Source organism: Arachidicoccus ginsenosidivorans, from assembly GCF_007971385.1.
Lineage (GTDB): Bacteria > Bacteroidota > Bacteroidia > Chitinophagales > Chitinophagaceae > Arachidicoccus > Arachidicoccus ginsenosidivorans.
In genome coordinates this window covers 1,499,456-1,557,126 of sequence record NZ_CP042434.1, presented here as the reverse complement: position 1 = coordinate 1,557,126, position 57,671 = coordinate 1,499,456, and the positions used below count along the sequence as shown (strand labels likewise).

General features: G+C 43.0%; 58 protein-coding genes, 2 tRNA genes, 3 rRNA genes and 5 pseudogenes (2 of these 68 running past the window's edge). 51 read left to right on the top strand and 17 right to left on the bottom strand.

The window, feature by feature from the left end; translation table 11 throughout:
* The 16 genes from FSB73_RS27935 to FSB73_RS06335 form a co-directional block, all read left to right on the top strand.
* Positions 1-144 carry the 3' portion of an HYC_CC_PP family protein gene (locus FSB73_RS27935; RefSeq protein WP_449371692.1) on the top strand. The gene continues 234 nt to the left of window position 1, outside the view, so 144 of the gene's 378 nt are visible here — the last part of the coding sequence; the start codon falls outside the window, past its left edge; its stop codon occupies positions 142-144.
* A gap of 165 nt (positions 145-309) precedes the next feature.
* Positions 310-1,572: an efflux RND transporter permease subunit gene (locus FSB73_RS26415; RefSeq protein WP_146780667.1), complete on the top strand. Its 1,263-nt coding sequence runs from the start codon at positions 310-312 to the stop codon at positions 1,570-1,572.
* Positions 1,573-1,582: 10 nt separating this feature from the next.
* On the top strand, positions 1,583-3,475 hold the full coding sequence (locus FSB73_RS26410; RefSeq protein ID WP_146780665.1) for an efflux RND transporter permease subunit: 1,893 nt from the start codon (positions 1,583-1,585) through the stop codon (positions 3,473-3,475).
* Between the two features lie 35 nt (positions 3,476-3,510).
* The gene (locus FSB73_RS06390) at positions 3,511-4,788 is read left to right on the top strand and encodes a TolC family protein (RefSeq protein ID WP_146780663.1); all 1,278 of its coding nucleotides are present in this window, start codon (positions 3,511-3,513) and stop codon (positions 4,786-4,788) included.
* Positions 4,789-4,797: 9 nt separating this feature from the next.
* The gene (locus FSB73_RS06385) at positions 4,798-6,033 is read left to right on the top strand and encodes an efflux RND transporter periplasmic adaptor subunit (protein WP_146780661.1); all 1,236 of its coding nucleotides are present in this window, start codon (positions 4,798-4,800) and stop codon (positions 6,031-6,033) included.
* A gap of 15 nt (positions 6,034-6,048) precedes the next feature.
* Complete coding sequence (locus FSB73_RS06380) at positions 6,049-7,329, top strand: efflux RND transporter periplasmic adaptor subunit (RefSeq protein ID WP_091401267.1); 1,281 nt, start codon at positions 6,049-6,051, stop codon at positions 7,327-7,329.
* 128 nt (positions 7,330-7,457) lie between these two features.
* On the top strand, positions 7,458-7,817 hold the full coding sequence (locus FSB73_RS06375; RefSeq protein ID WP_091401265.1) for an ArsR/SmtB family transcription factor: 360 nt from the start codon (positions 7,458-7,460) through the stop codon (positions 7,815-7,817).
* Entirely contained in the window at positions 7,804-8,316 is a 513-nt protein-coding gene (gene merTP, locus FSB73_RS06370; protein ID WP_225974552.1) for a mercuric transport protein MerTP, read from the top strand. The genes FSB73_RS06375 and merTP overlap by 14 nt, the downstream gene beginning before the upstream one ends.
* A gap of 90 nt (positions 8,317-8,406) precedes the next feature.
* On the top strand, positions 8,407-8,613 hold the full coding sequence (locus tag FSB73_RS27215) for a GDCCVxC domain-containing (seleno)protein (RefSeq protein WP_146780650.1): 207 nt from the start codon (positions 8,407-8,409) through the stop codon (positions 8,611-8,613).
* A 335-nt stretch (positions 8,614-8,948) separates the two neighbouring features.
* The gene (locus FSB73_RS06360) at positions 8,949-9,314 is read left to right on the top strand and encodes a hypothetical protein (protein WP_146780648.1); all 366 of its coding nucleotides are present in this window, start codon (positions 8,949-8,951) and stop codon (positions 9,312-9,314) included.
* A 90-nt stretch (positions 9,315-9,404) separates the two neighbouring features.
* Complete coding sequence (locus tag FSB73_RS06355; RefSeq protein WP_158639439.1) at positions 9,405-9,959, top strand: DUF3347 domain-containing protein; 555 nt, start codon at positions 9,405-9,407, stop codon at positions 9,957-9,959.
* Between the two features lie 10 nt (positions 9,960-9,969).
* Entirely contained in the window at positions 9,970-10,431 is a 462-nt protein-coding gene (locus tag FSB73_RS06350) for a heme-binding domain-containing protein (protein WP_091401256.1), read from the top strand.
* A 19-nt stretch (positions 10,432-10,450) separates the two neighbouring features.
* Positions 10,451-11,974: a multicopper oxidase domain-containing protein gene (locus tag FSB73_RS06345; protein ID WP_146780643.1), complete on the top strand. Its 1,524-nt coding sequence runs from the start codon at positions 10,451-10,453 to the stop codon at positions 11,972-11,974.
* Positions 11,911-13,176 (top strand): multicopper oxidase domain-containing protein, encoded by a 1,266-nt coding sequence (locus FSB73_RS06340; protein WP_225974551.1) that lies wholly within the window; start codon positions 11,911-11,913, stop codon positions 13,174-13,176. Before FSB73_RS06345 ends, FSB73_RS06340 begins: the two co-directional genes overlap by 64 nt.
* Before the next feature lie 12 nt (positions 13,177-13,188).
* Positions 13,189-13,461: a heavy-metal-associated domain-containing protein gene (locus FSB73_RS23470; protein ID WP_192904096.1), complete on the top strand. Its 273-nt coding sequence runs from the start codon at positions 13,189-13,191 to the stop codon at positions 13,459-13,461.
* The gene (locus tag FSB73_RS06335; protein ID WP_225974550.1) at positions 13,428-15,761 is read left to right on the top strand and encodes a copper-transporting P-type ATPase; all 2,334 of its coding nucleotides are present in this window, start codon (positions 13,428-13,430) and stop codon (positions 15,759-15,761) included. Before FSB73_RS23470 ends, FSB73_RS06335 begins: the two co-directional genes overlap by 34 nt.
* Positions 15,762-15,925: 164 nt before the next feature.
* Here FSB73_RS06335 and FSB73_RS06330 read toward each other — a convergent pair whose 3' ends face one another.
* Complete coding sequence (locus FSB73_RS06330) at positions 15,926-16,081, bottom strand: MFS transporter (RefSeq protein WP_225974549.1); 156 nt, start codon at positions 16,079-16,081, stop codon at positions 15,926-15,928.
* 20 nt (positions 16,082-16,101) lie between these two features.
* Between FSB73_RS06330 and FSB73_RS06325 the strand changes: the two genes are divergently transcribed.
* Entirely contained in the window at positions 16,102-16,632 is a 531-nt protein-coding gene (locus FSB73_RS06325) for a hypothetical protein (RefSeq protein WP_146780637.1), read from the top strand.
* 284 nt (positions 16,633-16,916) lie between these two features.
* Here the strand turns inward: FSB73_RS06325 and FSB73_RS24325 are convergent, their stop codons facing one another.
* Together FSB73_RS24325 and FSB73_RS24320 are read right to left on the bottom strand one after the other, a co-directional pair.
* Positions 16,917-17,495: a glycoside hydrolase family protein gene (locus FSB73_RS24325; RefSeq protein WP_225974548.1), complete on the bottom strand. Its 579-nt coding sequence runs from the start codon at positions 17,493-17,495 to the stop codon at positions 16,917-16,919.
* A complete protein-coding gene (locus FSB73_RS24320) occupies positions 17,444-17,971 on the bottom strand; it encodes a glycoside hydrolase family protein (protein ID WP_225974547.1) in 528 nt (175 codons plus the stop codon). Before FSB73_RS24320 ends, FSB73_RS24325 begins: the two co-directional genes overlap by 52 nt.
* Positions 17,972-19,297: 1,326 nt before the next feature.
* On the opposite strand from FSB73_RS24320, the gene FSB73_RS26405 reads away from it, so the two are divergent.
* The 6 genes and pseudogenes from FSB73_RS26405 to FSB73_RS06295 all read left to right on the top strand — a co-directional run bounded on the left by FSB73_RS26405 (position 19,298) and on the right by FSB73_RS06295 (position 22,920).
* Entirely contained in the window at positions 19,298-19,429 is a 132-nt protein-coding gene (locus FSB73_RS26405) for a hypothetical protein (protein WP_262712520.1), read from the top strand.
* Between the two features lie 3 nt (positions 19,430-19,432).
* A complete protein-coding gene (locus FSB73_RS06315) occupies positions 19,433-20,290 on the top strand; it encodes a leucine-rich repeat domain-containing protein (RefSeq protein WP_146780635.1) in 858 nt (285 codons plus the stop codon).
* Between the two features lie 364 nt (positions 20,291-20,654).
* Positions 20,655-20,957, top strand: coding sequence for a gliding motility-associated C-terminal domain-containing protein (locus FSB73_RS27475; RefSeq protein ID WP_146788117.1), 303 nt, complete (start codon positions 20,655-20,657; stop codon positions 20,955-20,957).
* A 511-nt stretch (positions 20,958-21,468) separates the two neighbouring features.
* Positions 21,469-21,780, top strand: coding sequence for a hypothetical protein (locus tag FSB73_RS06305; protein WP_146780633.1), 312 nt, complete (start codon positions 21,469-21,471; stop codon positions 21,778-21,780).
* A 141-nt stretch (positions 21,781-21,921) separates the two neighbouring features.
* Positions 21,922-22,182 (top strand): annotated as a pseudogene (locus FSB73_RS27470) (reverse transcriptase domain-containing protein); the annotation flags it as partial.
* Between the two features lie 174 nt (positions 22,183-22,356).
* Positions 22,357-22,920: a group II intron maturase-specific domain-containing protein gene (locus FSB73_RS06295; protein ID WP_146780631.1), complete on the top strand. Its 564-nt coding sequence runs from the start codon at positions 22,357-22,359 to the stop codon at positions 22,918-22,920.
* Between the two features lie 336 nt (positions 22,921-23,256).
* On the opposite strand, the gene FSB73_RS06290 is transcribed toward FSB73_RS06295, so the two are convergent.
* Entirely contained in the window at positions 23,257-23,898 is a 642-nt protein-coding gene (locus FSB73_RS06290; RefSeq protein WP_146780629.1) for a hypothetical protein, read from the bottom strand.
* Between the two features lie 246 nt (positions 23,899-24,144).
* Entirely contained in the window at positions 24,145-24,273 is a 129-nt protein-coding gene (locus FSB73_RS26400) for a hypothetical protein (RefSeq protein WP_262712519.1), read from the bottom strand.
* 762 nt (positions 24,274-25,035) lie between these two features.
* Here FSB73_RS26400 and FSB73_RS06285 point away from each other — a divergent pair.
* From FSB73_RS06285 to FSB73_RS06270, 5 genes and pseudogenes are all read left to right on the top strand, one after another.
* The gene (locus tag FSB73_RS06285; protein ID WP_146780627.1) at positions 25,036-25,800 is read left to right on the top strand and encodes a helix-turn-helix domain-containing protein; all 765 of its coding nucleotides are present in this window, start codon (positions 25,036-25,038) and stop codon (positions 25,798-25,800) included.
* Positions 25,801-25,871: 71 nt separating this feature from the next.
* Positions 25,872-26,365, top strand: a pseudogene (locus FSB73_RS26395) (DUF1398 domain-containing protein).
* A 4-nt stretch (positions 26,366-26,369) separates the two neighbouring features.
* Positions 26,370-26,498, top strand: a complete 129-nt coding sequence (locus FSB73_RS26385; RefSeq protein ID WP_262712516.1) for a hypothetical protein — start codon at positions 26,370-26,372, stop codon at positions 26,496-26,498.
* 21 nt (positions 26,499-26,519) lie between these two features.
* Positions 26,520-26,888: a cupin domain-containing protein gene (locus tag FSB73_RS06275; protein WP_146780625.1), complete on the top strand. Its 369-nt coding sequence runs from the start codon at positions 26,520-26,522 to the stop codon at positions 26,886-26,888.
* Between the two features lie 560 nt (positions 26,889-27,448).
* Positions 27,449-27,841, top strand: coding sequence for a hypothetical protein (locus FSB73_RS06270; protein ID WP_158639437.1), 393 nt, complete (start codon positions 27,449-27,451; stop codon positions 27,839-27,841).
* A gap of 63 nt (positions 27,842-27,904) precedes the next feature.
* On the opposite strand, the gene FSB73_RS06265 is transcribed toward FSB73_RS06270, so the two are convergent.
* Positions 27,905-28,339, bottom strand: coding sequence for a GNAT family N-acetyltransferase (locus FSB73_RS06265; protein ID WP_225974545.1), 435 nt, complete (start codon positions 28,337-28,339; stop codon positions 27,905-27,907).
* 382 nt (positions 28,340-28,721) lie between these two features.
* On the opposite strand from FSB73_RS06265, the gene moaA reads away from it, so the two are divergent.
* The 14 genes and pseudogenes from moaA (at position 28,722) to FSB73_RS27455 (ending at position 37,961) form a co-directional block, all read left to right on the top strand.
* Positions 28,722-29,714: a GTP 3',8-cyclase MoaA gene (gene moaA, locus FSB73_RS06260; protein WP_146780618.1), complete on the top strand. Its 993-nt coding sequence runs from the start codon at positions 28,722-28,724 to the stop codon at positions 29,712-29,714.
* An 80-nt stretch (positions 29,715-29,794) separates the two neighbouring features.
* Positions 29,795-30,652, top strand: a pseudogene (locus FSB73_RS06255) (molybdopterin molybdotransferase MoeA); the annotation flags it as partial.
* The gene (locus FSB73_RS26380) at positions 30,629-30,925 is read left to right on the top strand and encodes a MoeA family protein (RefSeq protein ID WP_262712614.1); all 297 of its coding nucleotides are present in this window, start codon (positions 30,629-30,631) and stop codon (positions 30,923-30,925) included. The pseudogene FSB73_RS06255 and the gene FSB73_RS26380, both read left to right, overlap by 24 nt.
* A 111-nt stretch (positions 30,926-31,036) precedes the next feature.
* Positions 31,037-31,513, top strand: coding sequence for a cyclic pyranopterin monophosphate synthase MoaC (gene moaC / locus FSB73_RS06250; RefSeq protein WP_146780616.1), 477 nt, complete (start codon positions 31,037-31,039; stop codon positions 31,511-31,513).
* Positions 31,494-32,129, top strand: coding sequence for an NTP transferase domain-containing protein (locus tag FSB73_RS06245; RefSeq protein WP_146780614.1), 636 nt, complete (start codon positions 31,494-31,496; stop codon positions 32,127-32,129). The genes moaC and FSB73_RS06245 overlap by 20 nt, the downstream gene beginning before the upstream one ends.
* A gap of 64 nt (positions 32,130-32,193) precedes the next feature.
* Positions 32,194-33,092 (top strand): annotated as a pseudogene (locus FSB73_RS27465) (HesA/MoeB/ThiF family protein).
* A gap of 8 nt (positions 33,093-33,100) precedes the next feature.
* The gene (locus FSB73_RS24305) at positions 33,101-33,256 is read left to right on the top strand and encodes a rhodanese-like domain-containing protein (protein WP_225974783.1); all 156 of its coding nucleotides are present in this window, start codon (positions 33,101-33,103) and stop codon (positions 33,254-33,256) included.
* 118 nt (positions 33,257-33,374) lie between these two features.
* Positions 33,375-33,698 (top strand): Dyp-type peroxidase domain-containing protein, encoded by a 324-nt coding sequence (locus tag FSB73_RS24300; protein WP_225974541.1) that lies wholly within the window; start codon positions 33,375-33,377, stop codon positions 33,696-33,698.
* 28 nt (positions 33,699-33,726) lie between these two features.
* A complete protein-coding gene (locus FSB73_RS06235) occupies positions 33,727-34,440 on the top strand; it encodes a Dyp-type peroxidase (RefSeq protein ID WP_262712515.1) in 714 nt (237 codons plus the stop codon).
* A 12-nt stretch (positions 34,441-34,452) separates the two neighbouring features.
* Positions 34,453-35,265 (top strand): family 1 encapsulin nanocompartment shell protein, encoded by an 813-nt coding sequence (locus FSB73_RS06230; protein WP_146780612.1) that lies wholly within the window; start codon positions 34,453-34,455, stop codon positions 35,263-35,265.
* A 12-nt stretch (positions 35,266-35,277) separates the two neighbouring features.
* Positions 35,278-35,487: a hypervirulence associated TUDOR domain-containing protein gene (locus FSB73_RS06225; protein ID WP_146780610.1), complete on the top strand. Its 210-nt coding sequence runs from the start codon at positions 35,278-35,280 to the stop codon at positions 35,485-35,487.
* A gap of 216 nt (positions 35,488-35,703) precedes the next feature.
* Positions 35,704-36,177, top strand: coding sequence for a molybdopterin-dependent oxidoreductase (locus FSB73_RS26375; protein WP_146780608.1), 474 nt, complete (start codon positions 35,704-35,706; stop codon positions 36,175-36,177).
* Entirely contained in the window at positions 36,150-36,509 is a 360-nt protein-coding gene (locus FSB73_RS27460) for a molybdopterin-dependent oxidoreductase (RefSeq protein WP_158639436.1), read from the top strand. Before FSB73_RS26375 ends, FSB73_RS27460 begins: the two co-directional genes overlap by 28 nt.
* A complete protein-coding gene (locus FSB73_RS27455) occupies positions 36,510-37,961 on the top strand; it encodes a molybdopterin oxidoreductase family protein (RefSeq protein ID WP_146780604.1) in 1,452 nt (483 codons plus the stop codon).
* A gap of 90 nt (positions 37,962-38,051) precedes the next feature.
* Here the strand turns inward: FSB73_RS27455 and FSB73_RS06205 are convergent, their stop codons facing one another.
* The 10 genes and pseudogenes from FSB73_RS06205 to FSB73_RS06160 form a co-directional block, all read right to left on the bottom strand.
* On the bottom strand, positions 38,052-38,402 hold the full coding sequence (locus FSB73_RS06205) for a DUF7009 family protein (protein ID WP_146780602.1): 351 nt from the start codon (positions 38,400-38,402) through the stop codon (positions 38,052-38,054).
* Positions 38,403-38,435: 33 nt separating this feature from the next.
* Entirely contained in the window at positions 38,436-38,852 is a 417-nt protein-coding gene (locus tag FSB73_RS06200) for a molybdenum cofactor biosynthesis protein MoaE (protein WP_146780600.1), read from the bottom strand.
* Between the two features lie 75 nt (positions 38,853-38,927).
* Positions 38,928-39,170, bottom strand: a complete 243-nt coding sequence (locus FSB73_RS06195; RefSeq protein WP_146780599.1) for a MoaD/ThiS family protein — start codon at positions 39,168-39,170, stop codon at positions 38,928-38,930.
* Positions 39,171-39,224: 54 nt separating this feature from the next.
* Complete coding sequence (locus tag FSB73_RS06190) at positions 39,225-39,596, bottom strand: hypothetical protein (protein WP_146780598.1); 372 nt, start codon at positions 39,594-39,596, stop codon at positions 39,225-39,227.
* 99 nt (positions 39,597-39,695) lie between these two features.
* Positions 39,696-41,314 (bottom strand): annotated as a pseudogene (locus tag FSB73_RS06185) (beta-N-acetylglucosaminidase domain-containing protein); the annotation flags it as partial.
* Between the two features lie 326 nt (positions 41,315-41,640).
* On the bottom strand, positions 41,641-42,690 hold the full coding sequence (locus FSB73_RS06180; protein WP_225974539.1) for an MBL fold metallo-hydrolase: 1,050 nt from the start codon (positions 42,688-42,690) through the stop codon (positions 41,641-41,643).
* Positions 42,691-42,785: 95 nt separating this feature from the next.
* Positions 42,786-43,763: a helix-turn-helix domain-containing protein gene (locus tag FSB73_RS06175; RefSeq protein WP_146780595.1), complete on the bottom strand. Its 978-nt coding sequence runs from the start codon at positions 43,761-43,763 to the stop codon at positions 42,786-42,788.
* 48 nt (positions 43,764-43,811) lie between these two features.
* The gene (locus FSB73_RS06170; protein WP_225974538.1) at positions 43,812-44,684 is read right to left on the bottom strand and encodes an SDR family NAD(P)-dependent oxidoreductase; all 873 of its coding nucleotides are present in this window, start codon (positions 44,682-44,684) and stop codon (positions 43,812-43,814) included.
* Between the two features lie 154 nt (positions 44,685-44,838).
* Positions 44,839-45,834 carry a Gfo/Idh/MocA family protein gene (locus FSB73_RS06165; protein ID WP_146780594.1) on the bottom strand — a complete coding sequence of 332 codons (996 nt, stop codon included), beginning with the start codon at positions 45,832-45,834 and terminating at the stop codon, positions 44,839-44,841.
* Positions 45,835-45,909: 75 nt separating this feature from the next.
* On the bottom strand, positions 45,910-47,031 hold the full coding sequence (locus FSB73_RS06160) for an anhydro-N-acetylmuramic acid kinase (RefSeq protein ID WP_225974537.1): 1,122 nt from the start codon (positions 47,029-47,031) through the stop codon (positions 45,910-45,912).
* Between the two features lie 92 nt (positions 47,032-47,123).
* On the opposite strand from FSB73_RS06160, the gene upp reads away from it, so the two are divergent.
* The 9 genes from upp to rrf all read left to right on the top strand — a co-directional run bounded on the left by upp (position 47,124) and on the right by rrf (position 56,060).
* Entirely contained in the window at positions 47,124-47,777 is a 654-nt protein-coding gene (upp, locus tag FSB73_RS06155) for a uracil phosphoribosyltransferase (protein WP_146780593.1), read from the top strand.
* An 84-nt stretch (positions 47,778-47,861) separates the two neighbouring features.
* The gene (locus tag FSB73_RS06150) at positions 47,862-49,331 is read left to right on the top strand and encodes a DUF4476 domain-containing protein (protein WP_146780592.1); all 1,470 of its coding nucleotides are present in this window, start codon (positions 47,862-47,864) and stop codon (positions 49,329-49,331) included.
* A 98-nt stretch (positions 49,332-49,429) separates the two neighbouring features.
* Entirely contained in the window at positions 49,430-49,831 is a 402-nt protein-coding gene (locus FSB73_RS24285; RefSeq protein ID WP_225974536.1) for a tRNA pseudouridine synthase A, read from the top strand.
* Between the two features lie 5 nt (positions 49,832-49,836).
* Complete coding sequence (locus FSB73_RS24280) at positions 49,837-50,178, top strand: tRNA pseudouridine synthase A (protein WP_225974535.1); 342 nt, start codon at positions 49,837-49,839, stop codon at positions 50,176-50,178.
* Between the two features lie 621 nt (positions 50,179-50,799).
* A 16S ribosomal RNA gene (locus tag FSB73_RS06140) occupies positions 50,800-52,329 on the top strand.
* Between the two features lie 160 nt (positions 52,330-52,489).
* Positions 52,490-52,563, top strand: a tRNA-Ile gene (locus FSB73_RS06135).
* Between the two features lie 49 nt (positions 52,564-52,612).
* Positions 52,613-52,686: transfer RNA gene (locus FSB73_RS06130), tRNA-Ala, on the top strand.
* A gap of 325 nt (positions 52,687-53,011) precedes the next feature.
* A 23S ribosomal RNA gene (locus FSB73_RS06125) occupies positions 53,012-55,820 on the top strand.
* A gap of 126 nt (positions 55,821-55,946) precedes the next feature.
* Positions 55,947-56,060: ribosomal RNA gene (gene rrf, locus FSB73_RS06120) — 5S ribosomal RNA — on the top strand.
* Together the 16S, 23S and 5S rRNA genes with 2 tRNA genes alongside form the textbook arrangement of a ribosomal RNA operon.
* Before the next feature lie 158 nt (positions 56,061-56,218).
* Here the strand turns inward: rrf and FSB73_RS06115 are convergent.
* On the bottom strand, positions 56,219-57,671 hold the 3' portion of the coding sequence (locus FSB73_RS06115; protein WP_146780591.1) for a basic secretory protein-like protein. The gene runs 815 nt beyond the window's last position; 1,453 of the gene's 2,268 nt are visible here — the last part of the coding sequence; its start codon lies beyond the right edge, outside the window — the gene reads right to left on this strand; it ends in the stop codon at positions 56,219-56,221.

The following is a 57,671-nucleotide window of genomic DNA, read 5'->3' as shown; positions in this document are numbered from 1 at the left end:
GACATGGCGGTCCCAGCCGTTTCTTTTTTTGCTGTTGTACTACCTACTTTTCCTAAAGTCCCAGCCCCTTGTTTTTCCTCCATTGCAAAGGGAAGTTTCTCTCCCCACGCTCCACCCTTTCGAGCGACGGCCCCCTCTATTTGAAGAACTGTAGTTTCCTGATATGATTTCTTTTCCTTCCTGATACCGGACAGACCATTGTTTGCCTGGCTTTTGGCGTTTGACGATGCCAAAGAATCCTCTACATCAATTAGAGCGCCAACGGTGTTGTATGCCTCGGTGCACACTATATAAGGAAAAGCAATTATCATGATTAATAAACTTATCTCCTGGTCCATTCACAACCGTTTTATTGTCATACTGGCAACACTGGGGCTGATTGGCTACGGCTTTTACAGCATGACACAGACGCCTGTGGATGCCATTCCTGACCTCTCTGAAAATGAAGTCATTGTATTTTCCCAGTGGATGGGCCGCAGCCCGCAACTGGTAGAAGACCAGATCACCTTCCCGCTGGTGAGCAACCTCCAGGGCATCCCGAAAGTAAAAGACATCCGGGCCACTTCCATGTTTGGAATGAGCTTTGTTTTCGTTGTGTTCCAAGATAATGTAGACCCCTATTGGGCCCGTACCCGTGTCTTGGAGCGGCTGAATTACGCCCAAAAATTCCTACCGGAAAACGTGGTTCCATCCCTCGGACCGGACGCTACTGGTGTCGGTCAGGTTTATTGGTATACCCTGCATGCACCAGGATACGATTTAGGGGAACGGCGCGCCTTACAGGACTGGTATGTAAAATTTGCCTTGCAAAACGTCCCGGGCGTTAGCGAGGTGGCCTCCTTTGGTGGTTTTCAAAAACAATATCAGGTTACACTAGATCCGCATAAGCTTGATTATTACCATATTACGCTTATGGATGTCATGAAAGCAGTAAAAGAAAATAATAATGACGTTGGCGGTCGTGTCTTCGATTTAAATGGTAGCAACTATATCGTTCGGGGAATGGGCTATCTTAAAAACCCAGCGGAAATCGCCGATCTGCCGGTCGCTACCGAGGGTGCTACCCCCATCCGGATCAAGGATATCGGGGATGTACAGATGGGCGGCGATCAGCGCCTAGGGATAATAGATGAAAACGGTGACGGGGAAGCGGTGGGTGGGGTAATCCTCATGCGCTATGGTGCCAATGCAGACGAAGTCATAAAGGGCGTGAAAGCTAAAATGACAGAGATACAAAAAGGGCTCCCGCCTGGCGTCACCTTTAAAACGGCTTACGACCGCAGTACGCTGATCGAAGCTTCAATCAAAAGCATTGAACATACTATTATCGAGGAGATCGTCCTGGTATGCGCCGTCATCCTCATTTTTCTCTTACACTTCCGCAGTGCGCTCGTTGTCATGCTGAGTATTCCGATAGCTATTTTGACGGCCTTCATCCTGATCCGCCTACTGGGATTTTCTTCCAATATTATGTCACTGAGCGGGATCGCTATTGCCATCGGCGTCATAGTCGACAATGCCATCGTAATGGTAGAAAATGCGTATCGACATTTAACAGAGGCAGACCATTAATTATAAAACTATGAACACTTCAAATAAAATCAGTAATAAAGAACGTATCGCTATTATTGAAAAGTCCGCCAAACAGGTAGGTAAGCCAGTGGTACATGCCATCCTGATTATCGTCGTTTCATTTATCCCCGTGTTTTTACTCACGGGACAGGAGGGCAAATTGTTTCACCCCCTTGCCTGGACAAAAACACTGGTCATGGCTTCCTCTATGATCCTGGCCATTACCCTTATCCCGGTGCTCATGGTGCTGCTGATGCGGGGCAAAATGCGCCCGGAATCTAAGAACCCGGTCAGTAATTTCTTTGTCCGTCTATATGAGCCGGTTTTAAGCTGGTGCTTAAAATGGAAGAAGACCGTACTCACAGTCAATATACTTGCGCTGCTTTTGTCCGTTTTTTTGCTAACAAGGATGGGCAGCGAATTTATGCCACCTTTGGATGAAGGTACGATCCTGTTTATGCCAGTGGCGCTGCCGGATGCCTCCAACGCAGAGATGAAACGCATCTTACAGGTGCAGGATAAAATTATCAGTAGCTTCCCGGAGGTTAAAAATGTACTCGGTAAGGCAGGACGTATTAGTTCAGCTACCGACAATGCACCGATTAGTATGGTGGAGACCATTGTGCTGTTAAAGCCAAAAAGTGAGTGGCGTACAGGGATGACCAAAGATAAGATCATCAGCCAACTGAACGAAAAACTACAAATTCCCGGTATCACCAACGGCTGGACGCAACCCATTATTAACCGTATCAATATGCTCTCCACCGGTATTCGTACGGACGTGGGCGTGAAAATTTTCGGACAGAACCTGGATACCATCTACCGGTTAGGGCAGATGATCGCCGGTGAGTTAAAAGGCATCAAAGGGATTGCAGATCTGTATCCGGAGCAGATTACAGGAGGTAAATACCTGAACATCGAGGTGAATAAAGACGCCATCGGGCGTTACGGGCTGACAACGGACGATGTAAACAGCATTGTGCAAAGTGCCTTAGGGGGTATGAATGTCGGGCAAATTTACCAAGGGCGTGAAAGGTTCAGCGTCAATATACGGCTGGCACAGGACTGGCGCGGAAGCCTGGATGATATCAAGGGGACACTGGTGCAAACAAAAAATGGTCCACTCCCCTTATCCGATGTAGCTAGTATCTCCCTAAAGGACGGACCTTCTATGATCAGTAGCGAAAACGCGCTGCTACGCGGTACAGTGCTCTTTGATGTCCGGGGAAGGGATCTTGGCGGCACCGTAAAAGAAGCTATGCAAAAACTGGATAAAACACTGGCGCTGCCTAAAGGTTATTTTATAAACTGGAGCGGCCAGTGGGAAAACCAGTTACATGCCCAAAAAACCCTGGAGTTGATCATTCCCGTCGCCATACTGCTTATTTTATTAATACTCTATTTCACCTTCCATGATTTGCGCGATGCCTTCAACACAATTCTAAGCGTACCGTTCGCCTTCGTGGGTGGCATATTAATGGTCTATTTATGGGGTGAAAATCTGTCCGTAGCAGTGGCCGTTGGGTTCATTGCCCTCTTTGGGGTGGCTGTAGAGACCGGCGTCGTGATGATGATTTATCTGGAAGAAGCGATGCAGCGTATGGTCCGGGAAAAAGGAACAGCGATAGACGTAGTTACCCTCAGGCACTATGTGCTGGAAGGTGCAGTAAAGCGCTTACGTCCCAAACTAATGACGGTGTGTGTCGCTTTATTTGGACTAGTGCCTGTGCTTTGGTCCAATGGCACAGGAATAGAACTCATGCGGCCGGTGGCCTTGCCCATGATTGGCGGCATGGTGACCTCTGCCATCAGCATTTTGCTGGTGATGCCTATCATTTTTGAGTTGTTTAAGGAAAACGAATTAAAAAAATATGGTAATATCAAAGTAAAAGACAGTTTATAGAACTATATAGATCTTCAACCTCAGAAATTTACATTATGAAAATCAACTCCTTTATAACTGGAAGCAAAAGCCTAGTTGTTCTAGTGATTTTGGTGCTTGCAACCACCCGGAAAACGCAGGCGCAAACCTACACGCTCAGGCAGGTACTCGATAGCATTGAAACCCGCAATCCCGGTTTACAGCAGTTTGCCCTGAAAACGGCGGCTAGCTTTGCAGAGGCAGATGCAGCGAAGGCATGGATGGCACCATCCGTAGGCGTCGGGCTCAGTGAGTTCCCCTATGGTGGCGGCAAGGACATGGGTGGTGGCGGCATGGCCCGAAAAATGGTGATGCTACGTCTGGAGCAGATGTTTCCCAACTTTGGCCAGCAAAATAAACAAAGAGACTATTATCAGTCTTTGCGCCTTCAGGATCAAGATGATAGCGCGACTATGAAAAATATGCTTTTTGCCGAAGCGAAAATGGCTTATTATGACGCCTTGGTGGCGGAAAAGAAATTAGCAGTGGTGGACCAGCAGCAAAAGCAGGTGCAGTTGCTGATTCAGATTTCAGAGGGCCGGTTGCCCTATGGTAAGGCGAGTTTACCAGAAATCTATAAGGCCAGGGCAAAGCTGAGTGACCTGCAATCCATGCGGGTACAATTAGAGGCGGCCAGCGAACAGGCCGTTGCCATCTTAAACAGCCTGATGAACCGTTCCCAACAGGCACCCTTACAAATTGATACGGCAGAAGACTTTGCCCATTCAGAGATCGCTATTTTACAAGTGGACTCATCCTATATTTTGGAAAACCGTAGTGATATCCACCGGGCTTCTGACGAAATACACAGTCTCAGGCTGAACAAAAAAGTCGTTTCCAGCGAGTCCAGGCCAACCTTTGGTATAAACTTGGATAATATGCGCATGAACAGTGGTGGCTACATGTATAGTGCGATGGCTATGGTATCTGTTCCTATTGCCCCTTGGTTTTCCAAAGGCTATAAATCAAAAGCAAAAGCCATCGATTATCAGATACAGGCCACCCGTAAAATGCAGGCGGGGCAGGTTCAAGAGGCTATCGGCGTTATACAAAAAGACTGGTTAAAGCTACAGGCCGCGCAAAAGGATGTACAAATTTTCCAGCAGGAAGTCATTCCTGCCTATAGTAAAGCCTACCAGTCCTACTTAAATGCATTTAGTGAAAACACAGGCGATATTTACGAAACACTCATGGCCTGGGATGAATTAACCATGAAGAAGATGCAGTACTGGGACAAAATAAGCGATCTGTTAAACATCCGTGTCATGCTGGAAACAGAAATGCAAAAGGATTAAAATTTATAAATGATGAAACTAATTAAAAACAGAAACTTGGTTTACCTTTTACTGATGATGGCCTTCATTGGGCTACTCATGGCGGGTTGTCAGGCGAACCAGCCAAAGGCGCATTCACAGGCAAAGGTATATTATACCTGCTCCATGCATCCGCAGGTACATGAAGATAAACCCGGGAATTGCCCCATATGCGGCATGAAATTGATTAAGGTCGAGGAGACTAACCAAAAGGATACGGTGTCTTTAGATACCGCTTTGTCTTATCTGACACAACCAGTTACCAAAACAGTGACTGGATCCTTTAAGACGTTCATACCAGTAAAAGGTAATGCGAAGGATACGATAACCGCCGATGGTATGATTGATTTTGACGAGCGGGATATCAACGGCGTTGCATCAAGGGTGACAGGTCGAATTGATAAGTTATATGTAAAATATAGCGGGCAGTCCATAGCAAAAGGACAGCCACTGATGGAAATCTACAGCCCCGAATTACTCAGTGTACAAAGAGAGCTGTTACAAACCGTGAAGGATAATGACCCAACACTTATAAAGGCGCTGAAGGTAAAATTACGCAATCTAGGGATGCACCAAAATGAAATCCAAAAAGTAACAGAAAGCAGAAAGCCCCTGTCACAGATTACCATTTTTAGTCCGTACCAGGGAGTCGCTCGCCCTGTAAGCGATCCGGCGATGGATAACAGTACCCCGGAATTACTGGACATTAGAAAAGGAATGTATGTGGACGCCGGGCAGAGCATTTTTTCTATTCAGGACATCACCAGACGTTGGGCCTTGCTTCATGTGTTTGCCAGTGATATGGCTTTTATCCAAAAAGGAGATCCAGTGGCTTTAAATTCGGAAGCCAGCCCGGATCAAATAATCAGCGGACAGGTGGATTTTATACCTCCATACCGAATGGAAAATGAAAAAACCACCACCATACGGGTTTATCTGAAAAATTTACCGGCGAACTGGAAAATAGGAACACTCGTAAGAGGTCGCATCGTCATTGGCCATGAGGACAGGGACCTATATGTTCCTTTATCGGCGGTGAATAGACTAGGCATGCGAAGCGTGGTCTGGGTAAAGGATAGAAACAGCAATGATGTATTTCATGCAAGACCTGTGCAAACAGGTATCCGCACAGAAGATTCCATCCAAATAATATCAGGTATTAAAACGGGTGACCAAATCGTCGAAAACGCCGCCTATATGGTAGATAGTGATAGTTTTATTCAATAAAAAAAAGAGAATGTCATGCAATATAAATGGATCATCATCGGTAGTTTACTACTATTTTCTCTGGCTGCCTGTAATAATAGCCAGGATGGTAAAGCGGTAGTGCAAATGACAGACAGCCTGCCGCAGAAAAAGGAAGCGGTCATTTACACCTGTCCCATGCATCATCAGATACGGGAAAACGCACCAGGCAAATGCCCGATATGCGGTATGACTTTGGTACCGCTGGATCAGGGTCCTGCACAGAAAAATCCGGAAGATACCCTGGCAGAACTTAGGATTTCATCCCGGCAGCAGCTGCTGGCAGGTATTCATACTGATACAGCGCAAATAACAAATTTATCCAGTGAGCTGATGCTTACAGCAACCACCCTCTTTAATCCTAAACAGCAGGATGTAATCAGCGCCCGGGTAAATGGCTGGATTGAAAAAATGTATGTGCGCAATCCGGGTGAAGAAATCTTTGCCGGCCAAAGACTATATGAACTGTACAGCCCCGACCTGCTTTCTGCTGAAAAAGACTATCTACTGGCAATTCAGCAAAAAGGGCTTTTTAATAAGGCCTCTGTAGATTTTACCGCCACCATTCAGGCAATGAAGCAAAAACTCCTGCGATGGGGACTTTCCCAAAAACAAATTGACCACCTGCAAGAGCGGCAGCCAACCGGAAAAACGGCTATTTACAGCGAGTCCACCGGCTATCTCATCCAAAAAATGAAGGAGGAAGGTGGATACGTAAAAGAAGGAGAGGCGATCCTAAGCCTTGCGGAAAATAATACACTTTGGGTCCAGGCCCAGTTATACGACCAGCTATTGCCGCTTATATCCAAGGATACGAAGATCTGGGTGCAACTAGCGGGAAGCATGGGCCAAAAATTACCAGGCAAGATCGTATTTGATAACCCTGTTAATGAGCCGGCTTCACGTGTTCATCTTGTTAATATCGAGATCTCAAATCCAGGTGGAAATTTACAACCGGGTATGCTTGCCTATGTACATATGCAAACATCAAAGGGACAACCAGGTGTCGCTATTCCCAAATCATCCGTAATTTACGGACAGGACCGCGCCTATGTCTGGGTGAAACGGCCCGACAGTAGCTTTGAACGCCGGGAAGTAACACTCGGACAAGATAATACTTCACTGGTAGCGGTATTACAAGGGGTTAAAGTGGGTGAATCCGTGGTGTCTTCAGGCGTCTATCTGCTTAATAGTGAGTATATTCTCAAAAATGGTAGCGGTGCCAATCTTTCAGGGATGCAGATGAGTGATATGAAGATGAGCGGGAGAAGTAAGTAAATTGTGTATAAAAGCCGAATGGGAGGAGATAGGTTGTCGGTCGGATGATAAAAAGGAAGAATTGTTTAAATTGTTAATTTTGTATTTAAGTAGTTGCTTAAATACGCGAATGAGTTATTTTTGCACTTATGAACAATAATTCTTGTATCAGGCAACAGGCGGACATTAAGCAAATCGGTCGTTGCAAAGACAGAATTACAGCCATCAATGGGACGTTTGACTATATATCCAACGGACTTGAGCTGGCAGGTAATAACGTGCGACTTAAAATTCTTTTTCTTCTTTACGAAGAAAAGCAGCTCTGTGTTTGCGATTTGAGTGATATTCTCGGCATGACGATTTCTGCGGTTTCACAACATCTTCGAAAACTCAAAGACAGAAAGATTATTAAAACAGAACGCCGGGCGCAAATTATTTTTAACTCGTTAACAAAGGAGTATGAAGAAATGCTCCTACCATTTTTCAAAATTCTTGATGAAAACAAATAACAAACTAGTCGGTGTAGGATTTTTAACAGCAATAGCTGCTTCACTATGTTGTATAACGCCTGTTTTAGCCATCATAACAGGCTTAAGCGGTAGTCTTGCCTCGACTTTCTCGTGGCTTGACCCTTTCAGACCCTATTTTATTGGCTTAACTGTCTTGGTATTTGGCTTTGCCTGGTATCAGAAACTGAGGCCAAAAAACAAAATGAGCTGCGATTGTGAAGAAAGCGGAAAGCCAAAGTTTATCCAAAGTAAATTCTTTTTGGCGATAATGACGGTTTTCACAGCCCTGATAATGGCATTTCCTTTATATTCCACTATTTTCTATCCTAAGTCAGCAAAACAAGTCATTGTGGTTGACAAATCAGATATTCAGACCGTTGAGTTTAAAATAGGCGGAATGACTTGTTCCGATTGTGAAAATCCTATTCATCACGAATACATAAGCTTTCTGGAATCGTTAAGGCTTCTGTCTCATTTGAGGACGGAAATGCCATCGTAGCAGTCGACAAATCCAAAACGGATATCACCGAAATTGAAAAGCCAATGAATAGTACAGGACACACAGTAACATCAAAAAAAGTAAAATAAAATGGAAATCGTATTACAAACAACCATTACTTGCCCCAACTGTGGACATAAAAAGGAAGAAACAATGACGACAGATGCATGTCAATATTTTTACGAGTGCGAAAGCTGTAAAAAGGTAATAAAACCCTTACAAGGTGACTGCTGCGTCTATTGCAGTTACGGAACCATACAATGTCCGCCGATGCAACAAGATAAAAAATGTTGCTGATCTAACGGGAAGCCATAGCCGCCTTATATAGATTACGCATTTTGCAATAAATTTGCCTCTCCTTTCAATAGTGACAGCTTAGACAGGGGCAATTCATAATAGTTTGAACAGATTTTTTTGTATTGCAATTTCAAAAGGGATTTAGATTAGGCAACACACAATCAATTTGTCTTAAGTGAATAATAGAGACCCATTAGTTATAAAAAGTCCAACAAAACAAGCGAAATAGTCGAAATTATATAATTTTTTCACTAAATCTTGTAACGATTCTTTTTCCAGAGTTCGTATTTTTGTAAAGAATTTAAAAAGAATCTGTATCTTTGATTTTCAAAATAATGGCAAAACAGGTTTTCATATTACTGGTTATTTTTACCGGCTTCTTTTTGGTGCCGAAGTTGTCCTATAGCTGTGTGTCAAAACCGGTTGTAAAAACATCTTGCAGCCAGCAGGGAAAAACCTGTGCTAAAGATAAAACCTGCTGTGGCGACCATCATTCAAAAAAAGATTCAAATGATAATTGTGGAGGCAATTGCCCGCATAATTCCTGTCATTGTCCTGCTTCTAACTTGACCATCGTCCTGCCTCATAAACAGGGTATAGATTACGGCGACTATGGTGCTGAGAAGCAAACGTATTACTCGCCTGGATTTGTCCTATCCCAAGGATTCCACTCTATCTGGCTCCCCCCTAAAATAGGTTAAATTTCTTTGATGACAGCCATAGGTCTGTCCTGTCTAAAGCATGAAATTGCTTTATTATTATTCTTTTATAGAAATTTAAACTTAAAAGTAATGAAACCATTCATTTTTATGGTAGCAATTATTGCTACTACTATCGCTGCATGCAGCAACCCCCAAAAATCAAACGCAAAAACTGTTATATCGTCGCCACAGTCCTCCCCTAAAGAAGCGCCTCAAAACGCAAGCCTCGGAGCAGTCATGACCCATTACCTGCATTTAAAAAATGCATTAGCTTCTGATAACACCAAGGAGGCCGCCACGGCAAGCGCTCAGTTACATACTGCTTTGGCAGAGTTGGGTAAACAACTCCTGAGTTCCGCTCAGAAAAAGGCCTATAGCGATATCTCAGCTGATGCGCTGGAAAATGCTCAGCATATTGCTGACAACGGGGGGAATATCAAACACCAAAGAGAACATTTCCAGGGTCTTAGTGAAGATATTTATGACCTGATAAAGGCCTTTGGAACTTCCCAAACCTTATATAAAGACTATTGTCCCATGGCTAAGGCGACCTGGGTGAGTGAGGTAAAGGATATCAAAAATCCCTACCTGGGCAAGAGCATGCCTACCTGCGGATCGGTAAAAGAAACCATCAGTAAAAAGTAACTCCCAGGCAATGACCAGACTTAAAACCATGATCCTGGGCGGATTAGTGGGTGCATTTGTCATGATACAGTTTATCCAACCTGACCGCAATGATAGCGGTCAGGTTTCTAAACAAAGTTTGACAGCGCTCTACCATGTACCGGATAACGTAACGCAGATTTTACAGCAGTCCTGCGCCAACTGTCATTCCAACAATACGGCGTATCCCTGGTATACCCATGTGCAGCCGGTCGGCTGGTGGATGGCAAGGCATATACGCAAGGGAAAAGCGGAATTAAACCTGGATGAATTTGCCGGGTACTCCGACAGAAGACGTGTCAGTAAGCTCAGGTCCATGAAAAACCAGGTGATGGACGGCGTCATGCCCTTGACATCCTATACCTTAATACATAGGGATGCCCGGCTTTCCAAGGAACAAAAGCAGCAGCTGGTAAGCTGGCTGGATAACACAATAGATAGTCTTAATCAATAGATAAAAAGTATTTTCCAAAATGAAAAATGTATTCACCTTAATAGCACTGTTATGCCTGGGACGTGTCGGCTTCGCACAAGCTTTTGATCGGGGCAATAATGATACTTTTAGGCCGTTCACAAGCTTTGCTGCACCAGTGGCCAGACCCACGCCGCTGGATTCGCCGCCACCCCCTGGTGTTATTTCCAATCTGGAGAAAGACCTCGCCACAAAAACGATAAAAGGGGCCAATTCAGGCATCCATTTTCCTAAGGGAACACCGGGTGTCAAAAGCGTCCGCTATGATTTATATGTGACGGATAGTACGGTCAACTATACAGGCAAAAAACGAAAAGGCATTGCCGTTAATGGCAGCATCCCTGCGCCGACGCTGGTATTCACCATCGGTGATACGGCGCTTATTTATGTTCATAATAATGCGGATGAACCGACCGCTGTACATTGGCATGGAGTACAGTTGCCGGACCGGATGGACGGGGTCCCCTTTCTTACGCAGCAGCCTATACCGCCCCATACCACCCATATTTATAAATTCCCCGTTGTACAGGCGGGCACTTACTGGTATCACAGCCATTTTTCTGTTCAGGAACAAATCGGCCTATATGGCGCCCTGATCTTTAACAAGCGAACAGAACCAGAAATTCCGACCATCCCTGTGGTGCTGAGCGACTGGAGCGATATGAGACCCAAGGAGATAGACCGGAGGCTGCATACGGCAAACGACTGGTTTGCCATCAAAAAAGGCACGGTCCAGAGTTACTCAGAAGCTATAAAAGCGGGTAAATTGGGTGTAAAGTTGACCAATGAATGGAAACGGATGAAGGCGATGGACGTCAGCGATGTCTATTATGAAAGGTTTTTTGTAAACGGGCAAACCGAGGAGCAGTTTCCCCAATTTAAAGCCGGCGATAAGGTTCGGTTACGTATTGTCAACGGCGGCGCCTCTTCCTATTTCTGGCTTAGTTATAGCGGTGGTCAGCTGATGGTGGTGGCTAATGATGGCAATGATGTCATGCCGGTGATGGTGGACAGGATGATCATTGGGCCGGCGGAAACCTACGACGTAGTCGTGACGATTCCAAAGGACATGCAATATGAGTTCCTGGCCACACCCGAAGACCGTACCGGTTCGGCGGGGCTTTGGCTGGGCAGTGGTATGAAAATGGCCGCCAAAAAGCTTCCGAAGCTGAAATACTTTGCAGGCATGAAAATGATGAATGACATGATGAAAATGAATGGGGATATGAAGCCTATGGGCATGAATATGACCCTACAGACTATGGATATGAATAGTGTCATGTATCCGGAAATGGATGAAAAAGCAGGTGACGAAAACATGGGTGGAATGGAAGGTATGAACGGAATGAGTGACGTGGATCACCCAAAGCATCATCAACCACAGTCATCATCCTCCGAGCAGACCTATGTCTGCCCCATGCATCCGGAGGTAACTTCAGATAAGCCTGGTAAATGTCCCAAATGCGGTATGGCTTTAGTCAAAAGAAGGCAAACGGGAATAAGGATATGGCTGCTGGCAGTATAAAGATGAAGGATATGCCGATGAAGGATATGGACGGTGGAAGCCAAGGTAGCGTTAAGGCGGATGGAAAAATGACCTATGTCTGTCCCATGCACCCGGAAGTAACATCGGATAAGCCTGGTAAATGCCCTAAATGCGGTATGGATATGGTGAAAAAGAAGGCAGAAGTAAATATGGATATGGATATGTCTTCTGGTGGCATTACAACGCTGAATTACAATATGCTGGAAGCGCCCAAAAAGACAACGCTGCCCGAAGGTCCCTGGAAAGAACTGAAATTTGAATTGACCGGTAACATGAACCGTTATGTATGGACACTGGACAATAAAACTGTTTCGGAAAGCGATAAAATACTCATCAAGCGTGGAGAAAACATCCGCATCATTTTGCACAATAACTCGATGATGCGCCACCCCATGCACCTGCATGGTCATGATTTTAGGGTACTTAACCAATTCGGTGAAAAGTCCCCCATGAAAAATGTACTGGATATTATGCCGATGGAAACCGATACTTTAGAATTCCACGCATCAGAAAGCGGCGACTGGTTTTTCCATTGTCATATCCTCTATCACATGATGAGTGGGATGGGCCGAGTATTCAGTTATGAAAACAGTCCTGCCAATCCGGAGATTCCTGATCCGGATAAAGCCTATAAAATGCTGAAAAAGGATGACCGGATGTTTCACCTGATGGCCCAAAATGACTTCGCTACCAATGGCAATGACGGTTCCCTGATGTATGCCAATACACGCTGGGCTTTCCAGAGCGAATGGAGATTAGGCTACAACGCCCATCACGGCTATGAAGTGGAGACGCATTTCGGCAGATACCTGGGTAAGATGCAATGGCTTTTTCCATATGTAGGCATTGACTGGCGTTACCGCAAACATTCGGCACATGATAAAAGCCTTTTAGGGCAAGCAAACACCAAAGATGACCGTAAAGTCATTCACGCCGGGTTGCAATATACCTTACCCATGCTACTAGTCCTGGACGCCAGTGTGGATCAAACAGGTTATTTCAGGATTCAGCTGATGCGGGAAGACATTCCACTTACGCCAAGGCTGAGAGCATCCTTTATGGTGAATACAGACAGGGAATATATGGTTGGAGGAAAGTATATCCTGACGAAAAACCTGGGCCTCTCTACCCATTACGACAGCGACATGGGATGGGGAGCCGGGCTTACCATCACTTATTAAACGCAAAAATTCATGAAACATACTTACAAGATAACCGGTATGAGCTGTGACGGCTGTAGGACAAAAGTAGCGCATGCGTTAAATGCCCTTGAAGGCGTTTCAGCAAAGGTCAACTTAGATCCGCCTCATGCGATACTCACGATGGAGCAGCATGTTCCCATCGAAAAATTGCAGCAGGCATTATCTGCTGCGGGCGATTATACGATAGAAATGTTGGGACATGACGAGGGCATTGTTGTAGCCGGGGGCAGGTGCCTGCCCATGGAACGGCCGGTCCACAACTGAACCACCATGCACCTATCCAACATAATAAGTCACATAAGGATGACGATCAGCAGACAGGTCATGGGACATATTATTGCCCCATGCACTGTGAAGGTGATAAAACGTACGACAAACCGGGCAACTGCCCGGTTTGCGGGATGAGCCTGGTGAAAAAGCCTGCATTACAAAAAGTCACCCGGTACAGCTGCCCAATGCATCCCGAGATTATCCGGGACAGCCCGGGTTCATGCCCGATATGCGGGATGGATCTGGTACCCATAAATGGCGGCGAGAAAGAGGAAGATAATACCTATAAAGATCTGCTGCGCAAATTTAAAATTGCCGTACTGTTTACCCTACCCATTTTTCTGATCGCCATGACGGAAATGATACCCGGTAATCCACTATTTAATGTAATGGGCTTAAAGTATTGGAACTGGGTGGAGTTTGCACTGTCCATTCCTGTGGTGTTCTATGCGACCTGGATGTTTTTTGAGCGGGCGGGGCGCTCCATCATCACCTGGAGACTCAATATGTTTACCCTGATTGGTGTCGGTTCCGGTGTCGCCTGGCTGTTCAGCGTGCTTGCCTTGTTACTGCCGGGGATCTTTCCCGATCAGTTTAAGACGCACGCAGGCACGGTGTACGTTTATTTTGAAGCGGCCACGGTTATCCTGACCCTCGTGCTCTTAGGGCAGCTCTTAGAAGCCCGGGCACACGGTAAGACCAATAGTGCCATTAAAGAACTTTTGAAACTGGCACCCAATAGTGCGACTAAAATTGTAGGAAACCAGGAAAGCACGCTGTCCATAGAGGATATTCAAAAAGGAGATCTGCTGCGGGTGAAACCAGGAGAGAAAATACCTGTGGACGGAAGTATTAAAGTTGGAGCAGTCACCATTGATGAATCCATGATCTCCGGAGAACCCATTGCGGTGGATAAACAGGCGGGCGATAAAGTAAGCGCGGGTACGATAAACGGCAATAAGACCTTTACAATGCTGGCGGAAAAAGTAGGTGCTGACACACTGCTCTCGCAGATTATTGAGATGGTGCATACTGCCAGCCGCTCCAAAGCACCAATCCAGAAACTGGCCGACAAGATTTCCGGCTACTTTGTGCCGATCGTCGTTGTCATTGCACTGATCACTTTTACGCTCTGGGCTATTTATGGGCCTGATCCGGCCTATGTTTATGGTTTTGTCAATGCCATAGCGGTACTGATTATTGCCTGTCCCTGTGCATTGGGGCTGGCCACGCCCATGTCGGTCATGGTGGGTGTCGGCAAAGGCGCTAAATCAGGTATTCTCATCAAAGATGCTGAAGTACTTGAAAAAATGAACAAGATCGATGTACTCGTAATTGATAAGACGGGTACCATTACCGAAGGCAAGCCCTCAGTGGAGAAAATGGTCAGTACAAGCGCTCAATACGCGGAAAAAGAGATGCTTCAAATGATCGTGGCCCTCAATAGTAGCAGCGAACATCCTTTAGCCGAGGCAACACTTAAATACGGCAAAGAAAAAGCCGTGCAGGCAAAGGCCGTTGACAAATTTGAAGCGGTCACGGGTAAAGGCGTTATAGGGGAATATGAAGGCCAGTCCCTGGCGCTGGGCAATGAGAAACTAATGGAGCAGGTAGGTGCGGTCATTGCGGCCGGGCTATTGGAGCAGGTTACCCACGAACAAAAGCAGGGGAAAACGGTTTCCTATTTGGCGGTAGGAAACGCCGCTGTCGGTTATATCGTGATTTCAGATAAGATCAAACAAACAAGTGCGGAGGCCATTCACAGATTACAGGAAGAAGGGATGGAGGTTATCATGTTTACCGGTGATAATGAAGCAACGGCAAAGGCGGTGAGTGACACGCTGCATCTTAATGGATACAAAGCGCAGATGCTGCCGGAAAATAAACTGGAGGAGATCAAGCGCCTCCAGGCACAGGGCAAAAAAGTGGCGATGGCAGGAGACGGCATAAACGATGCGCCCGCGCTGGCGCAGGCGGATATAGGCATTGCCATGGGTACCGGGACTGGAGTAGCCATTGAAAGCGCCGCTATCACCTTGGTAAAGGGTGATTTGAATGGAATAGCCAAGGCTCGGTTATTGAGCCATAAGGTGATGCGCAACATCAAGGAAAACTTGTGGTTCGCCCTGGGATATAACGTCTTGGGGGTCCCCATTGCAGCCGGGGTGCTCTATCCTTTTTTCGGTGTTTTGCTGTCTCCCATGATCGCGGCCCTGGCCATGAGTTTTAGTTCCGTTTCAGTTATCCTGAATGCACTTCGGCTAAGAAGTGCCAAGATTGATTTTAGTAGTTAGATATATTAGATTAAAAACCTTAAAATTAAATATATGCTTTTTTACAAAATCTGGCATTTGATAGCGGATAAAACTATTGCGCCCAAAATCAGGGGATCCATATAAGGCCAATAGGCCGCCTATGAGCCAGAGGTTTTTGGTCAATGCAAAGCCTGTATATGTGATTAAAAAATAACAAAGGAAATCAGCAAGATATTTTTGCGGCCAAATTTATCGGACAGATGGCCGGAGGGATAAGAGATCAGCGCAGCCAGCAGGTTAAAGGCTGCATAGATAAGAATCGTATCTTTAAAGGACACGCCAAGGTCTTTTGTTTGCAAAATAAGAAAGGCATAGTAGTATGTCTAACATCATTTCGGGAGTGCCTGGGCATAACGTAAAAAATGTGATCATTCATGATGTTATGCTAATTAACCATTCTAAAGGAGTGGTAATTAAGAATTTGGATAAGATACCGGAAAATTTAAAAGGGTATCCTGAAAACAGGATGTTTGGGCAAGAACTGCCCGCCTCTGGTTTTTACATTCGTCATGCAGAAAATATTAAACTTGAAAATATTTCTTTGCAATGTGCGTTCGGAGAGCATAGGCCATTTCTTGTGGCAGATGAGGTAAAGATGCTTCAGTTGGATGATGCGGGAATAACTAAGACAGACAGCACAGTTTATTCGACAGTTTTCAGGCTGCGGAATGTGAATCAAGTAGCAATAACACCGCCCTTTTTCTTGCCAGAATATAAAACGTTGATTCAGGTAGAAGGGAATGGCACAAAAGATATAAACTTATATATGAAGGAGAAGATTGAGAAATATAAGCTTATCACGTACAGCAATGATATAAAAGAAAGAAATTTATTGACGGTATTTCCATGATTTGGAAAAATATCTGAATCATTTTGAAATATTAGTGTCTAGCGATCCGAAATGGTTTTATAAATTTGAAATAGAATTTTAATTTGGCGAAGTTTTCTCCGTTAATAAAGAAGAGTTTAATACAGATAAATTCTTATCATGAATGGTGTATAAAGGCGTTTCTTCTTTGTTAAGAAAACAGTTGCTCTAATTTTATGATACGGACTGGAAATTGAAACTGTATCATTATTTTTATCCCGCGCTATATTGACAAAAAAGATGGGTAAGTATCCCTTCTATTTTTATCACTTCTTGGGTTTATAATAATTTTTATTTTTCCCGTCGGTCATCCAAAAGTTAAATTGATCCCTAATGCCAATCAGTGTGCCATTCTGGACTCTTAGTTCCCCGACCTGCACGTAAGCCGGGCGTTTTCCGTTGGGCTGGGTAAAGTAAAAAATGTATGCTGTACTGTCATGGTTTAGTGTCACGACGTCGCCATGAGAAGCATGGGCATTGTCAAAAGACTTTGTTCCCTTATTTCCAAGAATAAGACCTTGTTTATCCCAGTGTTCAGCATCTTTTGAACGATAAATTCTCATGCCATGCCATTCGTCTGTCAATAACCAGTAATAGTTTTTATAATTAAAAATAATGGGGCCTTCTTGTTGGCTCGTGATGACTGGATTGGTCGATGTCTTCCAGTGCGTTAAGTCCTTGCTATCTGCACTCATAATATGGCTTTGTCGTTCTTCATCTTTATAAAACATACGCCAATTTCCGTCCGGCATTTTAATAAGAGTTGGATCAATGACATGATCGGAAGTGAGCTTTAATGAGTCTTTATAGTTCCAATCCCATAGGTTTTGAGAAGTATAATGCATAATATGCCGCTTGCCACCCCAGTCATTATGAACCCCTTGATATAAACAACAAACATATGGTAAACGCCATCCTGGTAAACAACATCCGGCGCCCAAAAAGTATTCGTTCCTCGATCAACATCTAAATCTAATGTTCCGCGGTAAACCCAATTATGGCCATGATCTTTGGAAGATGCTATTCCGATTTTTGTGCCATAAACATAGGCTATGTCATTAATATCGGCCACATTAGCACGCCGCTGGGTATAAAGCATCCACCAAGACTTTTCTTCGCGGTTCCAGATCAAAACCGGATCGGTGGAACCTGCGGTCATCGGATCAACATATAACGGAGCGGGAGCTTCATGACGCTTATTATCTTTTGTGTTTTGAGCAAAAGCATAATTTGGAGGCAATAATATTTCTATTATAATATAGAAGGCGAAAAAAATATACTTATTTTGAATTAAGTACTTCATAAATTTGTTTGTATTCAATATAGGGAATTTTGAAATTTATTTTTAGAAGTTTCAATAACGGTTACATGCTACATTTCAGATTATTTTTTTTGTTCCAGGTTTTAAGGGTAGTGATTCAAGATTATTTGCGCCAAACCAAGAGTCAAGAAGTTATGAATGCGTTCTATAGCTATTTTTTCATTTTTACGAAATTTGCCAGTAAATTACTGCATGGGTCCAAATAAAGAGCTTTACAATTCAAAGATAAGGAATTTGAGGGTGCAGAAAATAAGTTCCATTTCTTTAAGGCATTGATTTCGTCTGCTATTTGCTTTTTCAATTGGTCATTGTATCCGTCAATAACTATTAATGTTTAATTCTTGGCGTGAATAGGTTTAATAAGGGATCACCAGGAAGGTGACGCGGAGTCGAATGAAATGAGCCTTCCTGAAAGCAGGCAATGATTCGGACATTTAAATTTTTTTTCTAGGGCTGTAATTAAATTGATTTTAAATATTCATGTATTTCGGTACCTATCGCTATACCTTTTATCGCTAAATCTATATTTGTATGAGCGGAAATGGAGCTGTACATTCTTGCCTTTTTATCTACCTGACCGCATACATCAATTAATATAGGTTCTACGATGTCCAAATATCTTTACTTGGCTATTTAACAACCTGCATATTTCCGTGGCTATAGAGCCACGTGCATATGTCCTTACTCAATTAATATTGGGTGCTGGTACAAAGAAATGCAGATATATACGGCATTTTAAACCTGCCTCGTTTTGGCATCCTGTGGCAGTCTATGGCATCGACCAATTGCGCAATACTTTGGGAATGTTGTCCTTATTTTGTAAGCGGCACCATTGCAACGGAAAATAGAAGGTCATTACACCGAACAGACAACAGATGGAACAGTTGAAATCCGTTTTTCCCTACTTTATTTAATCCGTTCCGGATGGCGGATTTTCTGTTCACCAGAACAGAGCAAGTTGTGTTTTGAGCTGCTCAAAATAAATTCCGCAGCTCAAAACAACTTGTCCTGTTCTGGGCACTGAAAGCTTTGTAATTCATTGATTTACAAAGCTTTTTTTATTATATGCCTTTTGTTGTCCTTTCTGGCGCATCTAGTGAGATCTCTGCCACCACAAGTTCGGATGCTACAAACACTAGTAAAGGCGAAGCGCCGTCAAGAGGAAAGTGATTAGCAGCATACAAAGAGACTGGTTCTTGTACTAATCTCCATGAAAGTGGAAAAACATATAGTGGAAAAGGTGGACGAAAACGTTCTAAGGAATCAGGGAAAAGAGTTGCAAAGGAAAATAATGATCCTCATGTCGCTACGGATCACACTCAAGCTATGAATAATCGAGAAGCTTTTAAGGACGAAGATGCTCGTATTGAAAAAAATGGAGGGCATGGGAATGCTGAAAGGAATTATAATAAAAGAGCATCTCCTGGAAAACAATATAAAATACAAGATAACCAATAAAATATGTCACTAATTATTGTCGACGGATTTAAGGTATATGATGATCTCAAGGGGAAACCGCAAGACCTCATAATTGAATCTGACCAAATTGATAAGGGAATGGAGTTTTTTCACAAAAATAAATTGCGAGGAATAGTAATTGCGTCGGTTCATGGATATAATCTTAACAATGTAAATTTTCTAAAAGATTATCCATTTATTAAACATATTTCTATATCGAACATTTCAAACATTGAAGGCCTTTATGTACTTAAGCAGTTGGAATCATTATACATATCTGGTGACAAATTAAAAATTGATTTTAAATATTTCCCTAATCTAAAGTATCTCGTAATTGACTGGAGCCCTTCACTTCTAAATATAGATTGCTGTTGGAAATTAGAGTCATTGTCTTTAAATAGATTTAAGCCAGCTGATAAAAATCTAATGCGATTGGCGAATATTAGCCATCTAAGATCCTTAACGATCACGCAATCTCCTATCACTTCTTTAAAAGGATTAGATGATTTTAGACAACTTGAGAAACTTGAAATTAACTACTGTAGTAAATTAGAGGAAATATGCTGTTTGGAAGGGAATAATGAAACCTTGACTGCTTTAATATTTGATCATTGCAAAGCTATAAAAAATCATGAATATGTCCATATTTTCGGAAAGCTAACAATACTCGCATATAACAATTGTGGAAGTATACAATCAATAAAATTCATAAGAGAAATGCCTTCACTTGAAGATTTTAGATTTGTAGGGACGGATATAATAGATGGTGACATAAGCCCATGTTTAGGCTTAAAATATGCCGGATTTTTTGATAAAAAGCATTATTCGCATACCTCAGAGCAGATAAATAAAGGAGCATAATTTGAGGTGTGTCTGGAAGTAACATCTAAAAACTAAAATGACTGAAGTGTATTTGATGTTTATGAAGAGGTAACCAAATTATAATAATAATAATTATTATTATAATGATAATGTTGCGTTATATGCAATGGCCAATACTTAATCTAACAAGATAGTTTTTCAACCCATTATGAGCATTAATATATGATAATATAATAAACTGATTCGTTTTTTTCAGGACGAGACATACAGTTGGACCTCTTCCGGATCATTAAACACTGATAATATGCAAAACACCGTAGCGCACCCTTCGCAGCCAAACACCTTTATTTTAACGGGTCGAAATGAATAAGATTGCGAAAGCAAAGATACGGTTAATGTAAATATTGATTATAATACCCATGAGCGGATACCTTCGGCCTTTAGTCCGAACGGTGATGGCCTGAACGATGTGTTCAGGATTGAAGGGATAACTTACCAGGTTATCAAAAAGTTTGTCATCTACAACAAATTTGGACAGATTGTGTTTTCCACCTACAACAACAACAATGGATGGGACGGCACTCAGAATGGGAAGCCATGCGATATGGGAACCTATTACTATTTAATAAAAGTGGCCTGCCGGACGGTAGCAGCAAGACATATAAAAGAGATATTGCATCGGTCGGGTATGCAACACCAGGGTTAACCATAATAAAAAGGCGGGCGTTTGATATTCGCCTGCCTCTTTCGTGCGCCCGGCATGGTGCAAATATAGGAGGTGAAAGACCTCTATAAGCCCTTGTAAGGGGAATTATGAGTCGAACCCCAAGGGTGTCCCAGGCAACTGGGAATCTGAAGGAAGGCGAAGACAAAACGCTGGCCTGACACACAGGAACCGTATCTGAGGCTACATATCTGGATGATGAGGCGAATAACTCTAAAGTCCTATACTTACACGGAAAGGTATGTGGTATATGCGGCAGGCATAAGCGTGAAAGAAGTGCATCTTACCCGGGAGATCTGCAATCCCGCTAGCGGCAGGAACGCGACGTATTCTGTGCCGGAGCAATTCTGATGGCAACATCAGAGTGAGATAGCTGAAGTCAACAGAAGCCATAGTAAGCCCGAAACGAGCCGGTCGACCATAGGCGGTAACAAAGGAAGGACTCACGAAAGGGACGAAGGGCTGAACCATTAATTAAAGGGAGGGAACTATTATGAAACAACACAAAGAAGTAGAAAAGAAGAGCCCAAAATCTTCATCCACTGAACATGTAAAATCACCGGAATTGAAAGGCGGCTCAATTGGAGCGGATCCTGTTGTTCCCATAACGGACAAAACCAACCCTAAGGGCACTCGATTGATTATGCAGGTTCTTGAAAAGGAAAACTTAAACGTGGCCTATTACAATGTTGTCGGCAACAAAGGGTCTGCGGGTGTGGACGGAATGACGGTTAAGGAACTCAAGCCTTACCTTAAAGAACGCTGGACACGCTTACAATCTGAACTAGAAAGAGGCACATATTGACCGAGACCAATCAAGAAGGTAGAAATACCTAAGCCAGACGGTGGTGTAAGAATGCTAGGCATTCCATCCGTCATCGATAGATTTATCCAACAAGCACTACATCAGGGACTTAGCCCAAAATGGTAAGAGGTATTCTCTGATAACAGTTATGGGTTTCGACCAGGCCGGAGTGCGGCTGACGGTGTATTCAAGTCCCAATCCTACCAAAACGAAGGTTACACCATAGGTGTAGATATGGACTTATCGAAATTCTTCGATGAGATTAATTACAAAAGATTAATGAGCAGAGTAATGGAAAAGACTCCGGGACAATGGGAAATTCATCGATTGATTCACCAATATCAGGTGAGCGGTATATTAACTGTAGGTATTGTTTCTCAATTAGTTAAAGGCGTTCCGTAAGGCTCACCTTTATCTCCACTACTTTCAAACATTGTACTGGATGAATAAGACAAGGAATTAGAGAAATGGAACTTGAAGCATGTGAGGTACGCGGATCATGTTAATATTTATGTCAAGTCCAGACGGAGCGGAGATCGCGTATTCAACTCAATTACCGAATTTCTTGAAAAGAAGATGAAATTAAAATTCATTAAAGAGAAAAGTAAGGTTGACCGTCCGGTCAACCGGAAATTTTTAGGCTTTTCATTTTATTACAAGAAGGGGGGAGTAGGAATACGTGTTGCACCCAAAAGTATCAGTCGTCTTAAGGATAAAATCAGAGAACTATGCAAATATGGGAAAGGGATGAATCTGGAAATTTTTATCCATGAAAAACTCAATCCTTGTTTACGTGGGTGGTTTAACTATTATAAAATTGCTGATATTAAGAGCCTCGGTCACGAGTTAGACCAATGGATACGTCACAGGCTCCGCACTATTATGTGGCGCCAATGGAAATGCAATTGGACCCGCTACGTCAACATGTGTAAAGCAGGCCTATCCAAAACTGAGGCCCGCATGGCAGCTTTCTCAAATAGAGGCCCATGGCATATTGCATGTGGCCTCTCTATGAATGCCGCCTTTTCAATTTCCTATTTTGACAACCTTGGACTATTTTGTTTTAAAGCCCAGTATATGCGCTTCAAACAATTAGTTAATGGAACCGCCGTATACGGATCCGTACGTATGGTGGTGTGAGAGGACAGGTAGCGAACTATTCGCTACCTTACTACTCGATCAAGTACCTTCTTTTTATGCGCACTTATTTTAGTTACAATAATCTACACTTGCAGGGCACTACACTTTCCAATTACTGGTAAAGTCGGTACTGCCAAATGCGCCCTTATAGGTAACGTGGCTGAATACCGAGCCGGTATCCCAGGTATAATTAGACGAGCTTAACGTGGTGGAACCTAACACGAGACTAGGCCTGGCGGAGCAATAATCGCTGCAAAAGCTGTTGTCGTAGCCCAATGTCGATACAGAGAACTGTTTACCGGCCTGCGGGCAGATAGCCGTACCGGAGCCTGTAATCTATACCGCCATAGAACTACTGCACCCTGCTCCACTCCAAGGGGTTAAAGCGCCGTCAAAATAAGCAGTGCCGGTTCCTGACCTGTCAAATGAGTTATAAGAGAATATAAAATCGCGGCTCGCTGTATTATTAAAGCAAGTTGCTTTATCCATCAACAATCCGGAATGTGTTGCTGTGCTTTTCCATGCCGAAAAGACGCTGTTGTAAATCTTACCGGCACTAGCGATTGTAAAATGAACAGCATAGTCGAACTGGCTGTTTACAGTTGTTGGACTACAATAATTCGGCCCTAAAACCGTCAGGTTGCTGATAACTGGTTGAGTTAGCGGGGTTGTCGTTATATCGCTAGTTGTTTGGTTGATGATTTCCAGGTCGTAGGCTGTTCCTGTCGGCATGGCTGTATTTTCAATACGCATTGCGGTTATGAATTGAATATTACCCTGGTAATCATAGGATATAGGGAAGTCTGTGCGTCCGGCGTCGTAGCTTACAATATTGTTCATGTCAACCAGACCGCCGTACATGCCTATTCCGTCATACTTCGAGTTGGTGATCTGCACATGGTCGATAATTGTAGCTGTTCCTACGGAATTCAGGATATGCGCTGATTTTGGAAAGCACATCAGTCGAATAGCCAGCATCTCCAAAGTGTACCTTCACGAATTGGAAGCTGCCGGAGTTGTCCGCATCATTGATGTCATCGCCGGTAATAGTATATGTGCTACTTAAGCGAATTGTCAATGAGTTGCTGTTATTGTTACTTGCTGGTCAGTCGAACACAATCCCGCCCCAGTCTCCGAGCGCGCGAGGGGCCAAAGACTCATCAGAAGTAAAGATGATGGGATCAGTAGAGGTTCCGGTAGTCACCAACTTAGCACCCTTTTCAATCACCAGCCAGGCGCTTTAGCATATTGAATAGCTTTAAAGACCGTTCCTGCCGGTACGGTTAAAACAGCGGGGCTCTTAACCACTACAATCCAGCTAAGCTTGTAGGTATTGGCGGCGTTCAGCGTCATATTGGAGGTAATGTTACCGGACAGGGTAACGAAATTGCAGGCCTGTAGTATTTTTTTTGAAGATTTGCCTGTGCATCAGCCTTTAACCTGGCTGATGGGTCATTTTGTGGCTTGTTACAACCTGCTAATATGAGTAAAGCAAACATCATAGTCAATACTATGTTGTGTCTCATGATAATAGATTTTTTTTGAAGAAATTTCAATATAGGTTTTGTACTACAGGATATGTACCTGTAATTCATTGCTGCCAGCGTCAGGGGGATGTCAGGAGGCAATGCCCGGGCGCAGGTGTGCGCCCATAAAATGAGAAAGCCTAAGTAGCAACATGGGATCATGTTTTAAATGTATCTAAACCGCCAATTATCTCAAAGCAAAACCAATTTGGGTATGAACCCGACGCAGCTATGAGTTTTACAAGCCAAAGCTACAACCCCGAAAAGCAAAACTATACCGTTAAAAACCCCTTTTTTACCGTTATTTAACGGTAAAGTTTTTGGGGAGGTGGTATAATATTTGATAGGAGCTGACATGAAAAAATCAATTTTACATTGACTATCAATGTTATATCATTTGTTCTTCAATAAGGGTCCTGTCAAGAGATTTTTTGCTTCGCTAAACAAGATTCCATTCTATTATACAAGGGCGCTGACTTCGTTTTGGTTAAGTATGCGGAAAAGTTGGTTTGGTTTTGAAAAGGTTTGTATATTAGCGTATTAGCAGTAAGCTTGATGATTGTCCAAGCATAAACCGACAGGCAAGACGATGAAATTTGACAAACATTTTCCGACTGAACAACTTAGACCCTACATCAAATATTTTGTAGTGTCGGAGAATGAATTGGAAAATGAATATAAAGTCCTTCCATCTTCGGGACTTGTTATTGGCTTTCAATATAAAGGACGACTTTCGACCTTAAAAGACAACAAAGAAAGCAAACTAACAACAGCCGGAATAACAGGAATTACTGACAGCTACAAAGTATTCAAAAATTCGGCAAACATCGGAACTATATTAGTTTACTTTACCGAAACAGGTTTTACACATTTCGCTTTACATCCTGCCAACTACCTCTTTAATTTAAGCCTTTCGCTTGACTATATTTTTGACAAAAACAGCGTCATAGAAGTTGAAGAAAAAATAGCAATTGCCAATACAGATAAACAACGGATAAAAATCGTTGAGCAGTTTTTAGTATCCCAGCTCAAAGACATTCAAACAGACAAATTAATTGTTGAAGCGGTTAAACTCATTTACCAAAGCAATGGGACAATCCGCATAAAAGAACTGAACGAAAAACTGTTTATCAGCCAAAGCCCATTTGAAAAGCGGTTTAGGAAAGTAGTAGGAACTACAGCCAAAAAATTTGCTTCCATTGTTCGCTTCAACACAGTTCTTAACAATCTGAACGAAAGCAAAACGCTAACAGAAATTTGTTACGAAAACAATTTCTTCGATCAAGCCCATTTTATCAAAGACTTCAAACAATTTACGGGAAACACACCCGAAAATTTCAAACGCTTCTTGTAGAAAAACGATTTTTTACAATTTTAGGGGTTTCATCGTCGCAACTTTGCATCATAATCTTAATGTAAAGACCGATGGTAAAATCAATTCTAAAATCGACAATCATACTATCCCGTTTAAGCATTATGGTTGCCTGTAATTCAACAAATCGTTTAACAATTAAAAATCAAGAAAAAATGTTTACAGTAGAACAAATCAAAACAGCTCACAGCAAGGTAAAAACAGGTGCAGATTTTCCTGCTTTCATTCAGGACATCAAAAAATTAGGAGTGGCTTATTACGAAACCTTTGTAATGGATGGGCACACCGATTATTATGGAGAAAATGACTATAAGGCCATTTCCCCTGCACGCTATGAACATTTGGTTATTGCTGATACCGTTAATGCAGAACAGTTTAAAAAAAATTGAAGGAACATCAGCATGGCAAAACAGGCTATCCAACTTTCATTAAAATGTGTGCAACATTTGGTATTGAGAAATGGAATGTTTGTATGGATAAAATGACCTGCACTTATTTCGACAAAGCAGGCAATGAAATTTTGGTTGAGGAAATTCCACAAAATTAAAACTATGAAAGATTTACTTTTAAAAGAATGGAACGATGACGCTGTCATCGTTCCATTAGATAAAAATGAACAATTTCAAAGCCAAGGGAATAAATTAAAAGTAATTGTTCCGACCACTTTAACCAATAATTAATTTGGCTTTTATGAAATTGAAATGGAAGCCAATGCAAGGGGTCCGAAATTGCATTACCATAAACAAATGGACGAAACGTTTATAATTCGTGAGGGAAAGTTGACAGTTCTAACAGGTAATGGTGAAATAAAGGTAGAGGCAGGAACTGTAATTCACATTCCAAGACTTTCACTCCACGGTTATAACAACAACTCGAACGGCATTGTGAAAATGACAATGGTGTTCAACCCTGGACTTGACAGAGAGGATTTCTTTAGAAAAATGTATCAGATGCTTGACGAAAGTCCGGATGATTTGTCGGCTTTTCAAAAATTATATCTTGAAAATGACAGCTATTCACTTGACGAAAAGAATATGATACCAATGCTCGGCAAAATAAAATTGGTATAATAGGTATTGCGAATATTCGCAAACGTTTTGTCGCCCATAAATCATTAGACAGATAAATAATCTTGATTTATTAATTTTCTTAACTTTAGCCTAACAGGTAAAGCGGACTCAGGCGCTGCGGGAGCGCAACCTGATAGGAATAGCCTGGCCAACGGTAATATACCGAGCCGTCCTTCGATTTTCGTTGGGCGGCTTATATTATTGTTGCCATGCCTAAAACAACTCATTCTCCACCCGTTTTGCCCATAGTTGAGGTGACGGATTTGGTCTGATGAACCATTACAAACCTAACTCTTGAAAGAAGTTTTTGTCTATTTTTGTGATGGCCTCATTTTTAGCTATTTTCTTACAATAGTCAGAAAAATATAGGGTCATTGCCGGGTCTAACTTAATGGCGAACCAGCTTGCTTCTATCAAGACTTCCCTTAACTTATCATTCGATCGGTTTGTTACACCCTTAAATCCAGTCATAAATGGCCAAAAAGATTTTTTAGTCAGGTGGATAACTTTATTTATTTGTTTCCTCTGTTTTGATATTTGTGGGGATATTGTTGCTTTTTTTGAAATTAAAACCTGACATGCCTCTGTCTATTGTGGTGCAAGGATGGCTGTTGATTGTATTTGGAATTGCACTTTGGTATTTTACCGCTAAGCGTATGAAGCAAAGACGTTGCTTTGATGTACTTCATTTGGTACATGGGTATAGGTTGGATGATATCGAAAAAGTTTTGATGAATAATTTTCGCATTGCACATCTTGAAACTGATCCAGAAAATCAGTTAATTACTGCTTTAACCCGATTTAGTTTACTTTCCTGGGGTGAACAAATTACGATTATTTTTTTGAAGGAAGGAGATATTTTAATCAACAGTAGAACTGTTGGTAACGTGCAGCCTGTAACGATTGTAAAAGATCGTTTGAATATTAAAAGGCTCAAAGCTTTGTTGACTTAAGATCTTCAACAATAAGGGTGAATAATTCAACTCGTTTAAATGACAAGTATGATGCATCATCTATTACTTTTTTTGATAAATCTCCGGCCTGGTAATTTCCATAAGAGTTTCCGGCTTGGCTGGACTTTCAAAGCCGAACTGTCGGTATAGTTCATGCGCATCTTTGGTGGCAAGGGAAATCCTTCTAAGCCCAGCCACCCAGTCTAAATTCATGATATGAGCCATGAGCGCTTTAGAAAGTCCTTTATTTCTGTGTGCTTCCAATATATAAACATCAGCCAGATAAGCGAAAGTGGCATAGTCTGTAACTAGCCTGGCAAAACCAACCTGCTTTTCCTCTTTAAAAATACCCAAACAAAAAGAATTCTTAATAGCGTTATTAACGGTTACAAATGGAATACCCTTAGCCCAATAACTTTCCGTGCTGAGATAGGTATAAATGGCCTCTGTGTCCATATTTTCAAAGCCGGATTTTATGATATATTCTTGACTGGTCATAATTTTCGATTTATATCTATAGCGATAATGCTTGACTCAAAATTAATTTTAATTACTCAAAAAACTGACAACTTTCTAATTAAAAGGCGCTGATACTAACGGACATTTGCTAGAATAAATCGGTTATTAATAGCCCTAGATCAGACTTAGGGTTAATGTTGGTTAACAGAATATTCGATCAAAAAATACGGGTCTGTTAAAAGTCATTTTTGAGGGCTAAACAGTCTGTGCTATTGCCCAGAAAGCGTTAACTTACATCCTGAAAGGAGATTTGGTTTAAAGCTTGTAAATTGGGACTACTTAGAATAAGTTTACAATGAATAATAAACCTGGTCATCATAATGTATATTTTATAGGCAAGTTTATTAACTCAGATTAAGAAATGATAACAGACAGCCATGGGCGGACAATAAATTATTTGCGACTCGCGGTGACAGATAAGTGCAATCTAAGATGCACCTATTGCATGCCTGCGGTCGGACTTAATTGGTTGCCTAAGGCTGAACTCATGACGACTGAAGAGATGTTGCGCATTTCCCGACTACTAATTACAATGGGCGTTGAGAAAATCAGGATCACGGGCGGCGAGCCGTTTGTTAGAAAAGATCTGATGCCCTTTTTAGGTGAGTTGTCCAAAATGCTCGGACACGGTCTGAAGGAAATCACATTAACAACCAATGGATTGCTTACGGAGCCTTATATCCCTGAATTAAAAAAACTAGGTATTCGCTCAGTTAATCTAAGCCTGGATACATTGGATAGGCAGCGCTTTATTGATATTACCAGACGCGACGCATTGCCCCAAGTATTAAACACCCTTGAGAAGTTACTTTTAGCAGGCATAGCCGTTAAAATTAATACAGTTGTTATGGAAGATTGCAATACGCAGGATATTTTACCATTGGTTGCGCTCACGAAATCCATGCCTGTAAGTGTACGGTTTATTGAAGAAATGCCTTTTAATGGCGGTACACATGATATCTCTCTTTCCTGGAACTTTTCTCGTATTATTGAGCATATAAGAGAACAATATCCAGACCTTGCCAAAATGCAAGATCCCATTCATGCAACGGCTTTAAACTATCATATTGAGGGTCATCAAGGGGATATAGGTGTCATTGCAGCCTATACCCGCTCCTTTTGTGGTAGTTGTAACCGGCTTAGAATTACTGCCAAAGGAGGACTCAGGACCTGTTTGTATGGCCAGGGAGTCTTAAACTTGAAAGATTTAATTAGGGCGGGTGCTTCAGATCAAGTGATTGAAAAACAACTATTAAGTGCTGTTCTTAATAAACCCCTGGATGGATGGGAGGCTGAGAAAAATAAGACTAATAACATTATTAAACAGCCGTCCATGGCAACTATAGGAGGATAACTGATGGAAATGGTAAGTGTTGCGCATGCAGAAAATATAATTGGAGACTATAAAAAGGATTATGGACAGAGCAGCTTTCTTTAGCAGAAGCCTTGGGTAGGATACTAGCGGAGGATCTTTTGGCTGATAGAGATTTGCCTCCTTTTAACCGGGCAACGGTAGATGGCATTGCTGTGCAGTCCACAGCTTTGATGACAGGTGTTGATCGTTTCGATGTAGTTGGCGTACAGGCGGCAGGCATGACGCCAATACGCATCACTTCACAAGATCAGTGTGTTGAGATTATGACAGGGGCAGCTGTAGATGGGTCCCTGGACGCTGTGGTGCGCTATGAAGATTGCAAAATTGAAAACGGGAGGGCTACTTTATTGCCAGGATTAATGATTGCCGCCGGTCAGAATATTCATCCAGAGGGAAAAGACAAAAATCGAGGAGATTTGCTTGTAGATAAAAACCGGGTAGTAACAGCGGCTGTTATAGGCCTCGCTGCCTCCATTGGTAAAACATCGTTACTGGTGAAAAAACTGCCCAAAATCGCAGTGATCTCCACCGGCGATGAAATGATCCCCCCTGATCAGTCTCCAACGCCTTATCAATTAAGACGTTCCAATGGTGTGGTGATTCAGGCTGCTTTAGTAAAGTATAAGGTTTCAGTGGACTTGTATCATTTAAACGACGATCCAAAAGAAATTAATGAGGCACTGGAAGGTTATCTGAAAAGTTATGATGTGCTACTTATGACAGGCGGTGTTTCCAAGGGGAAATTTGACTTTGTACCTGAGGCGCTCGAAAAGTTGGGTGTAGTCAAAGGTTTTCATAAGGTACGACAAAGGCCTGGAAAGCCTTTTTGGTTTGGGGGCAGTCAGGCTGAAAAACTGGTCTTTGCATTTCCTGGCAATCCAGTGGCTGTATTTATGTGCCTGCACCGCTATTTTGTACCTTGGTTGAAGCAGTCGTTGGGCATAGATGCGCATTGCTTTTCAATAGCCACATTAACAAAGGATGTTGTTTTTAATGTGCCGCTGCAATATTTTGTTCAAGTAAAGTTGACAATAAATGCCGAGGGCATTTTAATAGCAACCCCCTTTGAGACTAATGGCTCGGGGGATTTCTCAAACCTGGTTTATGCAGATGCCTTTATGGAGCTACCTGTTGGGCCGGGTGTATTTAAAAAAGGAGATAGATTTAAGGTTTGGCGTTATGATTGGTAATTATATGATTTTTCATATTGGTCGTGTAGGAAGAAAATAGGAAATTTGGATGTAAAATCAATCATTGTATACTGGACAATCTAAAATATATTATAAAGAACAATAATCAATATGTCTGAGTTTACACATATCAATGATAAGTCAATGCCGGTAATTGTGGATGTTAGCGAAAAAAAAGTAACCAAACGACTGGCGACGGCCAGAGCGGTTATTGCATTGCCTGAGTCTGTGTTTGATGCGCTGCAACAGGCGGATTTTACGACTAAAAAGGGAGCTGTATTGCAAACGGCAGTTATTGCAGGTATTATGGCGGCAAAAAAGACAGGGGAATTAATACCACTTTGTCACCCGCTGGGTCTGGACAATTGTTCCATAGATATTCAGGCAAATAATAACCAGGAATTGGTGATTAGCTGTACGGCTCTGATCACTGCAAAAACCGGGGTAGAGATGGAAGCGCTGACAGGCGCTTCCATAGCTGCTTTGACAATTTATGATATGTGCAAAGCCTTAAGCCATGATATTGTTATTAAAGAGATTAAACTCATGGAAAAGCAAGGAGGGAAGCATGATTTTAAAAGAGCATAATTTTTCGGACATTAACGGTCTGGTGTTGGCTGGAGGGAAAAGTATACGCATGGGGCGGGCGAAGGATAAAATCCAATTCCATGATAAGCAGCAGCGTTATTATGCGGCCGATTTATTAAAACAATTTTGTTCAAAGGTATTTATCTCCTGCAGACCTGATCAGGTGGGAGATGTGGATATTCAATCTGGATATGAGCCCTTAACGGATACTTTTTTAGGGATGGGCCCTTTAAGTGGCATTTTGTCCGCCTATAGATCAGACCGGGAAAATAAAACAGCCTGGCTGGTGGTGGCCTGCGATTTGCCTTTAATGAGTGCGGATACCCTAAGGTTTTTAATAAAAAATAGAAAATCAGGTCAAATAGCTACCGCTTTTAAAAGTCCACATGACGATTTGCCAGAACCATTAATAACGATCTGGGAGCCGGCTGGATACGCCGTTTTATTAGCTGCATTAGCCAAGGGCATTACCTGCCCTAGAAAAACGCTGATCCAGACTGGAATTGATTTATTAACACCTCCTGATAAAAAGGCGCTGTTAAATGTCAATACACCAGAAGAGGCGGGACAAGCGGTCAGTTTATTGGCGAAGTATCGGGCAAAAGACCTGGATTAGCGCTCGATCAGCCTCGGATTAGTTTGAGTTTGTTTTGTATTAATAAAAATGTATATAGATCTGAATGGCAGAAAATTTTGATAGATATCATTGCCAGATGGCGCTTCCTGGATTTGCAAGGGAGGGGCAAATGCAACTTAAAAATGCCAGGGTTTTAATCGTTGGAGCCGGTGGCCTGGGCTGTCCAGTAGGTCAATACCTCGCTGCAGCTGGTATTGGCTTGATTGGTCTGGCAGATGATGATCTGATCAGTGAATCTAATTTGCATCGGCAAATACTATTTACGCCGCAGGATATTGGCTTGTCAAAAGCTGCGGTTGCGGCTGCTAGACTTCAGTTGCAGAACCCGGGTATTCAGGTGTTGCCTTTACAAATCCGGGTAGATGTGCGTAACATAATGGAGTTATTGGCTGATTATGACCTAGTTGTTGACGGAACCGATAATTTCGAATCGAAATATCTTTTAAACGACGGCTGTGTGATTTTAGGGAAACCCTTGGTCTATGGGCCATTTACCGATATGAAGGCCAGGTAGCCATCTTAAATGTTCCATTGGATAATGGCAGATTTTCAGCTAATTACAGGGATATTTTCCCTGAAATTGCAAACGGGAGTCTGGTGCCTAATTGTTCAGACGGTGGTGTATTGCCAACACTTGCGGGGATGATAGGATGCATGCAGGCCACTGAAGTGCTTAAATATTTTGCCAATAGAAATGCAGTTCTGGCGGACAAGCTTTCTGTGGTGAATATCTTAGATGGCAGTAAGTATCAGGTTTCCTTAAGTAGAAATGAACAAATTCAGATAAACGATTTAGAGGGACATATGATCGTAGAAATTTTAGATTATGAAACGCTACTAAAGGGGAGCTATCAGTTAATCGACGTACGTTCCTTTAAGGAACACGCCGCCTTTAATATAGGGGGGAGCTTTTGCCACTTTCTTCCTTTTCAGGTAATTTAGGTACATTGATGCAAGGGTTGGATGTAGAAAAACCAATTGTTTGTTACTGCACTACTGGCAAAAGAAGCAAAGAGGCCGCGATGATGCTTAAAGAAGCCTATCCGCATGCTCAGGTTTATTCACTGAAGCGGGGTATTCAGCACCTGATGGATGGACAGGCGTGAAGCGCTAATTTAATCACTTTTATTTTGCCGAGGCAAATAGCCTAATTTAATGTTTGATGATTATGTCTTAATTTTACTGAGTTATAGCTTAGTATTTAGGATAAAAAGAAAGTAACATATGACAGCGACAGCGCACCCACAAAATGTATTAGATAACCATGGCACCAATACCATCTTTGCCGTCTGGAATTTTAAAGAGTTGCCAACAGAGGCTATTTCGGCGGCTTTTCAACAAGTTTGTGCCCTGGTGATTAATTTGAACCATTCTGCAAAAGTTCGTTTTCCTGACCATGGTGCCAGTTGCGTTATAGGGATCGGCCCTTTGGCCTGGAACTTGCTGGATTTTCCTCAGCCCGGTCCCGCCGAATTAAATGATTTTGTAGCTATTGAGGGGCGAAGTATACGGCGGTTGCCACCAGAGGAGACCTTCATTTTCATTTAAGGGGCTTAATAGCAGTATTTGCTATGATATGGCCCTGGAGATTTCCAAAATATTGGCACCGGTAGCCGATCCGGTGGAGGAAGTGCATGGTTTTCGGTATTGGGACGGCCGTTCTATATTGGGATTTGTAGATGGTACCGAAAACCCCGAGCAGTACGAACGTGCTTTTTATGGCTTGATAGGTGAGGCAGACCCTGCCTATAAAGGTGGCAGTTATCTTTTTGTTCAAAAGTATATCCATGATTTAAAGGCTTTTAAAGCATTACCACTTGACCAGCAGGAAAAGGTGTTTGGCCGTTACAGGGAAAGTGATGTAGAAATGCCGGACGGCGTAAAACCAGCAAATTCACATTCGGCACTGGCAAATGTTGGCGATGACTTAAAGGTTATTCGGGACAACATGCCCTTTGGCAATATGTCCACCAATGAAATGGGCACTTACTTTATTGCCTATGCGAGCACATTTGATACCGTAAATAAGATGTTGAAAAATATGTTTGTGGGCAGTCCTGCCGGTAATTATGACCGGTTGCTGGATTTTAGCACTGCCGAAACAGGGAGTCTGTTTTTTGTGCCTACCTTAGAGATGCTGGATGCGATGTCTCAGGGAAGTTTTGAAATCAATACGGTGTCCAAGGACGTTACGGAAGGGAACAAGGATAATAAAGACAGTAATCATCAAATAATTTCAGATCCAATTCAGGAGCTGAGCTCTCTTGGAATCGGATCTCTTAAGTCGTAAAATAAATCAGTTATGAATAATTTATATCAGAAGTTAGCCCCTATTTCAGCGGCAGCCTGGGAGCAGATTAATGAAGAAGCCACCCGGACTTTGAAACGATATTTGGCTGCCAGAAAGGTAGTGGATGTGGAAGGTCCCAGCGGGTTTGATCTCTCTGCCAAGGGAACCGGTCATATTAAGTCAATTGCCGCGCCCCAAAAAGATGTGCAAGCGTCTATTCGGGAGGTAAATCCATTGGTAGAACTTCGGGTACCTTTTGAGCTCACCAGAGCCGCCATTGATGATGTTGAAAGAGGCGCAGAGGATAGCGACTGGCAGCCCTTAAAAGACGCTGCTAAAAAGATCGCATATGCGGAAGACCTGGCAGTATTTGAAGGGTATGCTGCTGCAGGCATTACGGGTATTCAGGAAGGTAGCAGTAATAAAGCACTTGTGCTACCTGCCAGTGTAAAAAATTATTCAGACGCAGTCGCACACGCCTTAAGTGAACTTCGGCTGGCGGGTGTTAATGGACCGTACATGCTGGTGATGGGCGCTGAAGCCTACGTTGCAGCCAGTGGAGGCAGCGATGAAGGGTATCCGGTTTTACAACATATCCGGGATCTGGTAGACGGTGACATAGTCTGGGCACCTGCCTTAAAAGGTGCCTATGTTTTGTCCACCAGGGGCGGAGATTTTAAATTAAGTTTGGGACAGGATATCTCTATCGGGTATCTAAGTCATACTGACAGCTCGGTTAAGCTCTATTTGCAAGAGTCCTTTACCTTCCAGTTTTATACTTCAGAGGCTGTTGTGTATTTAGCACCTGCTCAAAATCAATCATAAAAAGAGAGGAAGATGGCGGATACATTTAAAAAGGGAGATCACGTAAAGTGGAATTCAGAGGCCGGCTATGTTACGGGGGTTATCATTAAAGTGCATACCAAGGATTTTGATTATAAGGGGTATACCCACCATGCCTCACCACAGGATCCTCAATATGAGATCAAAAGTGATAAGTCAGCACATATTGCGGCCCATAAGGCAAAGGCATTGACAAAAATATAAAGACTGACCGGCCATAAATATCTTCCTTATTTCGGTTAGGGAGGCAAAACGATCAATAGGTTTGACCTGATAAAGGGAATAGAGGTAAACGATAGCGTTAGTTTTAAATAACGTAAATTAGAGAAGCAAAATATAAGCGAATCCTTTTATTAGGTAAATGCTTGGGTTTTGCTTCTCTTTTTTTGATTTCCAAACACTGCTATAAACAAGTTTGTTATGGAACCTAGGATAGATACAAATCTGAGCATAACCGGTGAACCGGATAAATGGGTGCATTCTGCCTGTATTCTGTGCTCTAATGGGTGTGGTATGGACATCGCTGTTAAAGCTGGTAAAATAGTGGGGGTCCGGGGCATCGTTGACCATCCGGTTAATTTTGGCCATTTAGGGCCGAAGGGTGAGCATGGCTGGGTGGCAAATAATACTAAAAAGCGGGGCACAGTGCCCATGATCCGAAAGGATAAATCCCAGGAGTTGACTCCAGTCAGCTGGGAGGAAGCGATGGATTTTTTTGTTGAAAAGTTCAGGTCAGCCTGGAAGCAAGGCCATCAAAACCTGGGTTGTTACAGCTCTGGTCAGCTGATGGTAGAGAAACTGTATACGCTCGGGAAGATATGGCGTGCAGGGTTAAAATCTGCCAATATCGATGGCAATACCAGGCTTTGCACCGCTCTTCCGCCACTGGGTTAATGGCTAGTTTTGGCTGTGACGGCCCCGTGGCTTCCTATGCGGATATTGATGAAGCAGCACTTTTATGCTTATATGGGCACAATGTTGCCGAAGTGCAAACTGTATTATGGGAGCGGATGCTGACGGCCAAAAAGAAAAACGGTGGCCGTATTATTGTATTTGATCCTCGCAAAACCCCTACGGTAACCCAAGGGGCAGATTTACATATTCAACTCAAGGTGGGAACCAATGTGGCGCTTATGAATGGTATTATCCATCTGTTGATCAAAAATGACTGGATTAATCTGGAATTTGTGGAAAGGCATACTGTGGGCTTTAAGGCGTTAAAATAAATGACAGATGATTATACGCCAGAAAAGGTTGCTGGAATCTGTGAAATACCCGAGCAGGATTTATTGACAGCGGTACAGTGGATGGCGAATACCCCTAAAATGGTCTCTACGGTTTTGCAGGGATTTTATCAGAGTGTAGAGGCGACAGCCGCCTATTCTTTGGTTAATTCAGTGCATTTGATTTTAGGCGCGATTGGCAAACCGGGCGCTGGTCCTTTGCTAATGGCAGGGCAACCTTCTGCGATGTCTAACAGGGAAACAGGCGCCGGCGGTTCCTACCCGGGATATAGAAATCCACATAACGAAGTACAGATGCGGGATCTTTGCGATAAATGGAATATTGCCTATAATGATTTTCATCCAGAAGTGCCTAAAGATATCCTGACCATGATGGAGCAGGCCGAAAGAGGGGAGATTGAATTTATGTGGGTAATGGGTACCAATCCACTGGTAAGTTTACCTAACCAGAATCGCAGCGAGCGCATACTTAAAAGGTTGTTTTTAGTGGTGCAGGATCCATTTATTGACACAGAAACCGTCAGCACAGCAGATATTTATCTGCCGGCTTCTATGTGGGGTGAAAAACAGGGCTGTGTTACCAACGCAGATAGGAGTGTGAACCTGCTCATGCAAGCGGTTGATCCTCCGGGAGAGGCTAGAAGTGATTTTGATATTTTTGTGGAGATCGCTGGTAGGATCGGATTTAAGGATAAGGATGGCGCCCCTTTGATTTCATTTAAAAAGCCAGAGGATGCATTTAATGAGTGGCGTAGGGTCGCCGCCGGCAGGCCCTGTGATTATTCAGGGATGACTTATGATTTACTGCTGGAAATGGGGGCGATACGCTGGCCCTGCAACGAGAAGTATCCTAAAGGTTGTGCCAGGCTTTATGAAAATTTGCATTTTTGGACAGAAGCGGAGCGTTGCCAGACTTATGGCGTAGATTTTTTAACCAGTAGAGTAACAGCCAAAGATGAATACATAGATCCCAAAGGCAAGGCATTTTTGAGGCCGGCGGCCTGGCGGCAGCCGCCAAATCCGGTAACGACTGAATACCCTTATTTATTGATTACGGGCAGGGTGGTCTATCATTTTCATACAAGGACTAAAACGGCCAGATCTAGTGTGCTGAACGGTCACGCGCCAGAACCCTATATTGAAATCCATCCTTTGGATGCTGAGAAAATGCAGATCAGCACGGGAGATCTGGTGGAAGTTTTGTCGCCTAACGGTCGGTGGGAAGGGGTGGCAATGGTTGTTGATACTGTTCGGCCCGGGGATGTTTTTATTCCTTTTCATTACGGAAAAGGTGTACATGCTGCTAATCAGCATACCTGGTATGCCAGAGACGCGGTGAGTCACCAACCGCACTTAAAGTCTTCTCCCGTAGCAGTAAAAAGATTAAGCTTTGGAGCCCCCAGGGCTGGTTACTCGAAAGACTGGAAGAGCTGAATGGACATTCAATAATGCCATTTGCGGCCAGGCAATATGAAGGAACTTTTAACCGGGAGATTTGATAGCACTGTGGAAGTATTTTGCTCCTTAACAGTTTAACAGAGGGTTGGGGTAATTGTCACGCTGGTCCTCTACAGGACGGTCCAGGCAGACAAAATCTTTTTCAATCAGGATACTAACAGGACCTGAGCTCTCCTCAAAACCGACTTTTTGGGTATTATAAAGTTCGTTGGCCATTGGTTGTGGGATTAAGAGCGTAATACGATTCTCTTTAAAATCCACCAGGAGCTTTGACAAGTCATGTTGTTTAACAACAAAGGATAAGGTTGTTGTCGTAAATGGCGTATGATCCTCTATTTGGCCATGATTCCAAAGGGTCTGTACTTCTGATATTGTTAGGCGTACTCGAATGCTATTGCCTAAAATTCTGATTTTCATATATTGTTATTTTTTTTTCATTCTCCCCGTTGTTTAACTGTGGGCACTTACCCACACTTCACCATCGGTAAAGACTTCTTTTTTCCAAATCGGTACTGTTTGCTTAAGCGTGTCAATAAGGTATTGACACGCTGCAAAGGCGTCTGCTCTATGTGCTGATCCAACCGCAATAATGACCGCGATGTCCCCTGGTATTAAGATACCCATCCGGTGATGTATGCTAATGTGTTGTATGTTATATTGCCCCAGGGCATTCTCAGCTAAGGCTTTCATTTGCCCCAGGGCCATTGCTTGGTAACATTCATATTCCAGACGCAGCACTTTGCGGCCGGTGGTATTATCCCGTACGGTACCTGTAAAAGTAATCAGGGCGCCACACTGTACCCCGGAAACGGCCTGGATGGCTTCTTGTGTATTTAATGTCGATTCTAATATCTGAATATCTATCATTGTTGTTTAATCATCCTTATGCATCCAAGTAGCCTCATGGTTCAATAACTAGAAATCCTGCATTTGATTTGACTTCTATCCGCCGCTGACAGGGGGAATAATTGCGATTTCATCCTGCGCTTTCAAAAGCGTATCCTCGTTAGCGTATTGCTGATTTACGGCAATCATATAGGACTTTAACCCTGCAAGTGCTGGATAGCTGGTTTCCAGCGTTTTTCTCAGAACGCGGGTATCGGCACCAGGCTCAAGTTCTATCTTTATTTTGCTGGCCTTGACGATATCCTTTGCAATACCAAATGCTAATATGGATACTTCCATGTGGGTGTTTTTGAATGCTAAAGTTAAGAAACTTTAGTCAAGTCCTACATAGCACTATTGGATAGTTATCTCAAATTGTGAGAACTTAATATCAACTTGACTGTTGGTTAAATTGATTAGTCGGATATACCGGGCGTCTTTTGGGTGAGACGGCTGCCAGGTTTGTCCATCTATGCTGTATTGTAATATTAATGAGTTCTTTGTAGGGCTGCATTCAATCCGTGCTTTTTCAACGGACTGATTTGAAAGGATTTGTATGCCTAAATAATCGCCGGGATTAAATTTGAGTACTTCCAGCACCTGACTGAGTTTTAACGCCTGTAATGGCTTGTTGCCTTTGACAATGTCATGTTGAACAGGCAGATTTGTCAAGGCGATGATATTCGTGAAAACCTGGCCTTTAGCCTGATCAGCTATGGCGTCCACTTTAAAACCATTTGCTTTAAACTGCGTTGCAAAATGAAAATAAGATTTTTCTATCCAAGGCAATATGTGACGACCGCCGGTGACAATACCAGGTTGATAAGGGTTTTGGTTATTGTTTTTGTCGATGGATATTAACTCGTTACGTGCCTTTTGTAAACTGGTAAAAAAGAATAGGCCTGTTGTGCGTCCTTGGCCGTTAATAGGTCCGTTAGTGCGGTCGCTGCATTCCCTAGGCTTTTAAAATGCTGTAACCAGGGACGGATTTCGTTTATAAGCACTGTATCCTGGCAGTTTTGCAAAAGATCTGTAGCCGCTGGAGCAAAGGTGGCCAGTGCCCCGCGCAGTGCCTTCATATTGAACTGATTCAGTTCAATGGGAAAGTGATTCATCTGGTCAGTCATGGCCATCAGGCTGTCTATCGTTTGGCTCACATGCCATGATTCGATGCGGCGGTATTGGTGATAGCTGGGCCCAGGATCTGTATTGTTAGCGGCAAAAATTTCGTAGGAACTGGCTGATTTTGGTATTAGTTCAGCAATGGCGCTTTTCCAGGCCGTTTTAGGGTCATAGGCTTTATTATTCCAACAATAGTCCGCTACTGAAAAAAGGGCTACTTTGGACGCTTCTGCCTTATCCATTGGGTTGGAGACAAAACCTGAGATATCATCGTTTAGGTTTTTGTCTAACCCATATACGGGACCAAGCAATAAATGATTGCGTACATAGTCGTTGACTGGAAAGTTCCACCAGACAAAGGCCTTACGTTGAATTCTTTTATTAATCCACTGCTGACCTTCTTTTGTGATATCATGGATGACAGAGTTGCCCGTCCACATAATCTCTATTCTTTTATCCAGTTGGGCACCCAGAATATCTAAATAAGTATTGGGTTTTGGATCTGCCCATAGTTTATTGTACTGAGTAGGGCACATTATAAGCGGTCCGACTCCTTTCTTTTTGTCTACAAATTCCTTTTGGATATAGTTCAGTAACCCGGCCTGTTTCTCCGCCTTTGTCCCTTCTCCTGAAATATCGTCAAAGAAAACGGCAAAATACCTTACGCCTAAATCATACATACTATCAAATTTATGCAACACTGCAAGGCTGTCTTGCTTAGTCCACTTGATGTCTTTGCCGGGATGGATCGCCCAGTAAAAATCGACTTCATTTTCTTTGGCCGTTTGAACAAGCGTTTTTATTCTATTTGCCTGGTCTGTAGGATAAGGTTTTCGCCAGTTGGGGGAGGAGTGGTAAAGATCGTCTTTAGGCCCGTAGATATAGGTATTCATCTTCCAGCGACCGTAATACTTAAGTTGCGATATTCTGTCCTTAAAGCTCCATGGGGTTCCATAAAATCCTTCTACGACACCTCGTCTAGCCACATCGGGAAAATCTTGTATGGTCAGCAAGGACAAAAAGCCAGTTTCCCTGGCCTGGTTAAGGATCTGAGCCAAGGTCTCAGCACCGTAGAATGCACCCCGCTGATCCTTAAAGTGAATACGGATACCCTTTTGGGTTATATAAAGTCTATAACCTTCGGGTTGCTTTATTTGCTTGTCAAGCTTAAACCGGACTGCTATGCCTTGCGTGGATATAAAGGGTGTTAAGACTTTTTGGGCATTGTTTGTAACGGATCCTATTATGTGGATGCCACTATAAGCAATACTGTCATGAAGGCTTATTGTTTTTTGAGCAGTAGGGTATACGATGGGTGACATCGCTGCCCTGCTCCTGGTCGTGGCTCCAGTCGTTTTTGTTGGTCTTACCATTGAACTTTTCAATGGGTTTATCTGCTGTGCAATTAGGGGCAAGGGATAAACGGATAATAAAACTAAACCGGAAAAAACTGAGAAGATAAAATGCCTGATTTTCATGGGGATTTTAGTAATATAAGAATGAATCTTGAATGAATCTTGTTGTAACGAATTGGGCAATATTATACCGCCTTGGCCAATTATAGGCAAAATTTTGCCATTTTGTCGTCTTTGAATCAGAAACTGCACTATAGTTTTAGCGTAAATTATTAACAGGTGGCCTTTAATAATTACTCAATATCCTCCCACCACTTAGTAAATACCTGCTGTTTATTGTCCAGATATACTACCTCACCAATTTTGGGGGTAATTATTACGGATGGTACCTTTTGTTGGTCATTTAAGGCGGTGATCGTTCTAAGGGGTTCATCCCAAGGGTGAACAGATAATTTAAATTTGGAAGAGTGGACGGGGAAAATACGCTTTGCTTTTAAATCCTTTGCAGCTTTTAAGCCTTCTGCCGGAAGCATATGGATGGCCTGCCAGGCCAGGTTGTACTGACCGTTATCAAGTATGGCCAGGTCAAATCCCGGAAATTTCTGACCGAGCGCTTTAAAATGGGTGTCATAGCCGCTGTCGCCGCCAAGATACATCCGAAAATCTGGTGTTTCAAGGACAAAAGACAACCATAGGGTATTATTTCGCTTAAAAGCTCTCCCGGAAAAATGGCGTGTGGGGGCTGTATATAAGGTGATATTACCAGATAAAGCCTCTGATTCATCCCAGTCCTTTTCTTTTATGATTGCCGGATTAAAGCCCCAATATTCAAAGTGCTGACCTACGCCGAGGCCACATACGATGTTTTTGATATTAGGCTTTAGCTGGGTGACGGTTGGGTAGTCTAAGTGGTCATAATGGTCATGGGTGATGACCAGATAATCAATCTGTGGCATATCTGCTGCTCCATAATTATTTGCGCCTGTGAAGGCTTTGTTGGATCCGGTAATGGGAGAAGCGCTGCCGCTAAATACCGGATCAATCAAAAAGCGCTGACCATTTAGTTGAATATAATAGGAGGAATGCCCGAACCATATCAGTATATTATCCTGCAGCGGCAGGGCTTTAAGATCTGTTTTAACAGATGGAATAGGTTGCATTGGTCTTGCGTGGGGATGTTTTTTGAATAAAAAATCATACATCACTCCGCGCATAGAATAGCCTTTTGTTAAATTAGGCGTATCATGTATGTTTTGAAAGGCACCGTTTTTATAATGTGGAGATTGCCTTATCCTTTTTAATCTTTCGCCTTGGGGGGCTTTACCTAATTGTTTTTTGAGCATCTTATGCATTTTTACCTGTAACGAGCGTGTTTGCCACAGGGTAGATTACTTAAGTTTCAAAAATAGCAATAATACCGGTAAAGAATTTTAAAAGCTCAATTATAAGAACTTCTATAGGCCAGGGGGGATTTGCTGGTTTTTGTTTTGAAAAATTTGCTGAATGATTGTGGGTGTTCAAAGCCTAAGTTATAAGCGATTTCACTGATGGTGAGTTCTGTAGATAGCAATTGTTCCTTTGCTCTTTCAATCAGGACTTCGTGGATGTACTGCTGTGCACTGAGCCCGGTGGTACTGCGCAGTAGGTCACTTAGATAACCAGGGGATACATTTAGCTGACTGGCCAGGTATTGGACGGAAGGAAGTCCCTTGCCGGACGTCTCTACTTCTTTAAAATAGCTGTCCAGCATGGCATTCATCTTCTCAACGGTCGTCTTACTGACAGGTTTACGGGTAATAAATTGACGCTTATAAAACCGTTGTGCATAGCTGAAAAATAATTCAAGTTGGGAGATAATGATATCTTGGCTGATCTCATCAATGGGCCGGCCGAGTTCTTCCTCAATATTTCTGAGTAATGCCAGGATAATTCCTTTTTCCTTTTCAGAGAGTAATAATGCTTCGTTCACGGAATAGGAGAAAAAGTTGTATTGTTTGATTTTATTAGCCAGTGGATAGTTCAATAAAAAATCAGGATGAATAAGTATCGTGATTTGTTCTGCCAGACATCCTGCTACGGGAGCCTCCTGCTTCGTTTTATTTTCATTGGATGAGTGCTCCTCTGTATTTTCATGCTGGCTAGCACCGATAATTTGCCTGGGTGCTGCAAAAAATAAGCCACCCTCTAAATAATCAAATTTAGTCCTTCCATAGGGGATCGTTCCGCCCACGTCCACTCGATAAGATATCTTATAAAAGCTGAGCATCTGACTGTGTAATGGCGGTGTTGCATCAAATTTATTATCTACAGCATTGATCAGCGTCATTAGTGGATGTTGCGGTGGCGGAAAGCCTGAGCTGCTAAGTGCCTCAGAAAGTGTTTTAAACCTAAGGGGGGTGGGGTGGCCTCTTTTCATAATTTTTGTTTTTAAAGAGCATTGAATAATGATAGGGCTTGCATTTGCTTAACCCTGAACGCTATCAGCTACTGCTGCCCAGGCCTGCCATGTGGCCAGGCGCTGCTGATAAGCTGCGCTTACCTCGGGCAGATTGTGCCGGCCAAGATTTATCCTTAAAGGGGGCTCATCTGCATCCACTACTTTGAAAATAGCCGGTGGAGTGGCATTCGGATTGCCTTGTTCCAGGCTCTGAAGCTGCTCCATGACCTGCATGCGCAGTGGATCGTATTCACTGAGTGTACTGGTTTGTTTGATTGAATTTGGGCTGCCAAACTCTGTTGCATAGGCGCCCGGTTCAATAATAGTCACTTTAAGCCCAAAGGGTTTTATTTCTGTAGCCAGACTCTCGTGAATGGCCTCAAATGCCCACTTTGAAGAACAGTAATAACCAATGAGCGGATAGGCTAAATGTCCAAGACCGCTGGATACCCCGAGAATGTGTCCATGTCCTTGTTTGCGAAGGTACGGAAGTGCTGCCTGGATAACGCTTACAGTGCCTATTATATTGGTTTCATATAGGGAACGGATGTCCTTTGTGTCAGATTCTTCAATGGTGCCAACCAGGGCATAGCCTGCATTATTGATTAGAATATCGATCCTGCCAAAATGGTCAAAGGCGGCTTGTACAGCTGAACGGACCTGCTCGGTTTTGGTAACATCGAGAGTCAAAAGCAATACATTCTCCCCGTATTTTTCTTTGAGTGGAAGCAGGGAAGCCGTATTTCTGGCAGTGGCGGCCACTTTATCGCCTCTTTCAAGGGCGGCCTCTGCCCAGATCCGCCCAAATCCTCTGGAACTGCCGGTGATAAACCATATTTTTTCCATAATTGCTGGGCTGGCTGTACCCGCTGACTGTGATTGGTTATTGTCCTTTGTCATTTTTAATTTTTTAATGTAAATAAATTAGAAGACAAAGGTCCGAGGCAATCAATACCCGTCGCGTAGTCAAATCAAGGTAATTTGTATCCAGATTGCGGATAGAGGTTATTTGCAGGGCGAATGTTTCCCTTTTTGAAAAGGAAAACAGGGGTGGTTATGTATTATTTGCGTCTGGATACTGGACGCCCAATTGCTGTTTGATCTGATCCATTAATGAAGCTAGCTGCAGGCTGGAAGTGACTGGCCATTTGGTGCTTTGTATAAGTCCTTGATTTAGAGAGGTAGTTACTTCATTGATTTCATATTCAAAGCCGTTGGTAAGTGCCCCCAATTGGACTATTTCCCAGTCTTTATCTTCGGTTTTGAGTTGGTAATGATCGTTCTTATACCAAGGGCATGGGATCATAATCTGTCCTTTTGTGCCAGTGATTTCTGCTGTGATCGGCATCTGATAATGAATGGAACTGCCAATATAAGCTGTCTTATTGTCTGAATACTGTAATACGGCCTGGCAGTCCAGATCGATTTGTGCTTCAGATAACCGGCCGACAGCAGTGATGCTTTCTGGCGTACCTAAAAGTAAGGAGCACAAAAATAGCGGATAGATACCGACATCCAGTAATGAACCACCGCCCAGAGAGGGATTAAATAACCTGCCTGCAGGATCGAAGGGGGCTGGGAACCCGAAGTCTGCTTTGACATATCGGAGCTCGCCCAAAATGCCACTTTGAACATTTTCCAGAATAGAAACCGTCATGGGGATAAACCGGGTCCAAAGGGCTTCCATTAAAAATACCTGCTTATTTTGGGATAAGGTGAGTAAAATCTGGGTCTGTTTGGCGTCAAGTGTAAGCGGTTTTTCTGAAAGGACAGGCTTATTATTTTCCAGGCATGCCTTAGCTAATTCAAAATGGTATGCGTGGGGTGTGGCAATATAGATAACATCTACAAGCGGATCCTGGATCAGGCTTAGATAATCGCTGTAATACTTTTCTGCTTTAAATGTCTGGGCAAAGTCCTGGGCACGGACTTTATCTCTGGAAGCTACGCCGTATAACCTGGAGTCTGTTGTAAGCGCTAAGGCGGATGCGAACTTTTTAGCAATTCTACCTGGTCCAAGTATGCCCCAATTATAAATTTTCTTTGCCATTATGAGTCTGTTTGAAGGAGATTAAATTGGTGTGTAAAAAGTTCATTTTGATATAATGTGCATTTGATTATCAGCTTAATAGGGCTGGCCAATCCATACTGCCCCACCAATGCTGGGCCGGGAGGCACCCGTGTTGCTTAAGACCGTATTTTCTTCCCGCCAGCGCAGTAGGCCAAGCAGCCCCATGATAATGGCTTCTTTGTAATCAATGATCTGCGTATCAGGTAAATTGGTCTGGATACCATAAGGTGCTAAGGCAGCTGATATGCGCTGGACTAAAAATGTATTATGTGCCCCGCCGCCGGTGATCAGTATTTTTTTCTCTGTGTCCAGACTGGAAGCCATGGCGGCCCCCGCAGCGTAGGCTACCTGTGAAGCAATATGCTCCACGACTGTGCGTAGTTTGTCCTGGGTACTTAATATGGCTTGATCCAATAATGGCCGTATAATATTAGAGAAGTACTGATTTGCAAGGCTTTTGGGGCCGACTGCGGCAAAATAGGGCAGTTTATTTAAACTAGATAGTAACTGGGTGTTAACCTGACCAGTGGCCGCAATGGCGCCATCCTTATCATAGGGTTGGCCCTCAAGCATTGCCAAGTAGTTAAGTGCCTGATTGGCTACTGTCACATCAAAAGCCTGAACTTGGTGGTCACTTTGGGCGTTTTGATCACTTTGCTTTTTATGGAAAGAGATATTTGCAATGCCACCCAGATTTAAAAAACTGTTATAATCCGGGAAAAGTAATTGCTCGCCCATGGGAACAAGCGGTGCGCCCTGGCCACCCAGGGCGACATCCAGGGATCGTAGCTGATCAATGACATTTATGCCATTGATTGCGGCAATTGCCGCTGCGGAGCCGATCTGGGTAGTTATTTCTTCTTCGGGTTCATGGAATATAGTATGACCATGATTTACAATCAATTGTACCTGGTGATCTAGTGTATGCTCCTGAATAAATGCTTTTACTGTGTTTCCCATAAATACGCCCAGATCATGATCCAGTTGTATAAATTGTCTAGGGGTTAAGGTTGCTGCCTCGGCCAGCTGTTTTTTGAGTTCCTGACTGTAGGGTACGCATTTTTGGTGTCTTAAGTCAAATGTCCAGATGCCCCGGATCTCTTCAAAAGAAACAAATGCAATATCCAATCCATCCATAGAAGATCCACTCATCAGTCCAATAGCCCTATATACCATGCTTAAATGATTATCTGTTTAAAGTTGAAGGGCAAAGATAACTATCTATGGATTGAAATCCGTATTTCATAAATATCAATTATCTTAGCCACATGATTAGAAATCTAAGTGAAGAGCATTCGCTGATATCCAATTGGGTGAGCGAGTTACGTGATATTCAGGTACACAGTGATCGTTTAAGATTCCGCAGGAATCTGGAAAGGATCGGTGAGGTAGCCGCTTATGAGATCAGTAAGGAGCTGGCTTGGGTTACCCGTGAGGTACAGACACCTTTGGGGGTGCATTCCAGCAAGGTATTAAAAGAACAGCCAGTTATAGCGACTATTTTAAGAGCAGGTCTGGCCATGCATCAAGGGGTGCTTAATTATTTTGATAAGGCAGACAATACTTTTGTTTCTGCTTACAGAAAGCACAATGAGGATGGCAGTTTTGATATTGTTTTAGATTATGTCAGCAGTCCGTCAATCCAGGACCGGATTTTGATTATTTCTGATCCAATGCTTGCGACGGGAACTTCTCTGGCTAAAACAATAAAAGCCTTGGAACATCTGGGAAAACCAGCCAAAACCTATATTATTGCAGCGATCGCCAGTAAGCAGGGGATTGACTATCTGGAGTCTTCCATTGGAGAGCAGCTGAATCTCTGGTGCGGAGATATCGATGATCAGTTGGATGACAATGGTTATATTGTTCCAGGACTAGGGGATGCCGGAGATCTGGCATTTGGGGAGAAACTGCAACACTAAGCCAAAGATTCAATTTTTAGCATAAGTTTTGTTATGTAACCGCTTTTAGCTATTAATTTTGTTCGGAAATCATATTACAATTAAATGACGCGTCAATCAATCAAACGAATTTTACTCTTCTTATGCATGGCGGTATTGGTTTTTACCACTCAGTCCAAAGCGCAAGATCCTGATAATAATCATTTTATCTATATACAGGCTAAGGCTAAACAGCCTTTTTATGTGATATTGAATAAAAAGGTTTACAGTTCTTCTTCCATAGGATACTTAATTATTCCTAAACTAAAAGACGGCTCTTATGATTTGAGAATCGGATTCCCTCAGGCACAGGCACCTGAACAAAATTTTACTTGTGTGGTAAAAGGGGCAGATGCGGGATATTCACTGGAAAAATCAGATGGTAAACTTGGACTTTTAAATCTGCAAACCAAGCAATTTATTGCTTCCAGTAGCCAGACAACACTTGAAGATCAATATAGTGTAGCCAGTGCTAAGGTAGATGATGCAACTGATAAGGTAAAAGACAAGGCAAATGAAGCCAAGGCGGAAGCAAAAGATACCAATAACGCCTTTAGCGCCATGTTATCTGATGCTGCAAATGATCCAACGCTAGCCTTACCGGTGGAAACACCTAAAGCAACCCTTGGTAAAAAAGAAGATAAAACCTCTACCCAGGTTGATGATTTTGGAAAGGATCCCATAGCGGATAGTAAGGCAATTGTGGAAGCAGTACCTGAAGAGAACCTCAAACCAGCTGAAAACACCGAGGCAGATCTTTCAAAGACCTATGGTGTGATCAAATCTATTCAACAAAGGTCCAAAAAAGGGACGTCAATGACTTTTGTGATGTTTAACAGCCGTTCGACTGATACAGTCGATATCTTAGTACCACATAGTGCAGTGACTGAAAATGAGGAAAAGACAACGGGCATAGCACCCACCCCGATTTCAAAGAAAGAGTCGCTTGCGCTTTTTACCAATACTGAAGCAGATAGTTTCAATATAGGTGAGCAAAATGGTGTCAATGAAAGGAGAGAGGCCCGCAAGAAGAAAAGGGAGGAGAAGAAATTTGTGGATTTAGGTAATTCTGACCAGGAAAATGCGAAAAGTGAGATTAAAGGCGCCGTTAATAACCCATTTTATAACAAGCAAAAGGATGTAAACAGTGATGCGGATGACAGTCAGTCATCAGATATACCTAAGGCAAGAACAGATGCCCAGGTGGCAGTAGACGCAGAGCCATCCAGTCAGGCAAAGGAGACGATCGAATGTGATCCGATCACGGACAAGAACTTCCAGAAAATGCAGAAAAAAATGATTGCGCGAAATAATGATAATGATATGATCGCCATCGTGGATAAATATATTGACGGTAAATGCCTGACTACCAAACAGGTGAAGGCGCTTGGCGGATTGTTTCTTTCTGATGCAGGCCGCTATGCCTTGTTCCATGATACCTATTCTCACGTAAGTGATAAGCAGAATTTTCCGTCTCTGGAAAATCAGTTATTAGACAGTTATTTTAAAAAGCGTTTCCAAAAAATTATTCAATAATACTTAAGGATTACTACTACTACTAATAATAATAATAATAAGAGGCTACACAAATAAGGTGGGTCACAATTGTAATTCTTTAACGACCGTCAAATTGAATGGCTAAATACTTCCTGGAACTTTCTTATATGGGAACCCATTATAGTGGGTTCCAGATACAGCCCAATGTACCCACCATACAAGGAGAATTAGAAAAGGCCATGCAGACCCTGCTCAGACAGCAAATTGAGTTGTCTACCTCTTCAAGAACCGATGCAGGGGTACACGCCCGGCAAAATTTCTTTCATTTTGAGACCGATCTTGTTATTACACAAAAGAATATCTATAACCTGAATGCCATCTTACCCAAGGATATCGCTATTATAGATATTTATAAAATGCAAGATGAGGCCCATAGCAGATTTGATGCACTTGGCCGGTGTTATAAATATTATATATATAATTACAAGGATCCCTTTATGTGGGATAGGGCTGGTATTATCCATTTAAGCTCGATTTAGACCTTTTGAACCAGGCAGCTGAGCTCATTCAACAATACGAGGATTTTACCTCGTTTTCTAAACGCAATACGCAAGTACACACCTATATCTGTCAAATCGGCCAGGCGATCTGGCAAATGGAAGATAATAACCTGGTGTTTACAGTAGAAGCGAATAGATTTTTAAGAGGCATGGTCAGGGCACTGGTGGCAACTATGCTAAAAGTGAGTCGGGGGACGATCAGTTTGCAACAGTTAAGGGAAATTATTGAATCAAAAAACTGTGGCAATGCAGACTTTTCTGCGCCAGCAAAAGGACTGTTTTTACAGCAGGTTAAATATCCCTATAAACTAACAGCCGTCCAATAGAGGTAATATGTTGTATTAAAGCAGCGGAAATCGATGACTTTTTGGTTAAGTCTTAATTTTTTTTCTTCGCTGAAACCCTTATAAACATTGCTACTTCAAAAATAATTTCAGAAAAGATATCAAATAAGTTTGGTAGAGTAAAAATTCCGCTTACCTTTGCAATCCCGAAACGGAAAAAAGCAAACTGAATCGGTCAGCTCTTACGGTAAGATTAGTCTCTAAGCAAATGGTTAACAATAAGTTGTAAGACGTGAGCTGAAAAGAAAAATAAAAAAATCTACTTAAATAAATTTGGTTAGTAAAATAGAGTTTACTACCTTTGCACTCCGCCAGACGGTAAAGATCGTCACTAAAAAAGCGGTGCCAATCTGCTGAGCAGCAGGGCTGTTAACGGAGAGGTTAATAGGAAAAGGGAGCAGGGAATTAACTAGCCGATACGATAAACCGCAGGGTTTATAGTATAGCAAAATAGGGGTAAAGTGGAAACGCTTTATGTCTATAAAGATCTTTGAAAGGAAATTAAAAATAACAGTAAGGAAGACACTACGAAGCGTTGAAAAAGACAACAAATTTTGACGCCTATTTTTCGAGAGAAATTTAGTCAGTTCAAACAATACATTAACAATGGAGAGTTTGATCCTGGCTCAGGATGAACGCTAGCGGCAGGCTTAATACATGCAAGTCGAGGGGTAACAGTGAAATAGCAATATTTTAGCTGACGACCGGCAAACGGGTGCGGAACACGTGCGAAACCTTCCCTTATCTGGGGAATAGCCCGAAGAAATTCGGATTAATACCCCATAATATATCAGAGTGGCATCACTAAGATATTAAAACTCCGGTGGATGAGGATGGTCGCGCGTATGATTAGGTAGTTGGCGGGGTAACGGCCCACCAAGCCTACGATCATTAGCTGATGTGAGAGCATGATCAGCCACACGGGCACTGAGACACGGGCCCGACTCCTACGGGAGGCAGCAGTAAGGAATATTGGTCAATGGACGCAAGTCTGAACCAGCCATGCCGCGTGAAGGATTAAGGTCCTCTGGATTGTAAACTTCTTTTATAGGGGGCGAAACACTTTATATCTATAGAGCTTGACGGTACCCTATGAATAAGCACCGGCTAACTCCGTGCCAGCAGCCGCGGTAATACGGAGGGTGCAAGCGTTATCCGGATTTACTGGGTTTAAAGGGTGCGTAGGCGGACTTGTAAGTCTGAGGTGAAATCTCCGAGCTTAACTCGGAAACTGCCTTGGATACTATAGGTCTTGAATGTCGTTGAGGTCAGCGGAATATGTCATGTAGCGGTGAAATGCTTAGATATGACATAGAACACCTATTGCGAAGGCAGCTGGCTAAGCGAAAATTGACGCTGATGCACGAAAGCGTGGGGATCAAACAGGATTAGATACCCTGGTAGTCCACGCCCTAAACGATGATTACTCGACGTGCGCGATACACAGTGCGCGTCTGAGCGAAAGCATTAAGTAATCCACCTGGGAAGTACGTTCGCAAGAATGAAACTCAAAGGAATTGGCGGGGGTCCGCACAAGCGGTGGAGTATGTGGTTTAATTCGATGATACGCGAGGAACCTTACCTGGGCTAGAATGCGAATGACCGTACCTGAAAGGGTATTTTCTAGCAATAGACATGAAGCAAGGTGCTGCATGGCTGTCGTCAGCTCGTGCCGTGAGGTGTTGGGTTAAGTCCCGCAACGAGCGCAACCCCTATCATTAGTTGCCATCAGGTAAAGCTGGGAACTCTAATGAGACTGCCGTCGTAAGACGCGAGGAAGGAGGGGATGATGTCAAGTCATCATGGCCTTTATGCCCAGGGCTACACACGTACTACAATGGGAGGGACAAAGAGCAGCCACTTGGCGACAAGGCGCGAATCTCAAAAACCCTTTCTCAGTTCGGATCGCAGTCTGCAACTCGACTGCGTGAAGCTGGAATCGCTAGTAATCGTATATCAGCAATGATACGGTGAATACGTTCCCGGACCTTGCACACACCGCCCGTCAAGCCATGAAAGCTGGGTGTACCTAAAGTCGGTAACCGAAAGGAGCTGCCTAGGGTAAAACTGGTAATTGGGGCTAAGTCGTAACAAGGTAGCCGTACCGGAAGGTGCGGCTGGAATACCTCCTTTTTAGAGCGACGCGTCTAAGAGATCTGGTCTTGCGCAAGTAAGTAAAGAGCTCAAAGAAGTATGGTTTGACTTATTGTTATTTTTTTCCTTTTAAAATTATTAGTTCTTTAAAACAGATAGCACTGACGGCCAACTTAAAAAGGCTCAAGATTGGCGACACAGTCTCGTAGCTCAGTTGGTTAGAGCGCTACACTGATAATGTAGAGGTCCCCAGTTCAAATCTGGGCGGGACTACAAAGAATTCGGATGATTTCTGAAGTGCTATGCTGAAAGGTATAGAAATGGGGGGTTAGCTCAGTTGGCTAGAGCATCTGCCTTGCACGCAGAGGGTCATCGGTTCGACTCCGATATCCTCCACATTTTAAAAAAGAGGGATTAAGAGATAAAAGCCGCGCAATTAAAAAGGCGCATAGTTCTTTAAGATAGATTAGATGTGTTACCGGGTTGTTTGATTAAAGGGTTAATCAAAGAAAAACAACAGCGGTGGTGGAATCAGATTCACAACACAAACAGATGTGCTGGAGTAACGGATGGGCTTATCAATAAGTTTTACGTTATGTTGAGAGCAGATAAAGATCTTTGACATATTGGGAAAGCAAAAACAATAAGAGTAACGAGACTCTATAGCGATATAGAGACTCAAACACATAGTGGTGGTAACATCACTACAATTTCTAAATTTTTTAAAGCGAATAAGGGCGCATGGTGGATGCCTAGGGTCTGAGAGGCGAAGAAGGACGTGGTAAGCTGCGATAAGCTGCGGAGAGTTGCACACGAGCGTTATATCCGTAGATTTCCGAATGGGACAACCTGGTATGTTGAAGACATATCACTCTGTAAAGAGAGCCAACCCGAGAACTGAAACATCTAAGTACCGGGAGGAAAAGAAAATAAGACAATGATTCCCTAAGTAGTGGCGAGCGAACAGGGAAGAGCCCAAACCAGTGAGGCGTGCCTCACTGGGGTTGTAGGACTGCATTTAGAAAGTATTATCAAGCAGAAGTATCTGGAAAGTTACATCATAGAAGGTGAAAATCCTGTAAGCGGAAATTAATACGGACGAGCAGTATCCTGAGTAGCGCGGGACCGGAGGAATCTTGCGTGAATCTGCCAGCACCATCTGGTAAGGCTAAATACTCCTCAGACACCGATAGTGAACCAGTACCGTAAGGGAAAGGTGAAAAGTACCCCGAACAGGGGAGTGAAATAGTACCTGAAACCGTGCGCCTACAAGCGGTCGGAGCATCATTAAGATGTGACGGCGTGCCTTTTGCATAATGAGCCTACGAGTTACTCCTCACTGGCGAGGTTAAGTTCTTAAATAACGGAGCCGTAGCGAAAGCGAGTCCGAATAGGGCGTTCAGTCAGTGGGGGTAGACGCGAAACTTTGTGATCTATCCATGGGCAGGTTGAAGTTTTGGTAACACAAAATGGAGGACCGAACCCGTTGACGTTGAAAAGTCTTGGGATGACCTGTGGATAGGGGTGAAAGGCCAATCAAACTGAGAGATAGCTCGTTCTCCCCGAAATGTTTTTAGGAACAGCCTCGGATAAAAAGAAGTGTGTTAGAGGTAGAGCTACTGATTGGGCTAGGGGGCTTCATCGCCTACCAAACCCTGACAAACTCCGAATGCTAACACATATCTCCGGGAGTGAGGCTACGGGCGCTAAGGTCCGTGGCCGAGAGGGAAATAACCCAGATTAGCGACTAAGGTCCCCAATCCACGTCTAAGTTGAATAAACGCGGTGGGACTTCTATAACAGCCAGGATGTTTGCTCGGAAGCAGCAATTCATTTAAAGAGTGCGTAACAGCTCACTGGTCGAGAGGTCCTGCACGGAAAATAATCGGGCATCAAGACGTGAACCGAAGTCCTAAAATTGCACTATGAGTGTATATTGGTAGGGGAGCATTGAAAACTGCGTTGAAGGTGATGGGCGACCATTGCTGGAGTGTTTTCAAAAGAAAATGTAGGCATAAGTAACGATAATTAAAGTGAAAAACTTTAACGCCGAAAGTCTAAGGGTTCCTGATCAACGTTAATCGGATCAGGGTTAGTCTGGTCCTTAGGAAAACCCGAGAGGGGTATCTGATGGAAAGAAGGTTAATATTCCTTCACCTGCATATCAATAAAAGTGACGGATCGCCGTGGCACTTGCGTCCTGACGGAATAGGTCGCTGAGCAGAACCTTCGGGGGAAGCGAAAGTGTAAAAGTGGTTCCAAGAAAAGCGAGATATGCAGCCAGTACCGCAAACCGACACAGGTAGACGGGATGAGTATTCTAAGGCGCTCGGGTGAGCCGTGGAGAAGGAACTAGGCAAATTAATGCTGTAACTTCGGGATAAAGCATACCATAGCGATATGGTCTCAGTAAATAGGTTCAACCAACTGTTTAACAAAAACATAGGGCCCTGCAAAATCGAAAGATGACGTATAGAGCCTGATACCTGCCCGGTGCTGGAAGGTTAAGGAAGGATGTTAGCCTCAGGGCGAAGCTTCTGACTGAAGCCCCAGTAAACGGCGGCCGTAACTATAACGGTCCTAAGGTAGCGAAATTCCTTGTCGGGTAAGTTCCGACCTGCACGAATGGTCTAATGAGTTGAACACTGTCTCCTCCACGAGCCCGGTGAAATTGTAGTATCGGTGAAGATGCCGGTTACCCGCCACGGGACGAAAAGACCCCGTGAACCTTCACTACAACTTTGCATTGATTTTGAGCAACCGATGTGTAGGATAGTTGGGAGACTATGAAGCATGCACGCCAGTGTGTGTGGAGTCAACGTTGAAATACCAACCTTCTGTTGCTTAGAACCTAATCCTGAATAAGGAGACATTGCATGGTGGGTAGTTTGACTGGGGTGGTCGCCTCCTAAAAAGTAACGGAGGCTTGCAAAGGTACCCTCAGTACGGTTGGTAATCGTACATAGAGCGCATTAGTATAAGGGTGCTTGACTGTGAGGCAGACACGCCGAGCAGGGACGAAAGTCGGCTAAAGTGATCCGGTGGTTCTGTATGGAAGGGCCATCGCTCAAAGGATAAAAGGTACTCCGGGGATAACAGGCTGATCTTACCCAAGAGCTCATATCGACGGTAAGGTTTGGCACCTCGATGTCGGTTCGTCACATCCTGGGGCTGGAGAAGGTCCCAAGGGTTGGGCTGTTCGCCCATTAAAGTGGCACGTGAACTGGGTTCAGAACGTCGCAAGACAGTTCGGTCTCTATCTGTGGTGGGCGCTAGTAAATTGAGAGGACATGACCTTAGTACGAGAGGACCGGGTCGTATGTACCGCTGGTGAATCAGTTATGCCGCCAGGTGTAGTGCTGAGTAGCTACGTACAGCCAGGATAAACGCTGAAAGCATCTAAGCGTGAAACCTTCCTCAAGATGAGTTTACTTTTAAGGGTCGTCAGAGACGATGACGTTGATAGGCTATAGATGTAAAGGTGGTAACATCAAAGTCGAGTAGTACTAATTGCCCGTAAGCTTTATTTTTTAAATCTATAAATGCATGGAAATGGTATTTATAGTTGCTCTAAAGTTGAGCTTTTCCAATATGACCTTATTTAAGTGTGTAGCTAATGGTTAAAACCATGAGCTGAAGACAGCACACGACCGATTTATGGTGGTTATTCCGAGGGTCTTCACCTCTTCCCTTACCGAACAGAGAAGTTAAACCCCTCATGGCCGATGGTACTTGGGTATAATCCCTGGGAGAGTAGGTAGCTGCCATATTTATTTAAGAAAGTCTCAATAAGCAATTATTGAGACTTTTTTTATGCCCATATGGGAGGGGCTGAATACCTTTAATTGCCTGAATTACCCTGAAATAGTGCATTTGGAGGTTGTGGCAATTGCGGTATTATTGAATAAACGGCTTTTAAGAAATTAGCCTATAAATTTATTTGTGGTTTAGTCGTGTACTCTTGCCAAAGTTCATCCAAGGTTTTACCGGTGCGTTGCTTCCATATAGAAGCCGTATATTTATTTTCGCGCATGGATCTATCGACCTCTTTTACAAAATCTTTGTCCTTGTATTGGGCTATCCAAAATAAAAATCGCGCAGCGATGCGGTATCCGTATTGGTAATTCATCCCGGACATGACGGGTGGCATTGACCAACCAGATGCTTTATTGCTTAATCCATATAATTGCCTTACATAATCTGCGATACCTTCTGAAAGCCACCGGGGCTGGTAGTTGTTTGCCTGATAATGCTGGACAATGTGCATGGCTTCATGGGTGACGACATCTATGTCTTTTGGATGCTGTGCAAACCATTTAGGTTGAAATCTAATGACATTGTCTACGGTGGCAGAAAGTTCTGGGCAATCCTTATCGATGACAATTATAACGGTCTTATTTGCAGATGGATTAAAGGCAGCCATCTCTTGTGGGTAAACCGTAAAGAACGTCGTAATCATATTTTTTTTCACTTCATCAGGGAAGCCGGCGTAGTTGTTCGCAAAAATGAGTGTTAAGCCATTTTTATTGATGGTATCGCAACTTATAAAATCGCTGGGATTGACCGATACCCAATCGGCCTTTGTATTATATTTTTTTGTTGGACTGTCTGCATTGGTGCTGTTAGCGCTATTATGGTCATTGGATGGTTGATTAATATATGTGCTTAAAACGCCTGCTATGAATTTTGAATGGAAAATGCTTGCATCTCCGGTAAAATAGTCGTTGGGTACTTTTATTTGTCCACTATTGTAAAATTGCAGGGCAAGATTCCCATAGCTTACCAGATCCATTGTAATGCCAGGTTGCCATCCATAGTTGGCTATTAGTGTATGTGCTGCATATTTGCAAAGTGTCTTGAATAAATATATGGTATAGTATTGCTTGGAGATCGTACGGATGGCTGCCTGATGCTTCGTTTCGTAGGTGGCTTTATCGGTAGCCGTCTTTAATGCCGTATAATCTTCCAGAAGAGACCTCTGCTCTGTTGTGAGTGGTGGTTCCAGTTGATGTAGTGGAAGCAATAATGAAGAAAGGGTATCGATACTTATTGCTGATTCATTAAGAAGGGTGGGTGGTATTACCTTACTCAGATATTCTGCCTTTGAATCGGGCTTACGGATGGATTCAATAAAATCAAAATAGGCGGGTGCAATAATAGCGCTGTCGTTATCTGCTGATTTTAAAAAATCAAAATAAGCTTCGGGTATTGTGTCATTTTGTTGCTGATCACCTGAATTGTCACTCCATATTTGCGATGTATAATCCTTGTAATGGAGTAAGGCATTGGCGAATGTATATTGAATATCGTAGTTATTTATTTGCCGGGCAAGCGGACTTATTTTCTTTTCCTGAAATAAGCTGTCTGCATGCGCTTGCACT

What these genes read in the sequence shown, in the direction of transcription:
- FSB73_RS26415 (WP_146780667.1), top strand. Translation starts at nt 310, where the DNA reads ATGATTAATAAACTTATCTCCTGGTCCATTCACAACCGTTTTATTGTC.
- FSB73_RS26410 (WP_146780665.1), top strand. Translation starts at nt 1,583, where the DNA reads ATGAACACTTCAAATAAAATCAGTAATAAAGAACGTATCGCTATTATT.
- FSB73_RS06390 (WP_146780663.1), top strand. Translation starts at nt 3,511, where the DNA reads ATGAAAATCAACTCCTTTATAACTGGAAGCAAAAGCCTAGTTGTTCTA.
- FSB73_RS06385 (WP_146780661.1), top strand. Translation starts at nt 4,798, where the DNA reads ATGATGAAACTAATTAAAAACAGAAACTTGGTTTACCTTTTACTGATG.
- FSB73_RS06380 (WP_091401267.1), top strand. Translation starts at nt 6,049, where the DNA reads ATGCAATATAAATGGATCATCATCGGTAGTTTACTACTATTTTCTCTG.
- FSB73_RS06375 (WP_091401265.1), top strand. Translation starts at nt 7,458, where the DNA reads ATGAACAATAATTCTTGTATCAGGCAACAGGCGGACATTAAGCAAATC.
- merTP (WP_225974552.1), top strand. Translation starts at nt 7,804, where the DNA reads ATGAAAACAAATAACAAACTAGTCGGTGTAGGATTTTTAACAGCAATA.
- FSB73_RS27215 (WP_146780650.1), top strand. Translation starts at nt 8,407, where the DNA reads ATGGAAATCGTATTACAAACAACCATTACTTGCCCCAACTGTGGACAT.
- FSB73_RS06360 (WP_146780648.1), top strand. Translation starts at nt 8,949, where the DNA reads ATGGCAAAACAGGTTTTCATATTACTGGTTATTTTTACCGGCTTCTTT.
- FSB73_RS06355 (WP_158639439.1), top strand. Translation starts at nt 9,405, where the DNA reads ATGAAACCATTCATTTTTATGGTAGCAATTATTGCTACTACTATCGCT.
- FSB73_RS06350 (WP_091401256.1), top strand. Translation starts at nt 9,970, where the DNA reads ATGACCAGACTTAAAACCATGATCCTGGGCGGATTAGTGGGTGCATTT.
- FSB73_RS06345 (WP_146780643.1), top strand. Translation starts at nt 10,451, where the DNA reads ATGAAAAATGTATTCACCTTAATAGCACTGTTATGCCTGGGACGTGTC.
- FSB73_RS06340 (WP_225974551.1), top strand. Translation starts at nt 11,911, where the DNA reads ATGCGGTATGGCTTTAGTCAAAAGAAGGCAAACGGGAATAAGGATATG.
- FSB73_RS23470 (WP_192904096.1), top strand. Translation starts at nt 13,189, where the DNA reads ATGAAACATACTTACAAGATAACCGGTATGAGCTGTGACGGCTGTAGG.
- FSB73_RS06325 (WP_146780637.1), top strand. Translation starts at nt 16,102, where the DNA reads ATGTCTAACATCATTTCGGGAGTGCCTGGGCATAACGTAAAAAATGTG.
- FSB73_RS24325 (WP_225974548.1), bottom strand. Translation starts at nt 17,495, where the DNA reads ATGCATTATACTTCTCAAAACCTATGGGATTGGAACTATAAAGACTCA.
- FSB73_RS26405 (WP_262712520.1), top strand. Translation starts at nt 19,298, where the DNA reads ATGAATAATCGAGAAGCTTTTAAGGACGAAGATGCTCGTATTGAAAAA.
- FSB73_RS06315 (WP_146780635.1), top strand. Translation starts at nt 19,433, where the DNA reads ATGTCACTAATTATTGTCGACGGATTTAAGGTATATGATGATCTCAAG.
- FSB73_RS06305 (WP_146780633.1), top strand. Translation starts at nt 21,469, where the DNA reads ATGAAACAACACAAAGAAGTAGAAAAGAAGAGCCCAAAATCTTCATCC.
- FSB73_RS06295 (WP_146780631.1), top strand. Translation starts at nt 22,357, where the DNA reads ATGAAATTAAAATTCATTAAAGAGAAAAGTAAGGTTGACCGTCCGGTC.
- FSB73_RS06290 (WP_146780629.1), bottom strand. Translation starts at nt 23,898, where the DNA reads ATGCTGGCTATTCGACTGATGTGCTTTCCAAAATCAGCGCATATCCTG.
- FSB73_RS26400 (WP_262712519.1), bottom strand. Translation starts at nt 24,273, where the DNA reads ATGACGCTGAACGCCGCCAATACCTACAAGCTTAGCTGGATTGTAGTG.
- FSB73_RS06285 (WP_146780627.1), top strand. Translation starts at nt 25,036, where the DNA reads ATGAAATTTGACAAACATTTTCCGACTGAACAACTTAGACCCTACATC.
- FSB73_RS26385 (WP_262712516.1), top strand. Translation starts at nt 26,370, where the DNA reads ATGAAAGATTTACTTTTAAAAGAATGGAACGATGACGCTGTCATCGTT.
- FSB73_RS06275 (WP_146780625.1), top strand. Translation starts at nt 26,520, where the DNA reads ATGGAAGCCAATGCAAGGGGTCCGAAATTGCATTACCATAAACAAATG.
- FSB73_RS06265 (WP_225974545.1), bottom strand. Translation starts at nt 28,339, where the DNA reads ATGACCAGTCAAGAATATATCATAAAATCCGGCTTTGAAAATATGGAC.
- moaA (WP_146780618.1), top strand. Translation starts at nt 28,722, where the DNA reads ATGATAACAGACAGCCATGGGCGGACAATAAATTATTTGCGACTCGCG.
- FSB73_RS26380 (WP_262712614.1), top strand. Translation starts at nt 30,629, where the DNA reads ATGTGCCTGCACCGCTATTTTGTACCTTGGTTGAAGCAGTCGTTGGGC.
- moaC (WP_146780616.1), top strand. Translation starts at nt 31,037, where the DNA reads ATGTCTGAGTTTACACATATCAATGATAAGTCAATGCCGGTAATTGTG.
- FSB73_RS06245 (WP_146780614.1), top strand. Translation starts at nt 31,494, where the DNA reads ATGATTTTAAAAGAGCATAATTTTTCGGACATTAACGGTCTGGTGTTG.
- FSB73_RS24305 (WP_225974783.1), top strand. Translation starts at nt 33,101, where the DNA reads ATGCAAGGGTTGGATGTAGAAAAACCAATTGTTTGTTACTGCACTACT.
- FSB73_RS24300 (WP_225974541.1), top strand. Translation starts at nt 33,375, where the DNA reads ATGACAGCGACAGCGCACCCACAAAATGTATTAGATAACCATGGCACC.
- FSB73_RS06235 (WP_262712515.1), top strand. Translation starts at nt 33,727, where the DNA reads ATGGCCCTGGAGATTTCCAAAATATTGGCACCGGTAGCCGATCCGGTG.
- FSB73_RS06230 (WP_146780612.1), top strand. Translation starts at nt 34,453, where the DNA reads ATGAATAATTTATATCAGAAGTTAGCCCCTATTTCAGCGGCAGCCTGG.
- FSB73_RS06225 (WP_146780610.1), top strand. Translation starts at nt 35,278, where the DNA reads ATGGCGGATACATTTAAAAAGGGAGATCACGTAAAGTGGAATTCAGAG.
- FSB73_RS26375 (WP_146780608.1), top strand. Translation starts at nt 35,704, where the DNA reads ATGGAACCTAGGATAGATACAAATCTGAGCATAACCGGTGAACCGGAT.
- FSB73_RS27455 (WP_146780604.1), top strand. Translation starts at nt 36,510, where the DNA reads ATGACAGATGATTATACGCCAGAAAAGGTTGCTGGAATCTGTGAAATA.
- FSB73_RS06205 (WP_146780602.1), bottom strand. Translation starts at nt 38,402, where the DNA reads ATGAAAATCAGAATTTTAGGCAATAGCATTCGAGTACGCCTAACAATA.
- FSB73_RS06200 (WP_146780600.1), bottom strand. Translation starts at nt 38,852, where the DNA reads ATGATAGATATTCAGATATTAGAATCGACATTAAATACACAAGAAGCC.
- FSB73_RS06195 (WP_146780599.1), bottom strand. Translation starts at nt 39,170, where the DNA reads ATGGAAGTATCCATATTAGCATTTGGTATTGCAAAGGATATCGTCAAG.
- FSB73_RS06180 (WP_225974539.1), bottom strand. Translation starts at nt 42,690, where the DNA reads ATGCTCAAAAAACAATTAGGTAAAGCCCCCCAAGGCGAAAGATTAAAA.
- FSB73_RS06175 (WP_146780595.1), bottom strand. Translation starts at nt 43,763, where the DNA reads ATGAAAAGAGGCCACCCCACCCCCCTTAGGTTTAAAACACTTTCTGAG.
- FSB73_RS06170 (WP_225974538.1), bottom strand. Translation starts at nt 44,684, where the DNA reads ATGACAAAGGACAATAACCAATCACAGTCAGCGGGTACAGCCAGCCCA.
- FSB73_RS06165 (WP_146780594.1), bottom strand. Translation starts at nt 45,834, where the DNA reads ATGGCAAAGAAAATTTATAATTGGGGCATACTTGGACCAGGTAGAATT.
- FSB73_RS06160 (WP_225974537.1), bottom strand. Translation starts at nt 47,031, where the DNA reads ATGGTATATAGGGCTATTGGACTGATGAGTGGATCTTCTATGGATGGA.
- upp (WP_146780593.1), top strand. Translation starts at nt 47,124, where the DNA reads ATGATTAGAAATCTAAGTGAAGAGCATTCGCTGATATCCAATTGGGTG.
- FSB73_RS06150 (WP_146780592.1), top strand. Translation starts at nt 47,862, where the DNA reads ATGACGCGTCAATCAATCAAACGAATTTTACTCTTCTTATGCATGGCG.
- FSB73_RS24285 (WP_225974536.1), top strand. Translation starts at nt 49,430, where the DNA reads ATGGCTAAATACTTCCTGGAACTTTCTTATATGGGAACCCATTATAGT.